Annotated in this window: 44 protein-coding genes, 2 tRNA genes and 1 pseudogene (1 of these 47 running past the window's edge); 22 read left to right on the forward strand and 25 right to left on the reverse strand. The window is 62.4% G+C overall.

The genetic code is table 11. From position 1 onward, the window contains the following. Positions 1 to 162: 162 nt before the first annotated feature. Together GE253_RS15095 and GE253_RS15100 are read right to left on the reverse strand one after the other, a co-directional pair. A complete protein-coding gene (locus GE253_RS15095; RefSeq protein WP_153205001.1) occupies positions 163 to 1,431 on the reverse strand; it encodes a site-specific integrase in 1,269 nt (422 codons plus the stop codon). 193 nt (positions 1,432 to 1,624) lie between these two features. After that, positions 1,625 to 1,879: pseudogene (locus GE253_RS15100) on the reverse strand (transposase); the annotation flags it as partial. Positions 1,880 to 2,253: 374 nt separating this feature from the next. On the opposite strand from GE253_RS15100, the gene GE253_RS15105 reads away from it, so the two are divergent. From GE253_RS15105 to GE253_RS15115, 3 genes are all read left to right on the forward strand, one after another. Beyond that, the gene (locus tag GE253_RS15105; protein WP_153205003.1) at positions 2,254 to 4,119 is read left to right on the forward strand and encodes a DUF1800 domain-containing protein; all 1,866 of its coding nucleotides are present in this window, start codon (positions 2,254 to 2,256) and stop codon (positions 4,117 to 4,119) included. A gap of 47 nt (positions 4,120 to 4,166) precedes the next feature. Continuing rightward, positions 4,167 to 5,453, forward strand: coding sequence for a DUF1501 domain-containing protein (locus GE253_RS15110; protein ID WP_153205004.1), 1,287 nt, complete (start codon positions 4,167 to 4,169; stop codon positions 5,451 to 5,453). A 102-nt stretch (positions 5,454 to 5,555) separates the two neighbouring features. Continuing rightward, a complete protein-coding gene (locus tag GE253_RS15115) occupies positions 5,556 to 7,583 on the forward strand; it encodes a TonB-dependent receptor (RefSeq protein ID WP_153205005.1) in 2,028 nt (675 codons plus the stop codon). 133 nt (positions 7,584 to 7,716) lie between these two features. On the opposite strand, the gene amt is transcribed toward GE253_RS15115, so the two are convergent. Continuing rightward, the gene (gene amt, locus GE253_RS15120; protein WP_153205006.1) at positions 7,717 to 9,852 is read right to left on the reverse strand and encodes an ammonium transporter; all 2,136 of its coding nucleotides are present in this window, start codon (positions 9,850 to 9,852) and stop codon (positions 7,717 to 7,719) included. A 211-nt stretch (positions 9,853 to 10,063) separates the two neighbouring features. On the opposite strand from amt, the gene GE253_RS15125 reads away from it, so the two are divergent. Next, complete coding sequence (locus GE253_RS15125; protein ID WP_153205007.1) at positions 10,064 to 10,483, forward strand: VOC family protein; 420 nt, start codon at positions 10,064 to 10,066, stop codon at positions 10,481 to 10,483. A 54-nt stretch (positions 10,484 to 10,537) separates the two neighbouring features. On the opposite strand, the gene GE253_RS15130 is transcribed toward GE253_RS15125, so the two are convergent. Beyond that, the gene (locus tag GE253_RS15130; RefSeq protein ID WP_173012662.1) at positions 10,538 to 11,167 is read right to left on the reverse strand and encodes an MSMEG_1061 family FMN-dependent PPOX-type flavoprotein; all 630 of its coding nucleotides are present in this window, start codon (positions 11,165 to 11,167) and stop codon (positions 10,538 to 10,540) included. Positions 11,168 to 11,249: 82 nt separating this feature from the next. Between GE253_RS15130 and GE253_RS15135 the strand changes: the two genes are divergently transcribed. Next, positions 11,250 to 11,888 carry a TetR/AcrR family transcriptional regulator C-terminal domain-containing protein gene (locus GE253_RS15135; protein WP_211101484.1) on the forward strand — a complete coding sequence of 213 codons (639 nt, stop codon included), beginning with the start codon at positions 11,250 to 11,252 and terminating at the stop codon, positions 11,886 to 11,888. 6 nt (positions 11,889 to 11,894) lie between these two features. Here the strand turns inward: GE253_RS15135 and panC are convergent, their stop codons facing one another. The 7 genes from panC to GE253_RS26565 form a co-directional block, all read right to left on the reverse strand. Next, on the reverse strand, positions 11,895 to 12,746 hold the full coding sequence (gene panC / locus GE253_RS15140) for a pantoate--beta-alanine ligase (RefSeq protein ID WP_153205009.1): 852 nt from the start codon (positions 12,744 to 12,746) through the stop codon (positions 11,895 to 11,897). Positions 12,747 to 12,817: 71 nt separating this feature from the next. Beyond that, a complete protein-coding gene (locus tag GE253_RS15145) occupies positions 12,818 to 13,258 on the reverse strand; it encodes a nuclear transport factor 2 family protein (protein ID WP_153205010.1) in 441 nt (146 codons plus the stop codon). A 56-nt stretch (positions 13,259 to 13,314) separates the two neighbouring features. Next, a complete protein-coding gene (locus GE253_RS15150) occupies positions 13,315 to 14,082 on the reverse strand; it encodes an SDR family NAD(P)-dependent oxidoreductase (protein WP_153205011.1) in 768 nt (255 codons plus the stop codon). Positions 14,083 to 14,392: 310 nt separating this feature from the next. Beyond that, on the reverse strand, positions 14,393 to 16,465 hold the full coding sequence (locus GE253_RS15155) for a tetratricopeptide repeat protein (RefSeq protein ID WP_153205012.1): 2,073 nt from the start codon (positions 16,463 to 16,465) through the stop codon (positions 14,393 to 14,395). Between the two features lie 212 nt (positions 16,466 to 16,677). After that, on the reverse strand, positions 16,678 to 18,231 hold the full coding sequence (locus GE253_RS15160) for a cryptochrome/photolyase family protein (protein WP_247878680.1): 1,554 nt from the start codon (positions 18,229 to 18,231) through the stop codon (positions 16,678 to 16,680). After that, on the reverse strand, positions 18,228 to 18,968 hold the full coding sequence (locus GE253_RS15165; RefSeq protein WP_153205013.1) for a DUF6134 family protein: 741 nt from the start codon (positions 18,966 to 18,968) through the stop codon (positions 18,228 to 18,230). Before GE253_RS15165 ends, GE253_RS15160 begins: the two co-directional genes overlap by 4 nt. Before the next feature lie 17 nt (positions 18,969 to 18,985). Then, complete coding sequence (locus tag GE253_RS26565; RefSeq protein WP_282183237.1) at positions 18,986 to 19,114, reverse strand: hypothetical protein; 129 nt, start codon at positions 19,112 to 19,114, stop codon at positions 18,986 to 18,988. A gap of 321 nt (positions 19,115 to 19,435) precedes the next feature. Here GE253_RS26565 and GE253_RS15170 point away from each other — a divergent pair, with 321 nt between their 5' ends. From GE253_RS15170 to GE253_RS15190, 5 genes are all read left to right on the forward strand, one after another. Beyond that, positions 19,436 to 21,436 carry a TonB-dependent receptor gene (locus GE253_RS15170; RefSeq protein WP_247878681.1) on the forward strand — a complete coding sequence of 667 codons (2,001 nt, stop codon included), beginning with the start codon at positions 19,436 to 19,438 and terminating at the stop codon, positions 21,434 to 21,436. Between the two features lie 14 nt (positions 21,437 to 21,450). After that, entirely contained in the window at positions 21,451 to 21,912 is a 462-nt protein-coding gene (locus GE253_RS15175; protein ID WP_153205014.1) for a hypothetical protein, read from the forward strand. A gap of 64 nt (positions 21,913 to 21,976) precedes the next feature. Further along, positions 21,977 to 23,671 carry a methyl-accepting chemotaxis protein gene (locus GE253_RS15180; RefSeq protein WP_153205015.1) on the forward strand — a complete coding sequence of 565 codons (1,695 nt, stop codon included), beginning with the start codon at positions 21,977 to 21,979 and terminating at the stop codon, positions 23,669 to 23,671. A gap of 146 nt (positions 23,672 to 23,817) precedes the next feature. Then, positions 23,818 to 24,315 carry a Fur family transcriptional regulator gene (locus tag GE253_RS15185; protein ID WP_153205016.1) on the forward strand — a complete coding sequence of 166 codons (498 nt, stop codon included), beginning with the start codon at positions 23,818 to 23,820 and terminating at the stop codon, positions 24,313 to 24,315. 90 nt (positions 24,316 to 24,405) lie between these two features. Further along, a complete protein-coding gene (locus GE253_RS15190; RefSeq protein WP_153205017.1) occupies positions 24,406 to 25,629 on the forward strand; it encodes a GTP-binding protein in 1,224 nt (407 codons plus the stop codon). A gap of 158 nt (positions 25,630 to 25,787) precedes the next feature. Here the strand turns inward: GE253_RS15190 and ihfB are convergent, their stop codons facing one another. Continuing rightward, a complete protein-coding gene (gene ihfB / locus GE253_RS15195; protein WP_153205018.1) occupies positions 25,788 to 26,075 on the reverse strand; it encodes an integration host factor subunit beta in 288 nt (95 codons plus the stop codon). A 336-nt stretch (positions 26,076 to 26,411) separates the two neighbouring features. Continuing rightward, positions 26,412 to 27,095, reverse strand: coding sequence for a TetR family transcriptional regulator (locus GE253_RS15200; protein WP_153205019.1), 684 nt, complete (start codon positions 27,093 to 27,095; stop codon positions 26,412 to 26,414). Between the two features lie 273 nt (positions 27,096 to 27,368). Here GE253_RS15200 and GE253_RS15205 point away from each other — a divergent pair, with 273 nt between their 5' ends. Together GE253_RS15205 and GE253_RS15210 are read left to right on the forward strand one after the other, a co-directional pair. Then, a complete protein-coding gene (locus GE253_RS15205) occupies positions 27,369 to 29,465 on the forward strand; it encodes a 3-hydroxyacyl-CoA dehydrogenase NAD-binding domain-containing protein (protein ID WP_153205020.1) in 2,097 nt (698 codons plus the stop codon). A 59-nt stretch (positions 29,466 to 29,524) separates the two neighbouring features. Then, the gene (locus tag GE253_RS15210; protein ID WP_153205021.1) at positions 29,525 to 30,739 is read left to right on the forward strand and encodes an acyl-CoA dehydrogenase family protein; all 1,215 of its coding nucleotides are present in this window, start codon (positions 29,525 to 29,527) and stop codon (positions 30,737 to 30,739) included. A gap of 203 nt (positions 30,740 to 30,942) precedes the next feature. On the opposite strand, the gene GE253_RS15215 is transcribed toward GE253_RS15210, so the two are convergent. The 3 genes from GE253_RS15215 to GE253_RS15225 form a co-directional block, all read right to left on the reverse strand. Next, complete coding sequence (locus GE253_RS15215) at positions 30,943 to 31,410, reverse strand: DUF1203 domain-containing protein (RefSeq protein WP_173012663.1); 468 nt, start codon at positions 31,408 to 31,410, stop codon at positions 30,943 to 30,945. Positions 31,411 to 31,488: 78 nt separating this feature from the next. Then, a complete protein-coding gene (locus GE253_RS15220; RefSeq protein WP_153205023.1) occupies positions 31,489 to 32,556 on the reverse strand; it encodes an FAD-dependent oxidoreductase in 1,068 nt (355 codons plus the stop codon). Continuing rightward, on the reverse strand, positions 32,553 to 33,266 hold the full coding sequence (locus GE253_RS15225; RefSeq protein WP_089286167.1) for a response regulator transcription factor CtrA: 714 nt from the start codon (positions 33,264 to 33,266) through the stop codon (positions 32,553 to 32,555). Before GE253_RS15225 ends, GE253_RS15220 begins: the two co-directional genes overlap by 4 nt. 240 nt (positions 33,267 to 33,506) lie before the next feature. Here GE253_RS15225 and fliI point away from each other — a divergent pair, with 240 nt between their 5' ends. From fliI to GE253_RS15240, 3 genes are all read left to right on the forward strand, one after another. Next, on the forward strand, positions 33,507 to 34,832 hold the full coding sequence (gene fliI, locus GE253_RS15230; protein WP_153205211.1) for a flagellar protein export ATPase FliI: 1,326 nt from the start codon (positions 33,507 to 33,509) through the stop codon (positions 34,830 to 34,832). Beyond that, positions 34,829 to 35,266 (forward strand): flagellar FliJ family protein, encoded by a 438-nt coding sequence (locus tag GE253_RS15235; RefSeq protein WP_153205024.1) that lies wholly within the window; start codon positions 34,829 to 34,831, stop codon positions 35,264 to 35,266. Before fliI ends, GE253_RS15235 begins: the two co-directional genes overlap by 4 nt. A gap of 121 nt (positions 35,267 to 35,387) precedes the next feature. After that, positions 35,388 to 35,990 carry a dual specificity protein phosphatase family protein gene (locus GE253_RS15240; protein ID WP_153205025.1) on the forward strand — a complete coding sequence of 201 codons (603 nt, stop codon included), beginning with the start codon at positions 35,388 to 35,390 and terminating at the stop codon, positions 35,988 to 35,990. A 30-nt stretch (positions 35,991 to 36,020) separates the two neighbouring features. Here GE253_RS15240 and GE253_RS15245 read toward each other — a convergent pair whose 3' ends face one another. The 3 genes from GE253_RS15245 to GE253_RS15255 form a co-directional block, all read right to left on the reverse strand. Further along, on the reverse strand, positions 36,021 to 37,106 hold the full coding sequence (locus tag GE253_RS15245; protein WP_153205026.1) for an HD domain-containing phosphohydrolase: 1,086 nt from the start codon (positions 37,104 to 37,106) through the stop codon (positions 36,021 to 36,023). Positions 37,107 to 37,260: 154 nt separating this feature from the next. Next, a complete protein-coding gene (locus tag GE253_RS15250; protein ID WP_153205027.1) occupies positions 37,261 to 37,986 on the reverse strand; it encodes an RlmE family RNA methyltransferase in 726 nt (241 codons plus the stop codon). A gap of 145 nt (positions 37,987 to 38,131) precedes the next feature. Then, positions 38,132 to 39,217 (reverse strand): Ppx/GppA phosphatase family protein, encoded by a 1,086-nt coding sequence (locus GE253_RS15255; RefSeq protein WP_153205028.1) that lies wholly within the window; start codon positions 39,215 to 39,217, stop codon positions 38,132 to 38,134. Positions 39,218 to 39,528: 311 nt separating this feature from the next. On the opposite strand from GE253_RS15255, the gene GE253_RS15260 reads away from it, so the two are divergent. Both GE253_RS15260 and GE253_RS15265 read left to right on the forward strand, forming a co-directional pair. Next, a tRNA-Gln gene (locus GE253_RS15260) sits at positions 39,529 to 39,602 on the forward strand. Between the two features lie 54 nt (positions 39,603 to 39,656). Then, positions 39,657 to 39,730: transfer RNA gene (locus tag GE253_RS15265), tRNA-Gln, on the forward strand. A gap of 104 nt (positions 39,731 to 39,834) precedes the next feature. Here the strand turns inward: GE253_RS15265 and GE253_RS15270 are convergent. Genes GE253_RS15270 through GE253_RS15280 form a run of 3 tightly spaced genes read right to left on the reverse strand, consistent with a single transcriptional unit; the run spans position 39,835 to position 43,213 of the window. Then, complete coding sequence (locus tag GE253_RS15270) at positions 39,835 to 40,770, reverse strand: ketopantoate reductase family protein (protein ID WP_153205029.1); 936 nt, start codon at positions 40,768 to 40,770, stop codon at positions 39,835 to 39,837. 29 nt (positions 40,771 to 40,799) lie between these two features. Beyond that, a complete protein-coding gene (locus tag GE253_RS15275) occupies positions 40,800 to 41,798 on the reverse strand; it encodes a TIGR01620 family protein (protein WP_153205030.1) in 999 nt (332 codons plus the stop codon). After that, positions 41,795 to 43,213, reverse strand: a complete 1,419-nt coding sequence (locus tag GE253_RS15280; protein WP_348770866.1) for a YcjX family protein — start codon at positions 43,211 to 43,213, stop codon at positions 41,795 to 41,797. Before GE253_RS15280 ends, GE253_RS15275 begins: the two co-directional genes overlap by 4 nt. Positions 43,214 to 43,370: 157 nt before the next feature. On the opposite strand from GE253_RS15280, the gene GE253_RS15285 reads away from it, so the two are divergent. The 5 genes from GE253_RS15285 (at position 43,371) to GE253_RS15305 (ending at position 53,898) form a co-directional block, all read left to right on the forward strand. Then, complete coding sequence (locus tag GE253_RS15285) at positions 43,371 to 46,391, forward strand: EAL domain-containing protein (RefSeq protein ID WP_247878682.1); 3,021 nt, start codon at positions 43,371 to 43,373, stop codon at positions 46,389 to 46,391. A 391-nt stretch (positions 46,392 to 46,782) separates the two neighbouring features. Continuing rightward, positions 46,783 to 48,966 carry a DUF1302 domain-containing protein gene (locus tag GE253_RS15290; protein WP_153205031.1) on the forward strand — a complete coding sequence of 728 codons (2,184 nt, stop codon included), beginning with the start codon at positions 46,783 to 46,785 and terminating at the stop codon, positions 48,964 to 48,966. 37 nt (positions 48,967 to 49,003) lie between these two features. Next, the gene (locus GE253_RS15295) at positions 49,004 to 50,341 is read left to right on the forward strand and encodes a DUF1329 domain-containing protein (protein WP_153205032.1); all 1,338 of its coding nucleotides are present in this window, start codon (positions 49,004 to 49,006) and stop codon (positions 50,339 to 50,341) included. Between the two features lie 168 nt (positions 50,342 to 50,509). Further along, complete coding sequence (locus GE253_RS15300; protein WP_153205033.1) at positions 50,510 to 51,463, forward strand: YCF48-related protein; 954 nt, start codon at positions 50,510 to 50,512, stop codon at positions 51,461 to 51,463. Between the two features lie 62 nt (positions 51,464 to 51,525). Next, positions 51,526 to 53,898, forward strand: a complete 2,373-nt coding sequence (locus GE253_RS15305; RefSeq protein ID WP_153205034.1) for an MMPL family transporter — start codon at positions 51,526 to 51,528, stop codon at positions 53,896 to 53,898. 93 nt (positions 53,899 to 53,991) lie between these two features. Here GE253_RS15305 and GE253_RS15310 read toward each other — a convergent pair whose 3' ends face one another. From GE253_RS15310 to GE253_RS15320, 3 genes are all read right to left on the reverse strand, one after another. Further along, on the reverse strand, positions 53,992 to 54,261 hold the full coding sequence (locus tag GE253_RS15310; protein ID WP_153205035.1) for a hypothetical protein: 270 nt from the start codon (positions 54,259 to 54,261) through the stop codon (positions 53,992 to 53,994). A gap of 228 nt (positions 54,262 to 54,489) precedes the next feature. Further along, complete coding sequence (locus GE253_RS15315) at positions 54,490 to 56,079, reverse strand: peptide ABC transporter substrate-binding protein (protein WP_247878683.1); 1,590 nt, start codon at positions 56,077 to 56,079, stop codon at positions 54,490 to 54,492. A 242-nt stretch (positions 56,080 to 56,321) separates the two neighbouring features. After that, positions 56,322 to 57,671, reverse strand: partial view of a PBP1A family penicillin-binding protein gene (locus tag GE253_RS15320; protein WP_247878684.1) — the 3' portion only. The gene runs 768 nt beyond the window's last position; 1,350 of the gene's 2,118 nt are visible here — the last part of the coding sequence; its start codon lies beyond the right edge, outside the window; it ends in the stop codon at positions 56,322 to 56,324.

Below are 57,671 nucleotides of genomic sequence, written 5' to 3' on the forward strand. Positions count from 1 at the left end.
ACAAAATCCGCAGCGCATCTCGCTTGAATTCCGCCGTGATCTTGACCTGCTTTACTCGAACCATCAAAACCTCCATCAAACCCAAATTTTAGGATGATGGCTCTCCACTTTGCCAGGGCAAGTCCAGCTATGAAGGACGAAAGGGCAGGGGGTGCCCTACCTCTACGGTGCTGATTTCGCGCTTGCCCAGGATCCCAAGGGCTGGACCGTGTATTTGTGATTGCGCCGCCGCTTTGTACTGATCGTCGCCTGCTTGGCAATGAAGTCTGAGACCTTCTCCATGGCATTCTTGACCGGATCGGCCGCCAGATGGGCGTAACGGGCCGTGGTCTGCACTTGGGTATGTCCGAGCAGCTTGCCGATCATCGGCAGTCCTTCTCCCAGGAACAGGGCGCCGCTGGCGAACGAGTGCCGCAGATCATGGATGCGGACATCATCCAGCCCGGCCTTCTTGCGGATGCGGCGCCAGGGCGGCTGCAAGTCGGTCAGCCGGGCACCTTCCTTCGTGCCGGTGATGACCCAGGGATTATCCTGCAGCCGGGGGATGGACCGCAGGACGGCGGCTACCACTTCCCCGAAATGTACGATTTTGGTACCTGTCTTGGAATCCGGCAGCCGCAACGCCCGCGCCTGCCAATCCACGTAGGACCATTTCAAGGTCATGACCTCGCCCAGGCGGCAGCCCGTCAGCATCAGCAACCGGACGGCGGCCACCACGGCTGGAGGCTCCGAACCATCCGCCTCGACCTCGGCCAATGTCCGGCCCAGGGAGGCGTATTCGTCGGCGCCCAGAAACCGTTCGCGCTTCTCCTCACTATACTTCTTCACATGCAGGCAGGGATTGCTGCCGTCCGGTCGCAGCCCCCAGACTTCGGCCAGATTGAACATCTTGGACAACACGCCCAGAGTCCGGTTGGCCTGGTAGGGAATGTGCTGCAGGGATTGGTGCATTTCGGCGATGTCTCGGCGCTCGATATCGAGGACCTTGCGGGTACCGATCTCGGGATTGATGAACAACTCGACGGAGCGCTTGTATTCATACTGGGTGGAGGGCTTGCAGCGGACGGCGACATGTTCCTTGAGGAAACGCTCGCCGAGCCCTTTGACCGTAGGCGATTTGCGGGCCACGTCCAGTTCCTTGACCGGGTCGTTGCCAGCCTTCGCCTGTGAGATGATCTCGTGCGCCTTGATCCGGGCTTTCTCGGCGGTGATGGGGCCATGCGTGCCGATCGTCACCTTCCGCAGCCGGCCCTTGACCCGCGTCATGGCGACATAAACCTTGCGACCCGATGGCCAGACCCGCACGCCGAAGCCGCGAAGTTCGTCATCCCAATGGACGGTTTCGACGGCTTCCGGCTTCAACTGTTCGACCACGCGCTTGGTCAGTTTCGCCACAATCAGCCTCCGTTCCTGCCAAAAAACTGTGGTCATGCCACCGGTCCGCAGGTAACATATAGGTAACAGGAGAGAGTGAAATTAGGGTAACTGAAGCGTATTTGAGAGGCAATGGCTCATTTGGATTAGTATTTATAAACAGTATGTTATGGGTAATGGGCTGGTACCGCCGTATTTGATCGTATGAATACTTTTCAAACTCATAACCTGAAGGTCACAGGTTCAAATCCTGTCCCCGCATCCAATGCTTAAGCCGTTGATCCTCAAAAGGGATCAGCGGCTTTTTGCTGTCTGCGCCAAATGACCTGCTCCCCAAAACGTCACCGGCCATCCCCTCGATCGCCTGCTTGCGCCAAGCGCTGATCATCGTCTGGCGCACACCGTACTGCGACACAAGCTGCGCCATCGTCAACTCGCCCCGGATCGCATCAAGTACCACCTTCGCCTTGAAATCAGCCGAATATCGCTTCCTCTGTCCCGTCATGTCGGTCGTCCTTCAATAAGGCCGAACCAGGCTTAGCAAACTGTCCGCTCACGGGGGACCAGCTCTTTCCATCCGATTCTTGAATCACGCTCTCGCCTCCGATGGAAGACCAAATCTCAACAGGCCCTAAAATAACGGTAATTAATTGTTATAAAACACAAATATCTAAAAATAACAGCGACCGGCTACAAATCCGGGTCAGTTCAGATCTCCCGGTTTCGTAACATTCTGTAACTTGCTTCCTACGTCATGTAGCCCGCCTTCAACCGTTATCAACTTGCCGCGACTATAGTTTCGTTCCCTCCTTTCGTCCTCGCAGCGACCTGCCCTTGGTCGCCACCATGCTTGAAAACAAAAGCAGATGAGGACTGTCCATGAGCCACATCCATATCCCACGGTCGGGGCTCACCGCTTTTACCCTGGCACTCTTGCTGACCTACGCACCGTTGCTTCATGCAGCGACCGTAGATGAGGCTGAGCCGACAAATGCGGCAGAAGTCAAAGTCGCCGGCGTCGGTCTGGTTTCGTTGACGGCGCCCCCACAGGCACAGCAGAGCCGATCCGAAACCTTGACTTTACCTTATGCGGAAGCCGGGCTGGATCAACGCGAAGCGGCTAGGGTGCTCCTCAACCGCTTCACATTTGGCGCCCGTCCCGGCGACATTGATCGGGTCGTCGCCATGGGGCTGGGGCGCTGGTTCGAACAGCAACTTGCCCAGGCTGCTGAGGAGAATACACTCGATATCAAGCTCGCCGCCTTTCCGGCATTGTCCATGACGCACCAGCAGCTTTTCTCGAAATTTCCCAGCTTCTCGCAAAGTACCGCCCATGCCCGGCGCTTCTATGACCTTGTGCCGCCCGCCGATGCGATGGTCGATGGGGAATGGGCCAACCGCAAGCTGGTGCGTTTTCGTCAAAGCCAGGGATATCTGAATCAGGAAAAAGAGCTGTATCAGGAACTTGCGGGCCAAAAAATCGTCCGCGCCACCTTCAGCGAAAATCAGCTACAGGAAGTTCTGACTGATTTTTGGCAGAATCACTTCTACACCAGCAGCAGCAATTTCCGGTCACGGCCCTGGGTTTTGTTTTACGAAACGGAAGCAATCCGTCCCAATGTGTTAGGAAGATTCCGCGCTCTTCTGGGGGCGGCCGCCAAACACCCAGCGATGATCGAAGCTTTTCGGGGCGATGCCCAGAAGCAAACTGTGCCCGAGGCTGACACAGCCATGGGAAGAGCGCTGACGAAACTCCAGGCAAACGGCGACATCAAGCGCATTGCTGCGGTACGCCAGGAGCTGCAGGATATTGCCAATGAGGAAGATCTGATTCTGCCACGGCGCTTCTGGCCCGAGAGCGGCCCCAATCTTGAATTCTCCCGCATCATCATGCAGCAAACATTGGGTAGCGACAGGGCATATACGCCCAATGACCTGCAGGACGCGGCGCGTGTGCTAACCGGCTGGTCCAGCCTGCCCTACGGCGCGTCCGACGACTGGTTCAAAAGTGGTTTCGCCGAGGCGGCGGCGGGCGGTTTCGTAAGGCAGGGCAGCTTCCTATTCCGGGCTGATCACCATGATGCCACGAGCAAGCGCGTGCTGGGCCGGGTGTTCCCTGCGGGAGGTGGTTTGGAAGAAGGCGAGAAACTTCTCGACCTACTGGCCGCCAATCCCGCGACAGCGCGGCACATAGCGCAAAAGCTGGCAGAGCATTTCGTTGGCGATCAGCCCAGTGAGGCATTGACCACCACGTTGGCACGGCGTTTTGAACGTAGCCAGGGCGACCTGCGTGCAGTCTTGCGCACATTGGTTCAATCGCCCGAGTTCTGGAAGCAAGCCGCAACCCGGCCCAAAATAAAGACGCCGCTGCAATATGTCGTCAGTGCATTACGCGCAACGCAAGCCGATGTGCGCGCAACAGATACTCTCGTAAAGTCCATTGGTGATATGGGGCAACCGCTCTACGCCTATCTGGACTCCCATGGTTTGCCTGAAACACACCAGTGGATCAATCCGGCCACCTTATCGGCACGCATCAGATTTGCGAAAGACCTGTCTGGCGGTCAACTCGATGGGGTCGTCATCACCCCGTCCGCTGAGGTCCGCCTGGCTTCCCTGACAACCGAACTGCTGCACCATCAAGATGCGCACCACGCGGTGGATATGCTGGAACGGGAAGGCACTGCCAGCCCAACCCACATTTTGGCCACACTGCTCGCCAGTCCGCTGTTTCAGCTTCGATAAAAGAGCGAACGTCCAATCCGCCATCATCTTTTGGGGAGATAGAAATTATGGTCACACGACGCCTCTTTATACAGTCCGGCGGCCTGGCCGCCTTTGCGGCCGGTGCAATGGCGCCGATGTTTTTCGGCAATGCGGCATTAGCGGCGATGGGGAGCAATGCACGCAAAAAAGTACTGGTGGTTGTCTATCAGCGCTTTGGCATGGACGGCCTCCTCGCTGTATCTCCCTATACCAGCGAATCCCTGGCCCGGCTCAGGCCACACATGACGTTGCCTGCCCCCGGATCCGGCAAAGAAAATGCGCTTCTGGACCTGGATGGCCAATATGGTCTTCACCCTGCCTTAAGCGCGCTCGCACCCCTTTATCGGGACGGGAGCCTGGCGATCATTCACGCTGCCGGTTCGCCTCACAACAGCCGTTCACATGCCGACGCGGCGCAGTGGTGGGAGTCGGGCACGCCTGGCAATAAGGCTACGGCCGATGGCTGGTTGAACCGCGCGCTTGCAGCGGCTCCGGATGGTGAGGGCCGATTGCTGCGCGCGGCTTCCCTCACGCCCGAGCAACCCCGCATTTTGTATGGCGCTCAGCCCGTTACATCCATTACCGATCTGGACCAACTGGCCCTCGGCCTGAGGCCGCCCGCGGGGAATTCAGCATCGATGAGCGCGGTGGAGCGGCTTTACGCCGAGAGTGACAACGCCGCACTGCGCACAGCGGGAAAGCTGAGCTTTGAGGCGGCGCGTGTCCTCGCTGTCGCCAAAAACACCGCCAGCAGCGCCGCCAACTATCCAGAAAACTCGACCTTCGCAAGCGGGATGCGCAACATCGCACAGCTCATCAAGGCCGATATCGGGCTGCAGGTGGCTTTTGCCGAGTCAAGATCAGGCGCCAATGCGATGGGATCGTGGGACACGCATTCCAAGGCACTCGACGCCGCCGGAAAATTCTCGTTCCCGCCGGTCGCCCGTGATTTTGCCAACACCGTTGCGGCCTTCTGGGACGATCTCGGTCGACATCGTGACGATGTTGTGTTGGTCACCCATACCGATTTCGGGCGCAACGTCGTGGGTAACGACGGAGCAGGGGCAGACCATGGTCGCGCGACCGCAATATTCGCGCTTGGCCAGAACATCAAAGGCGGAAAAATTTACGGAGAACTACCCGAGCGGTTCGAGCGCGATGCGCTGGAAGACCAAATCGATCTTCCGGTCACAACCGATTACCGCGCTGTCCTGACCGAACTGGCCGGTACCCAACTTGATATCAAGCCTGATCGGGATTCAACCTTATTCCCGGGCTGGAATGGCACACGCATGTCGCTGACGCGCGCCTGAGCCCGATCCCGGCGGCGCAGCCGGGCCCCCTTCCTTTTCCGGCTCTCTGTCCAGCAATGGACAGAGTTGCCGCATGTCCATCTTTTGATCCTGGATATTAAAATGAATCTAAAAGCGACATTGGCCTTGCCCATGAGCATCGCGTGTTTCATGACAGCCCATGCAGCGGAAAACGTCGAACCTTTGCAGATGGCTGCTGGCGACGTGCAACAGACCGCGAGCGCCGATGCGATCATTGTCAGCGCCACAAAAGTACGAACCCAGCTAAAGAAAATGACGCAGCCGACCACGGTGGTCGATGCGGGCGAGATAGAGGCCAAGGCCCATATCGACCTCACGGAAGTCCTGCGGGCACAGCCTAGTATCGAATTTAAGAAAGCCGGTGGTCCCGGACAATTTAATTATCTTCGGCTGCGCGGATTCTCGAACAGTATTCTGTTCGTGCTGGACGGTGTGGTGATGAATGACGGAAACTCTGGCGGAATTGGCAATCTGATCGGCCAGATCGACCCATCGATGATTGGCAGTCTGGAGGTTCTGCGAGGTCCACACGCTACCGTGTATGGTGCCGATACCACAGCGGGCGTCATCTCGCTTACGACCAAGGGCGGAGAGTCTCCCGAATCTGCCGTTGCCGTGGAAGGTGGATCATTAAAATGGAAGAAAATCCGCGCCAATTATCGTAACAATTTCGATGTGGGCGACGGAACTCTCAATTTCGCTCTTAATGGATCAATTACAGATAGTGGCGGCGTTCACCAGTTCGAATATTTTAAAGATAAGTCATTTAGTGGAAAAATATCTTATGTGAAGGAAGCTTTCGAGATTGGCTCCAGCGTTTACCGGACGGACAACCGTTTCCAATATGCGGAACTGAAAGAAGCCTATTGTTGCCAGACGCCGGAGACCTACTGGTCGTTTCAGGTTCCCGATCCCAATCAGAATAGTCAGTCAGAATTTCTTGTCGGAACGATCTGGGCAAAACACAAGATCAGCGACCGTTGGAGCCAGAAACTTCAGCTCTCCGGAATGAAGCGCGATTACGACACGACTGATCTGGATGACGGTCTGTTGGCATATCAGCCGGCGCCGCTGAAAAATTTCGTCTATAACGGCGTTACCTACGCCAAGGGAGCGCCAATTCCTATTTTTGACCGCGGTTACGTTTCCTATACGACGGGCAAGAACAAGCAGGCTGACTATAATCTCGTTTACAGCGAGAATGACCTGACAGCGCTGTTTGGGGCGACATATTTGCAGCAGAAATTTTTGGGGCGCAACGCCACTGCCATAACCAGCGATACGAAGCAAAGCGTGAAATCCGTGTACGGACAACTTCAGTTCGATGTAATGAATGGAAAAATGCACCCTAATGCCGGGGTGAGGCTTGACGATTACAGTGTCTGGGGGCGTGAGATTACCTATAGTGTAGGGTCGGCCTTTGATATTGCCTCTTCTACCTCGGTATATGCGAATTACGGCACCAGCTTCACCCAGCCGACATTGTCGCAACTGTTCAACCCAACCTACGGGAATGGCAACCTCACGCCAGCAAACGGCAAAACCGTCGAGGGTGGCATACGCCATAAGTTGTTTGGCGGCACCGCGAGTATAGACCTCGCCGTCTATCATTCCATGATTCACAACATCATCATGTTCGATTCCAGTATCGTTAATCCCCGTGTCGCGGGGACGGGACGCGGCTTGTACGTCAATCGTGACGCTGCAATGTCCCAGGGCGTTGAGTTGGCTGCGCGCTATCAGATTTTGCCAAATGTTTCCGGAAATATAACCTATAGTTACACTGATGCAAAAACAAAGGCAGCATCCGGCGCGTGGAACCGCATGTTTCAGGTTGCCTATCACAAGATTAATTTTGGGCTCAATTATGCATCGGATCGTGTCGATTTGGGAACGAACCTTTATTATGTCGGCCCACGGCTGCGTTGGGCAGGCGATATCAGTACGGATAGTTACTGGCGCCTGGATTTATCCGGACGATATCGTGTCACGGATTGGCTAAGCGTCTATGGCCGCGTCCAGAACGCGCTCGATGCGAACATCATTGAAGAAGTGGGCTATAAGCAGCCTGGGCTCTACGCCATCTCCGGTATTGAGGTAAAATTCTAACCCGCCCTATTCACGGGCAATGTGACCTGCTCCCCAAAACGTCATCGGTCATAAGCAGAGCCCTCAAATAGCCCTCCTCGGTCAGGAGAATTTTACTTTGCACCGGACCCATTTCCAGGGAGCAGGTCACAATTTACCCCGCCACCCGCCGCCCCTCTGCCGCTGGCAGGTCCAGCGTGCGGGCAATGGGGAAGCGGATGGCAACGCTGGTGCCCTGGCCGCGCGCTGTCTGGATGACCATCGTGCCCTCATGCAGGCGCACCAGGGCATTGACCAGCGACAGGCCCAGGCCGGAGCCGCCATGCCCCTTGGCCAGCCCGCCTTCCAACTGGGTGAAGGGTTCCAGCGCCTTGGGCACCGATTGCGGGTCCATGCCGATACCCGTATCCGAGACATTGAGGCAAAGCCGGCGGTCGGGTTCCAGCATGGCACCGATCCTGACCCGCCCGCCGGCCGGGGTGAACTTCACCGCATTGCCCACCAGATTGATCAAAATCTGCCGCACCGCCCGTTCATCGGCCAGCATGGAGGGCAACCCTTCCGGCACGTCCAGCCGCAGATCCAGGCTGCTGCTTTCTGCCAGGGGCAGCATCAGCCGGTGGACGCCATACAACACACGTCGCAAATCCAGTGGCTGTTCGTTCAGCTGGAACTTCCCCGCCTCCAGTCGGGAGAAATCCAGCACATCATTGACCAGCGCCAGCAGATGCTTGCCACCATCATTGATATCGCGCGCGTGTTCCACATAGCGCCCGTCAATCGGCCCATAGGCCTGATCGGCGATCAGGTGGGAGAAACCGATGACGGCGTTCAGCGGCGTGCGCAGCTCATGGCTCATGGTAGCCAGGAACTGTGATTTGGCCAGGTTGGAATTCTCCGCCTCTACTTTGGCGCGGCCGAGCTCATCCAACAATTGTTCGTGACGCTGAATCTCCGAGGTCACCCGGTCAATCACCCGGTTATACTGGGCGGCGATCAACTCCACATCGGATTGCGGCTCCACATGCACGGGCCGGTCGAACTTGCCTTCCAGCCGGTGGCGCTCCATCTCCGCCGCCAGATCCATCATCGGTGAGGTGGCGCCATGCTCGGCGATATTCAGGCCCAGCCGTTCCGATTCGGCATCAATGCGCAGCGGGAAGATCCGGTTGAACAGGTACAGCAGTGCATAGCCGCTGCCAAAAGCAAAGCCCCCACAGGCTAGCACGCCAATGGCCTGGGCCTGTAATTGCTGCCAGCGGTCCAGCCCGGTGCCGAACAGGGCGACATCCCCGAACAGGGCCACGCACAAGGTGCCCCAAACGCCGGCAAACAGATGCACCGGCACCGCCCCCACCGCATCATCGATGCGGAAATGGTCAAGCACCTTCTGCCCGAACAGCACCATCACCCCACCGGTTGCCCCCACCAGGGCCGCCGCCCCCGTGCCCAGTACCAGGGCACCGGCCGTCACCGCCACCAGCCCGCCCAGAATCCCGTTAAGGAAATGTTCCACCGTGGCGCGGCGCAGCGTGGCCAGAGCGATGAAATGCCCGGCCAGCCCACCGGCACAGCCGGCCACCATGGTGTTCAGCAGCACGCCGGGCGCCTTGGTCACCTCCCCCAGCACGCTGCCGCCATTGAAACCCAGCCAGCCGAACCACAGCACCAGCACGCCAGCCGCTGCCATGGTCAGGCTGTTGCCGCCCATGGCGCGCGTGCCGGGATCAAACCGTCCGGAGCGCGGACCGATCACCAGTACCGCCGCCAGCGCCAGCCAGCCCCCCACCGAATGCACCACGGTGGAGCCGGCAAAATCAATGAAGCCCAGCGCCGACAACCAACCCTGACTGCCCGGCCCGGCCATGCCGCCCCAGGCCCAATGGCCGAAAACCGGATAGATCAGGGCCGACAGCAGGGCCGAAACAACGATGTAGGAGCTGTAGCCCATGCGCTCGGCCACCGCACCGGAGACGATGGTGGTGGCCGTGCCGCAGAACATCATCTGAAACAGCAGAAAGACCAGCATATCCGGCCGCCCGGTATGTTCGGGCATCAGCGGCCCCAGCCCGATCAACCCGCCCAGACTGGGCCCGAACATCAGGGCATAGCCGAACAGCCAGAACAAGAAGCCGGCAATGCAGAAATCCATCACATTCTTGATGGCAACATTGATGCTGTTTTTGGCCCGGACAAACCCGACCTCCAGCAGGCAGAAGCCCAGCTGCATCATGAAGACCAGCCCGGCCGCCACCAAAATCCACACCTGTGCAATCGGGTCGCTGGTCATGCCCGTTTCCTGCCGGATATGTCCGGCCTTATCTTATTTAGTTACCCGTTTTGGTTGGACACCATGCCAGCATGAAAAATACTGCAATGCAACGGGGCAATGATCCTGTCACCCCGTACATTCAGACAGTATCTGCCATGCCGGGGCTGGGCAGCAGGCCGGGCAGCGCCTATCTTTGCCGGCATCATTCCCCCGCAACGGACTGGAAACCATGAAATATCTTCACACCATGGTCCGCGTGACCGACCTGGAACAGTCGCTGGATTTTTATTGCAACAAGCTGGGGCTGAAGGAAACCCGGCGGATGGAAAACCAGGCCGGGCGCTTCACCCTGGTCTATCTGGGTGCCGACGAGAACCCGCAGGCCGAGATTGAGCTGACCTATAACTGGGATCCGGAGGTCTATACCGGCGGGCGCAATTTCGGCCATCTCGCCTTCCAGGTGGAAGATATCTATGCCACCTGTCAGGCGCTGCTGGACAAGGGGGTGACCATCAACCGCCCGCCGCGCGATGGCTACATGGCCTTCATCCGCTCGCCGGACAATATTTCCATCGAACTGCTGCAGAAGGGTGGGGCCCTGCCCAAGCAGGAACCCTGGGCCAGCATGGCGAATACGGGCGTGTGGTAAGCAAGGAGGAGTGGCCCCCAGCGCCTGACCAGGCGACGGGGGCCAGGCTTTCCCTCAACCATAAAGATTTTCTCGCAAGGCCCGCTGATAATCGGCATCAATCATCTCCGCCGTCACCTCAGCCACATCCGACACCGCCTTCATCATGGTGCCGACGGAAGGCAGTTCAGACTTCTGCCATTTTGTCGGCTGCCAGATATGGGAGCGGCGGAGCGCCTTGCCGCAATGGAAATAGGCTTCCTGAACCGCCAGCAGGATGGCCAGTTTCGGCACCCGGCCACCTTCCGTCATGCTTTCCAGCAGATCCGCCCGGCGGGACAGCACAGCCTTGCCGTTGATGCGCAGGAACGTATCGGCATAGGGCACAACAAAAACCAGGCCGCACCGCCCATCAGAGGACAGGATGTTGGTCATGCTTTCCAGCTTGTTATTACCGGGCCAGTCTGGAATGGCGATATGGTCCTGATCCACCACGCGCACAAAGCCGGGGGCCCCGCCCCGTGGTGAATTATCCAGCCCATCCGGGCCCGCCGTAGCGATAAACACCAGCGGGCTGGCGGCAATGAAGCTGGTCATGAAGCCATCCAGCCGGGGAAACTTCATCCGCAGGATACGCTCTTGCGGCAGTTCATACAGGGTACGCAACTGCTCCAGGCTTTCCACACGCTCATTTCCGGCATCCATGATGCTCCTCCATCGCATAATCTAACGTCGTTAGATTGACCTAACATTGTTAGAGTGGCAAGCGTTAACAAGGGGGCTGTTGGTGAAAATCACGCGGGAACAGGTGACAGAGGCAGCACTGACGCTGCTGGATATGGTGGGGTTGGAGGGGTTGACGATGCGGCGATTGGCGCAGGCCCTGAACATCCAGGCACCATCGCTTTACTGGCATTTCAAGAACAAGGAGGCGCTGATCGACCATCTGGCCGATCGGCTGCTGGATCGGGTCTGCGTCGATATCGACCCCGCCGCCGCTTGGCGGGCGCAGGTGGAGCAGATCGCCCGCCAGCTACGCCAGGGCCTATTGTCCCGGCGCGATGGGGCACGGCTTTATGCCGGCACCTATATCGTTACCCCCAACATTATGCGGGTGAATGACGGGGTGATGGGGTCGCTTCTCAGTGCCGGCTTTTCCGCCAAGGTCGCCGCCTGGGCCAACGGCTCCCTGTTCTTTTACGTGATCGGCTTCACGATTGAAGAACAGGGGCTGGTGGATGCAGCGGGCGCTTTGGTTGTCGACCTTGCGACACTGAAATCCCGCTTTGCCGAGGCGGCAGGCACCAGCCACCCAAGGCTGCTGGGCCTGATGGAGCCGCTTTTCGATACCGATATGGAAGCGCGATTCCAGTTCGGGTTGGATATGTTGCTGGATGGTCTGGCCTGCCAGAGGGCACGTGGATAGGCTGGATCAGGCCACCGGCATATTATCCAACAGCCGCACCCCGCCGATCCGGGCGGTGCAGATAATGCGGGCAGGCGCGCTGCCCAGCGTGGCCAGCGGTTCCAGCGTGGCGGCATCCACCATTGCCAAGTAATCCACCGCCGCAAACCCCGCCGCCAGCAGGGCGGCATTCGCCTGCTGGCAGGCGGCCTCAACCGTATCCGGGCGGGCGCAAACGGCGGCGATGGTCTCCCGCAAAATCCGGTTCAATTGCCCCGCCACCTGTCGCTGTTCACTGGAAAGGTAGGCGTTGCGGGAGGAGAGCGCCAAACCATCCGCCTCCCGCACCGTCGGTACGCCCTCAATGGCCACCGGCAAATCCAGGTCGCGCACCAACTGGCGGATGACAGCCAGTTGCTGGAAATCCTTTTCGCCAAAACAGGCGACATCGGCTTGCCCCTGCGACAGCAGTTTGGTGACCACCGTGGCCACGCCCTGGAAATGGCCAGGGCGGAAAGCGCCTTCCCAGCGGGTGGCGATGGGGCCGACATCAATGCTGGTGGCAAAGCCGGCGGGATACATCACATCGACCGTCGGCGCGAACAGCAGGTCACAGCCGGCACTGGCCAGCTTGGCCCCATCCCCCGCCTCGTCACGCGGATAGCGGGCGAAATCTTCATTCGGGCCGAACTGGGTGGGGTTGACGAAGACACTGGCCACCACCCGGTCAGCCAGTTCCCGACCCCGGCGCACCAGCGTCAGGTGCCCATCATGCAGGGCGCCCATGGTGGGGACCATGCCCACGCGCAGCCCTTCGCGGTGCCATTGCGCCACCTGGGCGCGCAGGTCGGCAACGGTACGGACGATGGCGATGCTCATGATGGCGATCCCGCGTGGCTGGTGGCGTTCCAGCGCTGGGGGTTAAGCCAGCCCCGGCCCGCCCGCAAGTGCTAATCCGCCATGCGCGCCTTGATCTGACGCAGCACCCAGCCCAGCACGGGCAGCCGTTCATAGAACTGCTCGGCGGCATCCCAATGATCGATATGGGAAGTCACCTGCCCCGCCATGTCGAACTTGACCTCCGACATGCCCTCAATCGTCGTCGGCCGTGGCGCACCGGCGGTACGGAAGCTGAAACCCCAGCGCAGATAGGTCATCTGTTCGGAAATCGCATGGTCGCGGATGATGAAGCGCGGCTGTTCCACCCGCTGGAACATGCGGGCAAACACCTGCTTCATGCGGTCGCGGGAGCGGAAATCATTGAACGGGTCTTTGAAATGCACATCCGGCACCGCCAGCCGGTCCAGCCGCGACACGGTTTCCGGGCGCAGTTCCTGATAGAAACGCAGATAGGCGTTAAGCGCCTGTTCTACCGGAACCCTGCCATTCATGGCTGTTGCAATCCATCCCACACTTGATCAGGCCCAACGCCCGTTTGATGGTGATCTTACCGCAAGGTGCGCCGGGCCAACAGGAAATACAGCGCATCGGGCAGCCGGCGCAAGAACAGCAGGCCCCAGGTGAAGCGCCGGGGAAAGGTGATCTGGAACCCATCCCCCTTCAGCGCCGCCACCAGCCGCGCCGCCGCCTTTTCCACCGGCATCAGGAAAGGCATGGGAAAGTCGTTCTTGTCGGTCAGCGGGGTTTTGATGAAGCCGGGGCAAACCAGTTGGGTTTTCAGCCCATAGCGTTCCACATCCATCTTCAGGCTTTCGGCCATATTGATCAGCGCCGCCTTGGTCGCGCCATAGGAATGCGACCGCGGCAGCCCGCGATACCCCGCCACGGAGGAGACAATGACGATATGCCCCGTGCCCCGCCCGATCATGCCGGGCAGCAGCGCATCCAGGCAATTGACCGTGCCCATCAGGTTGATATTGACGGTGCGGGCGAAATCCCCGGCATCCAGCCCCCTGGCCCCGTCGGGCTTGTAGGTGCCGGCATTCAGGATGGCCAGCGCCATCGGCCCATGGGTGGCCAAGGCCCCGGCCACCGCCGCCCGCACGCCCTGCAGGTCGGTCACATCCAACGGCAGCGGGATGATCCGCCCTGGCCCGCGGCTGCGTGCCGCGACATCCTGCAAGGCATCCACCCGCCGCGCCGACGCCAGCACCGTCCACCCCTCCGCCGCCAACGCCAGCGCCACATATTCCCCGATCCCGCTGGAGGCACCGGTGACCCAGGCGAAACCATCGGCGGGCGTGGGGGTATGCATCGGCTGGCTCCGCGTGTTGTGGGGGTGAGGGGAGATGTAGGGCAGGCGGGGCCGGGGGGAAGGGTGATGGGGGGCGGCTTTGGCGGTGATGAACGGCGACCCGTGCCCCACCTTTTCCCGTCATCCCTTCCGTTACCCCTTCCGTCATCCCGGCGAAAGCCGGGACCCAGGGTCACAAGCACAACCGTCGGTGCTGCCCTGATGGACGCTGTGGAAAGGTTGTTCGCGCGGCCCCTGGGTCCCGGCTTTCGCCGGGATGACGGAAGAGAGAGGCACGGCACCGAAAAACAAGCTCCCCCCGCGCCCACACTCACCCCTCCAGTGCCCGCAGCGCCCCTTCAAAATAACCCTTATCCTTTTGCCATTGCGGATGGTCCGGCTGTTTTGCCAGCAAACCCTTGATAATCCCCAATCCCCGCTGAAACCAGCCCCTGGCCCCTTCCACATCCCGCTGCGCCGCCGCCACCATGCCCATTTTCGCGTAACTGACGGCCAGATCGCGCTGCCATGCCGCGTGATCCGGCTGCGCGGCGGACAGTTTCTCCCGGATCGCCAAACCCTGGCGATAGGCTGCCAGCGCACCCGGCAGATCGCCCTGCGCCGACAGCGTCTCACCGATCTTGTTATGGCTGACGGAAAGGTCGCGTTGCCATGCCGCATGATACGGCTGCGCAACGGACAGCTTCTCCCGGATCGCCAAACTCTGGCGATATGCTGTCAGCGCACCCGGCAGATCGCCCTGCGCCGACAGCGTGTCACCGATCCTGTCATGACTGACGGAAAGATCGCGCTGCCATACTGGATGATCCGGCTGCGCGGCGGACAGCTTCTCCCGGATCGCCAAGCCCTGACGATAGGCGGCCAGGGCACCCGTCCGATCGCCCTGCGCCGACAGCGTGTCACCGATCCTCTCATGGCTGACGGAAAGGTCGCGCTGCCATTCCACATGATCCGGCTGCGCGGCGGACAGTTTCTCCCGGATCGCCAAGCCCTGGCGATAGGCGGTCAGCGCACCCGCCAGATCGCCCTGCGCAAACAGCGTGTCACCGATCTTGTGATGGCTGACGGAAAGGTCACGCTGCCATTCCGCGTTGTCCGGCTGCGCGGCGGACAGTTTCTCCCGGATCGCCAAACCCTGGCGATAGGCTGCCAGCGCACCCGTCAGATCGCCCTGCACCGACAGCGTGTCACCGATCCTCTCATGGCTTATGGAAAGGTCGCGCTGCCATGCCGCGTGATCCGTCTGCGCGGCGGACAGTTTCTTCCGGATCGCCAGACCCCGGCGATAGGCTGCCAGCGCACCCGCCAGATCGCCCTGCGCCGACAGCAGATCGCCGAAACGATTTTCCAGCACAGATTTTTCGCGCTGCCAGTCCGTGCTATCCGGTTCGTCCCTTAATGTTGCTTCCACAATCACCCGCGCCTGATCCAGCAAGGAACGGGCGGTCGGCCCATCCCCCTGGGCCATGGCCAGGTCGCCCAAGCGGAGATTGGCCCAATAGCGGTCATAGGCACCCGCCCCGGCAAGGGTCAGGACGCGGCGCAGGCGGGGGGCGGCGGCTTTGGGGTCGCCAGTATCCAGGGCGAAATAGCCCGCCATCAATTGCGCGCGGGCATTATCCGGGTCCAGTTCCGCCGCGCGGCGATAGGCGGCCAAGGCCCGCATCGGGTCTTTCAACCCGACAATGGCACCGAGGTTGAGATAGGCCTGGGCGGCCTGCCGGTTGCTGTCGCGGGCTGCGGCCTCCTGCGCCGCCGCCTCCTGCTGGAACAGGTCGCTGGCGCCGGTGATATCGCCCGCCTGCAAGCGTTTCACCGCCGCTGCCATGCGGTCATTACCCGCAGCTGCCGCCTGGATGGCGCTGTCAACCGCCGTTTCCTGTGCCTGCTGCGCCAGGGGGGAGGGGGTGCCCTCTTGCTTCTGTCGCAGTATGTCAAGGATTTGATCCAGCTTCGCCGAATCAGCGATCTGGGCAACCGCGATATTTTGCTGGCCTTGCTCCACGCGGCGCAGCATGTCCTGCATGTTGCGCACGACGGCGAAATACTCCGCCAGCAGGCCCCGTTCCTTGCCCCCCTTCACATGCGCAAGATGAAGCGCCAGCATCGCCAGCGCGGTGGGCAGGGCATAGGCCTGGATTGTCCAGAGATCCGCTGCAAGCGGCGGATGGACCAGGGCCAGGACGAAACTGCCGCCGCCAACCAGCACCGCAACAATCAGGAACCATACGGCGACGGGGGCCAGCAGGGTCAGGGCATCGGCCACCAACCCCAGCAGAGTGGCAACCACCGCCACCTTTTCCCATTCCGCCGTCAGAACATGCCAGATGGCGCCAAACTGCGCCGCCAGTTCCTGCCCCATGCCCACCGCCGGCCAAACCATGCCATTCAGCCAAAGACGCCGAACCGGGGGAGCATACCAATCGTTGATTGAAAAGGGCAAGGGGTGGATAGCAGAGGAAAATTCAAACGGGGGCAGACGGAAAGCAAAGTACCTGTGGCCCCTGGACCCCGGCCTTCGCCGGGGTGACGGTGAGAGTGGGAAAGAAAACGGGACGTGAGTGGACAGCCGCGTGATCCTACCCCAAGGCGCGCTCACTCATCCCCATAAGCCGGCACCAACCCCGCGATAAACCGCGCCGCATCCCGCTGCACCGCCGCGCGCTTCTCCGCGCTCATCCGGTCCAGGCCCTTATACATCGTCGCCATGCGGGGGTTGCCGCGTAACGCCCCCGCATTCTCCGCAATGAAATTCCAGTAGAGATAGTTGAAGGGGCAGGCGTCTGGCCCTTCTGTCTGTTTCACATCATACCGGCAGCGGCGGCAATAATCTGACATGCGGTCGATATATTTGCCGCTGGCGGCATAGGGCTTGCTGGCCAGATAGCCGCCATCGGCGAACATCACCATGCCATGCACATTGGGCAGTTCCACCCATTCATAGGCATCCAGATAAACCGCCAGATACCAAGCCTCAATCTCTGCCGGTTCCACCCCCAGCAGCAGGGCGAAGTTGCCGGTCACCATCAGGCGCTGGATATGGTGGGCGTAAGCCGTGCGCCGTGTCTGGTCGATCACCTGGGCCAGACAGTTCAAATCCGTTTCCCCCGTCCAGTAAAAATCCGGCAGGGGCCGGTGGGCGGAGAGCGCGTTGCTGTTGGCATATTCCGGCATGTTCAGCCAATAGATACCGCGCACATATTCCCGCCAGCCCAGGATCTGGCGGATGAAACCCTCCACCGCGTTCAAGGGGGCCTTGCCCTGGCGATAGGCTGCCTCTGCTGCCGCAACGGCGGCGCGCGGGTCCAGCAGGCCGGCATTCAGATAGGGCGACAGGATGGAATGGAACAACGTATCCTGCCCCATCGCCATGGCATCCTGATAATCACCGAAATCTGCCAGACCATGGCGGATGAAATGATCCAGCGCGCGGGTGGCATCCGCCGCCGTGACGGCATAGGCAAACCCCTCCAGGCTGCCGAAATGCTGGCCGAAGCGGCGGGCGACCAGGGCCAGCACCTCTGCGGTGATGGCATCCGGTTCCACCCGAAAGGGCGGGGGCGGTACCAGCCCCTTGGGCAGGCGCTTGCGGTTTTCCGCATCAAAATTCCACTGGCCGCCTTCCGGCTCCCCCTCCTGGGTCAACAGCACGCCATGGTCGCGCCGCATCTCCCGGTAAAAGAACTCCATCCGCATCTGGCGGCGGCCTTTTGCATGGGCGCGGAACCGGGAAATAGAGCAGAAGAACCGGTCATCCTCCCGCACCTCCACCGGGATGGGCAGGGCACGCTGCCAGTCCCGCATCTGTTTCCACACCCGCCATTCACCGGGAAAAGTCAGTTCCACGCGCGCCGACTGGTGCCGGTCGATGGCGCGGCGCAGTTCGCCATCCAGGCTGCCGGTGTTGCCCGCATCCTCCAGCGCCGCATAATCCACCGCCACGCCACGGGCGCGCAGTTCTTCGGCGAAATGGCGCATGGCGCTGAACAGGAAGGCGATTTTCTGCGGGTGATGGGGCACATAGGTCGCCTCTCCCATCACCTCCGCCATCAGCACCACGTCGCAGGTCCGGTCCACGCCGCGCAGGCTGGGCAGGTTGTGGGAAAGCTGGTCGCCCAGCACCAGCCGCAAGGTGCCGCCAGCGCTCAAGACCGGCCCCCGGTGCTGCTGGCCTCATCGGTGACCATGGGGACGGGGCTGGCACCGCCGGGGCCATCCAGCACATAATGGATGTTCTGACCCTTGGCTTCGAATGCCAGCCCGACCCAGGCCCCGGTATCATCATACCAAAGGTCGATCTTGTCGGTGCTGCCGGGCTTGTTGGTCTGGATATTGATGCGGTGGTGGCGGGCCGGCTGGGGCGCGCCGCCAGGGGGCGGCTCGGGCCCCAAATCCTCCATCGCCACATCCATGATCAGGCCGCGCTGGGTATCCAGCAATTGCGTGGCGCCGGTGATGGCACTGTTCCAGTAACTGGTGGGGATGATGGCGGCGGGGGCGATCACGCGGCCATGGGCGCTGCTGTCAATCTCCAGCCCCGCCTCTGTGGCGCGGCCGGTCACCGCATAGCGGTCGCCATCATCATTGGTTTCCGTATCGATGGCGATCAGCCGCCCGTCGCGCCAGACCTCCCGGTTATGGTGCTGATAGCGATAGGCGTTGATGAAGGCCAGCTTCACCTCCAGCAAGATCTGCTTTTCCATGATCAGATCGTCGCCCTGACGGGAAAAGCGCAGCCGGTGATAGCCCATGGGAATGTCGCCCTGGCGGAAAACGCTGAAGGCAAGGCTGTCGCCGGGCGGAAGGGTGAAGGCAAAGGCACCCCGCCCGGCCAAACCGGCACAGGCCATGCCCAGCAGCAGCGAGCGGCGATGGATCATCGGCATATCACGCTCTCCGTAGCTCAGCCCTTGGTCTGCAACGTACCACGCCCTCCATCAACACCCAGCGCCCGCCCGGTGATCCATCCCGCCGCCCCGCCGGTGGCACCGATGATGATGATGGTGATGATGGTGATGATGGGTGCCGACATGCCGTCCCCACTGCGTTAATCAGATCGAACCAACCCAGAGGCACATAGAACGTAGGTGCGGTTTGTCCAGCCCTTATCCAGCCGAAAAAGGATAGGGCCCGCCGATAAATGGATAGAAAATAACCTGATCGATATTTTATTATTTCAAAACTATCCGAAAGAAGGTGTTTCTAGAAATTCCTTAAAAGAAAATTTTCTATCCTTCTGAATAACTATAATTGCTAAATCGATCTGCCATAGTTCTACCACCAAGAATAACCCGCCCGCGCTCAGAAATGTTGATCGCCGGGCCGGCAAGTGGATGTGGGGAACTTCATGAAAATGGCAACGATCACGCCATCTGGGCTGATTCTGGCGGCCGTGACCAGCATGGCCCTGGCACAGGCTGCCATGGCGCAGTCGATGGATTACGGCTCCTTGCAGGATCTGTTCGGGGAACCGGTAACCACCTCGGCCACCGGCAAGCCGCAGCGCGCCAGTGAGGTGCCGGCGGCCATGACAATTGTAACAGCCGATGAAATCACCAAGTCCGGGGCCCGAACCATACCCGATGTTTTAAATCGGGTAGCCGGCATTGACGTGCTGCAATGGACCAGCAGCAATGCCGATGTGGGTATTCGCGGCTACAACCAGGGATACAATCCTAGACTTCTGGTCCTGGTCAACGGCCGACAGGTCTACCAGGATTTCTACGGTATGACTTTATGGTCATCCATCCCGGTGCAGCTTTCGGAAATCCGGCAGATTGAGGTGGTGAAGGGCCCCCAATCAGCGCTGTTCGGCTTCAATGCCGTCTCAGGGGTGATCAATATCGTTACCTACAGCCCATTCTACGATGACGTAGGTACAGTGGAAGCCACATTAGGCAACCTGGGGCAAAAGGAGTTCAGCTTTGTCAAAACGCTGAAACTCGGCACTCGTGGCGGCATACGTTTGTCTGCCGGCGGGTGGGATATGGATACCTATGGCACCAATACCAGTACAAACTGGGCAAAGTTCTATGACAAGAAAAGCAGTAGCCGGACCGCTTCTCTGGACAGTCTCTTCCAGATTACCCCTGATATACAGGCAGGATTGGAAACGACCTGGAACAGCATAAATGAATTTGGCATCGCTAGTAGCGGTGAATATGTGAGAAATGACTACAAAACCTATTCCATACGAGGAAATTTAAAAGCAAACACGAGAATCGGCTTATTGGAAGCCAATGCATACTCCAATAACCTTGATGTTAATCTTGGAAGCAGAGTGAGTTTTGTCAACACAAAAATGCGCTCAAATATCGTCCAGTTACAGGATCTCGTAAAACTGGATGATCGTTTAACCACCCGGATCGGCCTGGAGTTTCGCGATATCAGTATGAAAAGCTATCCGGTTAGGGGGGCCACCAACGGATATAAAAATTACGCCCTCTCCAACATGTTTGACTGGCAGGCCACGACGGACTTGAGTTTGACTCTGGCTCTGCGTGGCGATCACACAGCGCTCTACCGCGATGGTCCCCGCCCCTATCCCTTCACCGATACGGATTACGAACGCAGCTTCAACAGCTTTTCTTATAATGCCGGCATGGTCTGGCGCGTTACCGCGAACGACAGTCTGCTGCTGACCACCGCCCGTGGGATCAGTTCCCCCAGCCTGATCGAACTCAGAAATAACTCTGTTACAGCACCCAGTCCCAATTCCCTGCTGATTTCTGGAAATCCCAATGTCGACCCGTCCGTCACGACAAGTTACGAGATCGGATGGCGACATATGATCGACGACATCAATGGTTTCGGGCGTCTATCCGTCTCGCACCAAAAGACAACGGATTTGAAATTTGTCAATCTTTCAAGTCCAAAGTTAATCAACGGCTATCGAGTGTTCTTGCTGGGTGACAACCTTGGTTCAACTCAAGCATGGACATTGGAAGCGGAGCTGCAGGGAAAACTCGATGCTTTTCGCTGGAATCTATCATGGATGTGGATGGACACTGAAGACGCCATCAAGATTTCCAATCTCCTGATCGGCGAGAATTACGAGAAATCGAACGCTCGCAACACGGTTAAAGCCAATATTGGTTGGGATTCAGGACCATGGAGCACGGATCTGCTATTGCTCTGGAAAAGCAAGACCTACCGCTACCTACAGGATGGAAGCAATAAAACGTTATTTGAAGTCAACCCTGGCCTGATGACACAAGCCAGTGTTGGTTATCAGGTAACATCCGACCTGCGCATCTCCCTGTCTGGCGCCAATCTGCTGAAGGATGAAACGCGGCTGACCCCCGCTCCCAAGGCCGAACGCCGTGTCTGGGCTACCGTGTCCTACAAGCTCTGATCGGGGAAAAGCCAATGAACAAGCATAAGGTCATGGGGCTCATCGCGGTCGGGCTGCTGGCGACGCTGCCCGCCCGTGGGGCCGAGATGGATGCCAAACAGGTTACCATCGCCGCCAAGGCGCTGGGCTTTGTCTCCCCCAAGGCATCAGCCGGCGCCAAGGTGGTGGTGACCGCCGGTGCCGCGCCGGTGGCGGCCGTGCAATCGGCCATGTCAGCCGCCAGCGTGGCCGCCGGTGATGCCGGCAGTGCCGCCGGTGCCTTCGCTGTCTTCGTGGCGTCGGCTGATGAAGCCAAGAAGGCCAACGGCAAGGGCACCGTCACCGTTGGCAATGATGTCGCCTGTGTGGATGCCGGGGCCTGCGTCATCGCCGTGGAGACCACGCCGAAGGTGACGATCTATGTCAGCAAGGCCGCCGCCAGCGCTGCGGGTGTCGATTTCGACCCCAACTTTAAAATGATGATCACTGAAAAGTGATCCCAGGGGCGGGGGCCGGCACTTGTCGGCACCCGTCCCATAATCGGGAAAGGAATGACGCGCCATGCGTTTCGATGACATTCCAATGGCTTTCAAGCTGTTCGCCGCGCCTGTGCTGGGTCTGCTGGCGCTGGTGGCCATGGCCGTCACCTCCCATCGCACGATGGGAGAGTTCATAGAGACCAGCCACGAAGTCACTGAGGTGCGCTTCCAGACGGCGGCTGAACTGTTGAGCGCCTCAAGCGAGTTGAACGGAGCGGTGCAGGAAATCTACTACGCCCTGGCCGCCGCTATGGCCGGCGGCGATGCGAAAAAATCCGCCACCATGCTGGATGGCGTCACCGCCCGCATGGACAAGGCCAAGGCCGCCATCACCAAGGTGCAGCAGGGCCTGCCCGACGGGCCGGTCAAGGCTGAACTGGCCGCCGTGGCCCAGGATATCGACAAGTTCGGGCAGCCGATCCAGTTTGTGAAGGAGATGCTGGCGATTGATGCGCAATCCGCCATCTCCTTCCTGGACCCGCTGCGCAGCAATCTGGGCACAGTGCTGGACCGGCTGGGCAAATTGTCGGTCAGCCAGCGTGATGCCGCCAACAGCGCCATGAAGCAGATGACCGCCAGTGCGGAAGGCACCCAGCGCAACTCAGCCATCACGGTGGGGCTGGTGGTGGTGTTGGTTGCTGCGATCTCCTTCTTCATCGTCCGCGCCCTGCGTGCTTCGATCCAGCGCATCTCGTCCGCGACCGCAACGCTGGCGGGCGGCAACACCACCGTCAATCTGGACTCCCTGGCCCGCAAGGATGAGCTGGGTGCCATCGTCAAGGCGCTGAGCGTCTTCCGCACCAGCCTGATCGACCGCGACCGGTTGGCCATGGAACAGGCGGAATCGGAAAAGCGGGCGGAGGCGGAAAAGCGCGCCGCGTCGCAGCGCATCGCCGACGGGCTGGAAAGCAGCGTGCATTCGCTGGTGGAAAAGCTGAACAAGGCGGCCCACCATCTGGAATCCAATGCGCGCGACCTGTCTCGCCAAGCCCAGCTGGGCCAGCAGCGCACCAGCGTGGTGGACCGGGCCGTGGGCGATGCCAATGGCAATGTGCAGGCCGTCGCCAGTGCCGCGGAAGAGCTGTCGGCTTCGTTCCAGGAGATCAGCACCCAGGTGAACAACGCCGCCAGCATGGCCAGCAATGCCCGCCAGAAGGTGGATGAAAGCACCCGCCAGATGGAACAGCTGCAAGGTCAGGGCGACAAAATCGGTTCCATCGTGCGGTTGATCTCCGACATTGCCAGCCAGACCAACCTGCTGGCCCTGAACGCCACCATCGAGGCCGCCCGCGCCGGGGAGGCCGGCAAGGGCTTCACCGTGGTGGCGAGCGAGGTGAAGAGCCTGGCCAACCAGACGGCCAAGGCGACGGAGGAAATCAGCAGCCAGATCACCGGAATGCAGTCTGCCACCCGCGCTGCCGTGCAGGCCATCACTGCCATCCAGCAACTGGTGAGCGACATCACGGAAGTCTCCGCCGCCATCGCGGCGGCGGTAGAGGAGCAGGATGCCGCGACCCGCGAAATTGCCCGCAATGTGCAGTTGGCCTCTCAGGGGACGGCCGTGGTGGCGGAAAATGTCGGTGGCCTGCAGGAAATCGCCAATACCACCCACCGGTCCAGTGACGAGGTGCTGACCTCCTCCCAGACCTTGGGTCAGGAAACCACGGCACTGAGCGAAAGTGTCTCCCGCGCCATCGCCTCGCTGCGCGCCGCCTGACCGCCCTTTTCTGGCATCGAAATGCACCTATGCCGCCGGCCCCAGTGCCGGCGGCTTTTTTCATGGCTGCCCGGCCCTGGCTTGGCGAATGCCGCCGGCTGGACTACCTTGGCTGCAAGCAACCTACTGGCAGGGGCCGTTTGGCCATGGACCATCACCACCATCATCATCATCATAGCCATGACGGGCATCGCCATGACCATGGTACCTGCGTCAAGGATGCCCTGGCTCGGGCGGAGGAAGTCTGTACCAGCCGGGGTTCGCGGCTGACAGCGCAGCGCGCCCGCGTGCTGGAACTGGTCTGGTCCAGTCACAAGCCGCGCGGTGCCTATGCCATCCTGGAAGACCTGTCGCAAGACGGCAAGCGGGTCGCCCCGCTGACCGTCTATCGCGCGCTGGATTTTCTGCTGGAACAGGGACTGATCCACCGGATCGAAAGCCTGAACGCCTTTGTCGGTTGTGCCGACCCCAGCACCCAGCATAGCGGGCAATTTCTGGTCTGCGAGAAATGCGGGGAAGCCACGGAACTGGTGGACCCGCGGATCGCCCAGACCATCAATGAAACAGCCCAAGCTCAGGGCTTTCAGGTTACCCGCCAGACGGTAGAGGTGACGGGCATCTGCCCTGCCTGCCGAACCAGTTGACGAAGCGGCCAAGGCCGCTCAAATGCACGACCATGACCCTTGCCCGGTCGCTATCGGGCACCTTGCTGACTGAAGACAGGAACCAACCCCTTGTCCACCCAACCCACGCCCCCCGCCCCGCCCGTACGCCTGCCCATCTCGGTGCTGACCGGCTTTCTCGGCTCCGGCAAGACGACCCTGTTGTCGCGCCTGATCCGTGATCCGGGCATGGCCCGCACCGCGGTCATCATCAATGAGTTCGGTGAGGTTGGGCTGGACCATCTTCTGGTCAGCAAGGCGGATGAGAATACGGTGCTGATGGATAGCGGCTGCCTGTGCTGCACCATCCGTTCCGACCTGTCGGACACGTTGCGCGACCTGTATCTGCGCCGCACCCGTGGCGAAGTACCTGAATTCGACCGGGTGGTGATTGAAACCACCGGGCTGGCCGACCCGGCCCCCATCCTGCACACGCTGATGACCGATCCGCTGATCGCCTCGCGTTTCCGGCTGGATGGCGTGGTCACCACCATCGACAGCGTCCATGGTATGGGCCAGTTGGACAAGCACGAGGAAAGCCTGAAGCAGGCCGCGGTGGCCGACCGTGTCGTGCTGACCAAGACCGACATTGCCGACAAGGCCGTTGTCGAGGCGCTGCGCCGCCGCCTGCATGACCTGAACCCCGGTGCCGTGCATGTGGATGCACAGACGGACGACGCCCTGCCCGTGCTGCTGTTCGATGCCGGCCTGTATAACCCGGCCACCAAGTCGCTGGATGTGCAGCGCTGGCTGAAGGCCGAAGCCTATGAGGGCGGGCAAGACCATCATCATGACCATGATCACGGGCATTGCGATCATGACCATGGTCATTGCCACCATGATCATGGGCACGATCACCACCATCATGATCACGATGCCCATGGGCACGACCATGATCACGCCCATTGCGACCATGATCATGGCCATTGCGATCATGACCACGGGCACGGGCATGACCATCACCACCATGATGTGAACCGCCATAATGACAAGATCACCAGCTTCGTCATCAAGGCCGACCAGCCGCTGCCCTGGGACAATCTGGTGAATTTCTTCGAAACGGTGGCCAAGGCGCAGGGCGACAATATCCTGCGCGTCAAGGGCCTGCTGAATGTCGAGGAGGCCGACCGCCCCATCGTCATCCATGGCGTGCAGCACCTGTTCCACCCGCCGGTGCAGCTGGATGCCTGGCCGACGGATGATCACAGCACCCGCATCGTCTTCATCGTCAAGGATCTGACCCGCCCGGTGGTACAGACCCTGTTCGATGCCTGTATGCAGAAGGCGGGGAACTGATACCAAGCTGCCTAAAGGTCAAGCTTTAGGCAGCTTGGAGGCCGGCGACCGCCGGCCCGCCGCACGTGCGGCGCAAGCCAAGGGCACGGAAGTGCCCGCCCGGCGCATGAGGGAACCTGAAATCTCCCTTGATCGGTCACGATCAAGGGAGATTGGTATTATTCCTCATCCATGTTCAGCCGCTCCCGCAGCTGCTTACCGGTCTTGAAGAAGGGGATGACCTTTTCATCCACATCCACGCTTTCGCCGGTGCGCGGGTTGCGGCCGGTGCGGGCGTCGCGCTTCTTCACCGAAAAGGCGCCGAACCCGCGCAGTTCCACCCGGTCACCCCGGGCCAGCGCCTCGGTAATCTCGTCAAATATGGTGGTGACGATCTTTTCAACGTCGCGCTGGTACAAGTGCGGGTTGCGCTCCGCCAGACGTTGGATCAGTTCCGACTTGGTCATACCTGTCAATCCCCCCTGGGATGTGGTGGCCTGTTCTAAACTCGAAGCGGGCCGGTGCGCCCGCTGCCACGGACGGCAGGCCGGACACGCTTGGCCACCTTTGCATCAATTCGTCCCCAGATTGCCGCAGCCAGCGTGGCGGCGCAAGGGTAAGCCGTTCTGCTGTAACGGATTTCACCCTATTGCTTTCGTCGGAGGGGCAGTGTGGCACGCCGGCCATAGCGGCGACGCCCTGAACCCGTTAATATGCCCGGACGATAGGTTTCATCCTGGCAACACAACGGCTTGGGGCGGGCGACTCCGGCAGGGTTGCCCGCCCTGATAATATCAAAGGTTTCACACCACGCGGTGCGGCGCCTCCAGCCCGGCGACCACGAAATCCACCACGCGCGCTGTCACCGCCGGCAGATTATCCAGGTGGCATTGGCCGCCGGACAGGGTTTCCAGCCGCTTCATGTCGGTATAAAGCGAATGCTGCACGCCCATGACAAAATGCAGCCGCCAGTAAACCTCCTGTTGTGGCAGGTGCGGCAGGGCGCGGGCCAGCGGCAGCACAAAACGCTGCAGGTGCCCGACATCCTTATCCAGCATCTCCCGTGCTTCCGGCGGGCCATCGCCCCGGGCAAAGGCGACGAACTGGTTGTACAGTGCCAGCCGATTGGAGGTGAAGCTGTAGCGGATGGCCGGCGCGATCAGCGCCTCCACAATCTCCCGCAGGGGTGGGGTGCCGCCACCGGCGCGCTCCTCTGCCTCCCGCAGCAGGCGGGCGCGTTCCCGGTTGAGTGCCACCGCCCCCCGGCGGAACACCGCCACCAGCAGTGCATCCTTGGACCCGAAATGGTAATTCACCGCCGCCAGATTGACGCCGGCCGCCGCCGTCAGTTCGCGCAGCGAGACGCTGGCATAGCTTTTTTCTGCGAACAGCTTTTCTGCCGCATCCAGGATCACCTCCTTGGTGTCCGGGCGCGCGCTGTCCGCCGGGGCCGTGCCCCCTTCCTTCTGTTCGGCTTCCGCCTTCATCCTTTTTTCGTCCCTACCCGTCCGTACAGGGCCGGCCCGTCCATCGGGCGGCCTTGCTATTGTTGGCCTGTATCAAACAGACGTTTTCCAGCTTAGCGTTCCCGCCGATCACTGCAAAGAGCCCAAAAGCCGGGGATAGGCTGTGGCTGACGCTGCGTCAACCACCCCTATCGCCTCGACAGGCAACGGGTTGACGCAAACACTTGTTTGAAACTAGCATACGAACAGCGATGAGGCGCTGGCAAAGGCGCCCACCTGAACGGAGGAAATGCCATGGACCGGCGGGTTGTCTTTTACGCCCGGCAGGGCGATGTCGGTGTCATCACGGTGGACAGCCCGCCGGTCAATGCCCTCAGCCAGGCCGTGCGCCAGGGTATCGGGCAGGCATTGGCCGAGGGGTTGGCCGATGCGGCGGCCAAGGCGCTGGTGATTCTGGGGGCCGGGCGCACCTTCATCGCCGGGGCCGATATCGCAGAATTTCTGGGCAGTGGGCTGGCCGAGCCCGACCTGAACGATATCAATGCCGCCATCGAATCATCACCGAAACCGGTGATCGCTGCCATCCATGGCACCGCCCTGGGCGGCGGGCTGGAGGTGGCGCTGTCCTGCCATTACCGCGTTGCCACCAGCGATGCCCAGGTGGGCCTGCCGGAGGTGAAGCTGGGCCTGCTGCCCGGTGCCGGCGGCACCCAGCGCCTGCCTCGCCTGATCGGTGTCGCCAAGGCACTGGCCCTGATCACCAGCGGCGATTTCCTGCCCGCAACGGACGCGATGGCGTTGGGTTTGCTGGATCATGTGGGCAGCGGCACGCCGCTGGAACTGGCCAGCGCCTTTGCCGCCAGCCTGCCGGCATCCCCCCCGCTGCCGCGCGCCAGCCTGCGCAGTGACAGGCTGGGGCTGGGCGATGGTGCCGCCGTGGCAGCCGCCCGGCAGAAGCTGGCCGACAGCGCACCCTGGCTGCACGCCCCGCAGCGCTGCATTGATGCGGTGGAGGCCGCCTTCACTCTGCCCTTTGTCGAGGGACTGGCGCGGGAACGCGCCCTGTTCTGGGATTGCATAGCGCACGATCAGTCCAAGGCGCTGATCCATGCCTTCTTCGCCGAACGCGCCGCCGCCAAGGTGGCCGGGCTGGGCGATGCCAAGCCGCGCCCTGTGACGCAGGTAGGCGTCATCGGCAGCGGCACCATGGGGGGCGGTATCGCCATGTGCTTTGCCAATGCCGGCATTCCGGTGACCCTGCTGGATATGGACAAGGCGGCGCTGGAAAGGGGCATCGGTATCATCGCCCGCAACTATGCCGCCACCGTGGCCAAGGGCCGGTTGACCCAGGCCACCATGGATAAGCGCCTGTCGCTGATCACCCAAACCACGGATTATGCCGACCTGTCCGCCGTCGATCTGGTGGTGGAGGCGGCCTATGAGGATATGGCGGTGAAACAGGCCGTGTTCGCCCGTCTGGGGGATGTCACCAAGCCGGGGGCCGTGCTGGCGAGCAACACCTCCACCCTGGATATTGATGCCATCGCAGCCGCCAGCGGCCGCCCGGCGGATGTGGTGGGGATGCATTTCTTCAGCCCCGCCAATGTGATGAAATTGCTGGAGGTGGTGCGCGGCCGCGACAGTGCGGCGGATGCCATCCAGACCGCCATGAGTATCGGTCGCAAGATCGGCAAGGTGGCCGTGGCGGTCGGCAATTGCGACGGCTTTGTCGGCAACCGGATGCTGCAATATTACGCCACGGAGGCGCAGCGGCTGGTGATTGAGGGAGCATCGGTCGCGGCGGTCGATCAGGCCGCCCGCCGCTATGGTCTGGCCATGGGGCCGTTTGCCATGGGCGATATGGCCGGGCTGGATGTGATGCAGGCCATCCGCGACCGCCGGGTGGCGGAGGGCAAGATCTATGGCACCGCCCTGTCCGACCTTTTGACCGCCGATGGACGCAAGGGGCAGAAGAACGGGCGCGGCTGGTATCACTATGAACCGGGCGACCGCACACCCCGCCCCGACCCCGCCGTGGCCGCCATGGTGGATGCCTATCGCCAGCAGCACGGCATCACCCCCCGCACCATCGGGGAGGAGGAGATACAGAAACGCTTGGTCTATGCCCTGGTGAATGAGGGCGCGCGCATCCTGGAAGAGGGCATGGCGCAGAGCCCGGGCGATATCGATATCGTCTATCTCTATGGCTATGGCTTCCCGGCCTGGCGCGGCGGCCCGATGAAACAGGCGGAACTGACGGGGCTGGCCGATGTGCTGGCCGATATCACCCGCTTCGCCCAGATGGCCGGCGACGACCCCACCGGCGCCCACTGGTCCCCCGCGCCGCTGCTGGTGCAGCTGGTGGCCGAAGGCCGGGAGCGGTTTGGTTGAGGGGGGTGCCATCGCGCTCCCTCCCCTCTGTCCCCAACCGGCCACCACAGGAGACCCCCATGACCGGCATTTTCACCCAAAGCCCGCGCACCACCGCCCTTCACGCGGCCCTGACCCGTTTCATGGACGATCATGTCTACCCCAACGAGGCCGCGCTTTACGCCCAGGTGGCGGCAGGGGAAACGCGGTGGAAGCCGCTGCCCCTGCTGGAGGAGCTGAAGGAAAAGGCCAAAGCCGCCGGCCTGTGGAACCTGTTCCTGCCGGACAGCGAACTGGGGGCCGGGCTGACCAATCTGGAATATGCGCCCTTGTGCGAGGTGATGGGACGCAGCCACTGGGCCCCGGAAATCTTCAATTGCAGCGCGCCGGACACCGGCAATATGGAAGTGCTGGTGCGCTATGGCACCCCGGACCATCAGGCGCGCTGGCTGAAACCGCTGCTGGCCGGCGACATCCGCTCCGGTTTCGCCATGACGGAGCCGGCGGTTGCCTCCTCCGACGCCACCAATATCGCCACCACAATCAAGCGCGATGGCGACCATTACGTGATCAATGGCCGCAAGTGGTGGACCAGCGGGGCCAATGACACGCGCTGCAAGATCATGATCGTCATGGGCAAGACCGATCCGGACAATGCCGACCGGCACCGCCAGCAATCCATGATCCTGGTGCCGACCGACACGCCGGGCGTCACCGTGAAGCGCCCGGTGCCGGTGTTCGGCTATGATGATGCCCCGCATGGTCATGCGGAAGTGCTGTTCGAGAATGTGCGCGTGCCGGTGGAAAACATCCTGCTGGGCGAGGGGCGCGGGTTTGAGATTGCGCAGGGCCGGCTGGGACCGGGGCGCATCCATCATTGTATGCGGCTGATCGGGGCGTCGGAGCGGGCACTGGAACTGACCTGCCAGCGCCTGCTGTCGCGCGTGGCCTTCGGCAAGCCCATCGCCACGCAAGGCGGGTGGCATGAACGGATTGCCGAGGCCCGCATCGCCATCGAACAGGCCCGCCTGCTGACCCTGAAGGCAGCCTATATGATGGATACGGTGGGCAACAAGGTGGCCAAGGCCGAGATCGCCATGATCAAGGTGGTCGCCCCCAACATGGCCTGCAAGGTGATCGACATGGCGATCCAGGCCCATGGCGGTGGCGGCGTATCGGACGATTTCCCCCTGGCCTGGGCCTATGCCAACGCCCGCACCCTGCGCCTGGCTGACGGACCGGACGAGGTTCACCGGGCGCAGTTGGGCAAGCTGGAACTGGCGAAGCACCGGTAACATGCTGCTTTGTAATGTATTCGCCGTACCGAGGCCGTGAACCATTATCTCAAGGAAATCAGCACCAGCGCATCACGGCGATCGGCATTCCACCAATCTCCCTTGACCGTGACCGATCAAGGGAGATTTCAGGTTCTCTCAGTCGCCGGGCGCTGCCTCCGGCCTCCAACCCACCTAAAGGTCAACCGTTAGGCGGGTTGGCATTACACCCGGTCCACCCGGCCGGCGTAACAGCCGCGCTTTGCGAAATGCACATGCAGATAGGCGATATCCGACCGGGCCAGATAGTCTCGCAGCAGGCCATCGGCCTCCTTCCCATCCACCACATCGGCCTCCACGATGAGATCATCCCTGTTGTAAGCGCGCACAGATAACAGACGCTTTGCCATCATCGGAGGTACCGTGTTTTCCACCACGCGGGTCGGCACAGGCCCTTCGGTTACAAAGATCGGGCCTTCCGCCCGATAGGGGCTGTTTGCCGGCTGGTGGCAGAAGCGAAGCAGCAGCACCGGCGTTCCGGCCGGAACATCGGCCAGGGTGACCCGGCAGGGATACATGCCTTCATCCGGTGCCACCATCCGGTGGATGCCCTGCGTTGCCAGGGTCGCATCATCCAGGCCAAAAAGCGGGGCGAACAGGTCGGATGACAGGCCGCTGATACGGTAGTTCATGGGGAGAAGCTCCATCACGGGAAGTGGATGGCGCTATCATGTCGGGCGGCTGTTGCGTGCGCGCTCCGGTTCTTGCTGTCAAAGCAGCCAGCGGCCCTCCAGCCAACGCAGGGCCCAGAGCGCCGGGCCGCCCTGTATCCACCATCGTCCCCAGGTGGCAAGCGCGGTACCGTCGCCGAGATCGATCAGGCAGGGCGGGGGCTGCCGCGGTGTTGGCTGGGCCGGGCGGCCGCCGGCCAGGGCGGCCAGATTGTTGGCCAGCGCTGGCCAGCCGGGATGGTGCCCCTCTGCCGGGCGCACCGCCTCCCCGGCGGCGATCATCCGCGCAAAGCCGGGCACGCCCAGGGCTGCATCGGTCAGCAACCGGCCATCCGCATCCACCGGCAAGCCGCTGTCGCGCAGCCATGCGGGGCCGGCGGCACCGGTTGCGTTCAGCAACAGGTCAAAGGCGATACGGTCGCCACCCTCCAGCACGGCCTCGTTCCCTTCCACCCGCAGCACGGGGGCCATTTCCTGCAGGATGGTGCCATGCGCGGCCAGCGCCTCGATCAGGCGCACACCGGCCGGTTCCGGCAGGCGGGTCAGCAGGCGGCCACGGGTCAGGATGGTGATGGCGATATGCCCGCCCTCCCGCGCGGCCAGCGCGATCAGGGCCAGCGCCAGCCCGCAGGCTGTGATGCCGCCGCCGGCGATGGTCAGGGCCACCGCCCGGCCGGGATGCTGGCGGAACCGTTCCACCAGCGCCTTGTGCAGGGCCAGCAGCCGGGGCAGGGGGCGGGTGGCGAAACAGCGGGGGTGATCCTGCGTGCCGGGCAGCGGTCGGGTCAGCGCCAGCGCTGCGATGGAGAGCAGGTCGAAGCCCAGCGGCTCCCCCTGGCGGCGATGCACCTGCCCTGCCGCCGGGTCAATGCGCGTTATATCATCATCGAAGAAATAGAGGCCATGCCGCGCGGCCATCGCAGCGGCATCCAGGCTTGCCGCCGTCGGATCGACCCGCCCGGCCAGGATGGGGGAAATGGCTTCTGTCCAGAATTGCGGCGCGGGGGCAACCAGCCCCAGATCATGGCCCGCCCGTTTCAGCCGGGCCAGACGGTGCAGCAATGGCGGCCGGGCGTGCCCGCCGCCCAGCAGCAGGATACGGCTCAACCCACAGCCTTCACCGCCGTTGCCTCAGCCTCCGGCGGGTCGCGCAGCACATAGCCGCGGCCCCAGACCGTTTCGATGTAATTGTCGCCATCGGTGGCCGTCACCAGCTTCTTGCGCAGCTTGCAGACAAACACGTCGATGATCTTCAATTCCGGCTCATCCATCCCGCCATAGAGATGGTTGAGGAACATTTCCTTGGTCAGCGTCGTGCCCTTGCGCAGCGACAGCAGTTCCAGGATGCCATATTCCTTCCCCGTCAGATGCAACGGCTGGCCGTCCACGGCCACCGTCTTGGCATCCAGGTTCACGGCCAGCCGGCCGGTGCGGATGACGCTTTCCGAATGGCCCTTGCTGCGGCGAATGATGGCCTGGACGCGGGCGATCAGCTCCCGCTTGTCGAACGGCTTGGTGATGTAATCATCGGCCCCGAAGCCCAGCCCCTTGATCTTGTTGTCCAGGTCCGACAGGCCGGACAGGATCAGGATGGGGGTGGTCACCCGGGCGGCGCGCAGACGGCGCAACACCTCATACCCATCAATATCGGGCAGCATCAGGTCCAGGATGATGATGTCGTAATCATATAGCTTGCCGATTTCCAGCCCGTCTTCACCCAGGCTGGTGGCATCGACAATATAGCCGCCATCCGCTGCCAGCATCAGCTTGACGCTTTTCTGCATCGCGGGATCATCTTCAACCAGCAGGACACGCATGTTTCTTCCCTCGGCGATGGGTTCAGGGTTACCCCTTCTGTGACCGGTTGTGCTGAGAACTCTTTTATGCAACCAGCCTGCGGCGCCACCAGGGCCTTTCAACCGACAAGAGTTAGGTTAACAGAGCTTCGGCGCATATGCTACGTGCCGGGCGGCAATCTGACCTTAACCATGCCGGTGCATTAGTATGTGGTGTATCCTCTGCCTGCTTCCCCCGCATGAAAGGGTATTCGTCCCGTGATGATCGATGCCGACCAGATGCTGCAGGAGATCAATGCCCTGCCGCCCTACCGCATGTTCGGGCGCGTCACCTCCGTGCTGGGCATGATGGTGGAGGTGGGGGGCGTGGAACGGCGGCTGTCCATCGGCGGGCGCTGCCGCGTGTTCAGCCGGGGCGGGCGGGCCGTGCCGTGCGAGGTGGTGGGATTCCGCAATGGCCGCGCCCTGCTGATGCCCTATGGCACGCTGGATGATATTGGCCTGGGTTGCAGGGCAGAGGTGGCGGAAGGTCAGGCGGCGATCTATCCGACGCCGGCCTGGCTGGGCCGGGTGATCAATGCCCTGGGCCAGCCGATTGACGGCAAGGGGCCGCTGCCGCAGGGCGATGTGCCGGTGATGATCAAGGCCAGTCCGCCGCCCGCCCATGCGCGCCGCCGTGTCGGCGGCAAGATGGATCTGGGCGTGAAGGCCATCAACACCTTCCTGTCCTGCTGCCGGGGTCAGCGTATGGGTATCTTCGCCGGCTCCGGTGTTGGCAAATCGGTGCTGATGTCGATGCTGGCCAAATATACCGAGGCCAATATCAGCGTCATCGGCCTGATCGGTGAACGCGGGCGCGAGGTGCAGGAATTCCTGGAACATGATCTGGGGGAGGTGGGGCTGGCCCGCTCCGTCGTCATCGTCGCCACCAGTGACGAGCCGCCGCTGATGCGCCGGCAGGCGGCTTATATGACCTTCGCCGTCTCGGAATATTTCCGCGATCTGGGCCAGGATGTGCTCTGCCTGATGGACAGTGTGACCCGCTTCGCCATGGCCCAGCGTGAAATCGGCCTGTCGGCGGGGGAACCGCCGACCACCAAAGGCTATCCGCCCACCGTCTTCGCCGAGCTGCCCCGCCTGCTGGAACGAGCCGGCCCCGGCACGGGCGATGGCACGATCAGCGGCCTGTTCACCGTGCTGGTGGAAGGCGGTGACATGGAAGAACCCATTGCCGACGCGGTGCGCGGTATTCTGGACGGCCATATCGTCATGGAACGCCGCATTGGTGAGCGTGGGCGTTATCCGGCCATCAATATCCTGCGCTCGGTCAGCCGCACCATGCCGGGCTGCAACACGCCCGAGCAGAATGCCCTGGTTGGCCGCGCCCGCCGGTTGATGTCGGTCTATTCCGACATGGAAGAGATGATCCGCCTGGGCGCCTATCGCAAAGGCAGCGATCCGCAGGTGGATGAGGCGATCCATTTCAACCCCGCCCTGGAAGCCTTCCTGCGCCAGAGCAAAGGGGAACAAAGCACCCTGGACCAGGGCTATGCCGAGCTTGAAGCCATCCTGGGCGGTGCCGGATGAAGGATCTGAAGCCGATCATCCGGCTGAACCAGCGCTCCGTCGACGAACGCCGCCGTCATCTGGGTGAATTGCAGCGGGCAGAAGAACGGCTGCTGGCCGATATCGCCGCCTTTGAGGTGCAGGTGGAACAGGAAAGGGCGGTGGCCGCCACCGACCTGAACCTGGCCCGCGCGCTGCCCGCCTTCCTGACCCATGCCAAGCAGCGGCGCGAACAGTTCCAGCACGCACAGGCGATGATGCGCCAGGAAATCGCCAAGGCCGAGGAGATGGTGGCCGACGCCTTCCGCGAACTGAAGAAGTTCGAGCAGGTGCAGGAACAGCGCGATCTGGCCGCCAAGCAGGCCCGGCGTTACCGCGAAACCCAGATGTTTGACGAGGTGGCCTCCATCCGCTTTTCCCGCCAGCACGGGGACGGGTCGGAGGATCAGACCTGATGATCATTTTTCATCTACCCTATCCTTTTGGATAGGTCTGGTGCGGGGGCCGGGGTGACGTCATCTCTATGGGCAGAGGGCCATTGTGGCCCCGGTTCCCATCAGGGGCGGAGGCGGCATCATGCGCTGGGCACAGGCTTGCCATCGGGTGCTCTGGCGGCGGCGGGGCTGGCCGGCGCGGTTGGGCCTGCTGGGTGTGGCGTCGCTGCTGGGCCTGGGGTTCTATCTGGGCGGGCTGCAGGTGACGGGCAATTTTCACACCGTCATTCCCCAGGAGCTTTACCGTTCCGCCCAGCCCTCCCCGGCGCAGATCACCGCCTATGCCGCTTCCTATGGCATTCGCAGCATCGTCAACCTGCGGGGGGCCAATCCCGGCCGGGACTGGTATGAGGCGGAACGGACGGCAGCGCAGCTTCTGGGCATTCAGCATGTCGATTTCGCCATGTCGGCGAAACGCCCGCTGGATGATGCCCGCGCCGCGCAATTGATCGCCCTGTTGCGGGCGGTGCCCAAGCCGGTGCTGATCCATTGTCAGGCGGGCTCCGACCGGACGGGGCTGGCCTCGGCCCTCTATCTGGCGGCCGTGGCCGGGCAGGGGGAGGAAGCCGCAGAGGGGCAGCTTTCCGTGCTGTACGGCCATGTGGGCCTGCCAATGCTGGGCCCCTATGCGATGGATGAGACGTTCGAACGGATGGAGCCGGCCCTGGGCTTCCCAGATTCCTGAATTTCCGTGTTCGCTCTCCGGGTCCGGGCGTCAGGCGTGTTCCCTGATTGCCAGTATTTCTGCTGCCTGGGTGACGAAGAGATGGGCCAGGGCCGGGTCCAGATGACTGCCGGCGGACCGTTCGACAAAGTCCAGCGCCCTTTCCACTGTCCAGGGTTCCTTATAGGGGCGGCGGGAGAGCAGGGCATCGAACACATCGCAGATGGCGACGATCCGTCCGGCAATGGGGATATCCTCCCCCGCCAGCCCCTGCGGATAGCCGCTGCCATCCCATTTTTCATGATGGGTCAGGGCGATCTCGGAAGCGAGATCCAGCAATTCCATACCGCTGCCCTGCAGGATATGGGCACCGATCCGGCAATGAGTGCGCATGACCGTCCATTCATCACTATCCAGCCGGCCCGGCTTCAACAGCACCCGGTCGGGGATACCCAGCTTGCCAATATCATGCAGCGGTGCTGCGGCAGCGATGATCTCCACTTGCCGGGGGGGCAGGTCGGCCAGCCGGGCCAGCACGCCGGCCATCCGCCCGATGCGGGCGACATGATGGCCGGTATCCTCGTCCCGGAATTCCCCGGCGCTGCACAGCCGGTGGATGATTTCCGCCCGCGTGCGCTCCAGCTCCGCCGTGCGTTCCTGCACCATGGCTTCCAGGGCGCGGGCCTGATCACGCTGGCTGCGATAAAGCAGATGCATGATCAGCAGGTTGCGCGCCCGTACCAGCAGTTCCCAGCTGGTATAGGGTTTGGGCAGGAAGTCGATGGCGCCGGTTTCCAGTGCCCGGCGGCGAAACGCCTCGTTATTTTCTGCCGTGATGATCAGCACGGGTGGCGTCTCTGCCCCCAACCGGTCCCGCATTTTTTCGATGAAGCCGGGCCCGTCCAGCCCCGGCATACAATAATCCAGCAATACCAGATCGGGCGGATCGCTGGAGCACATGGCCAGCCCTTCCAGCGGGTCTGTGCTGGCGCGAAGCCGCGTCAACCCGGCCTTGCGCAGGATGGCCATCAGAAGATCGACCGATAGTTGCATGTCATCCACAATGACGACACGCGCCTGGATCAATTGGTCGCTGGAAAGCTGGGGTTGGCTGACGCCACTCAGGTGCATCGGCATCGGCAGGGGTCCGCTGGCGGGGGAAAGCACCTGCTGTCGCAGGAATGCCCGCTCCGCATCATGGTTGGATGCCGTAAACGTAGCACCCCCTGCGGGCTCCGCAACCTTTCGGCCGCCGAATCGGGGTAAATCTATCCTTAAGAACACGGCGGGGTTAGTTCCCGCCCTCTTCCTTCGCTGCAGCCTCCCCACCCCGGAAGCCCATGGCGACAATATAGGTCTCGCTGCTGTCCTGGCGGCTGGCGGCTGGCTTGGCGTGGCGGACGGTGGTGAAATCCTTTTTCATCTGGGCCAGCAATTCCCGCTCCGCCCCGCCCTGGAACAGTTTGCAGACGAAATGCCCGCCCGGTGCCAGCACCTCGGTGGCGAACTGATAGGCCATTTCGGCCAGGCCCATGATGCGCAGATGGTCGGTCTGGGTGTGGCCGGTGGTGTTGGCGGCCATGTCCGACATCACCACATCGGCCGGCCCCTGCAGCAGTGCCTTCAGGCGCAGCGGCGCTTCATGGCTGGTGAAATCCATCTGGAAGGTGGTGGCGCCGGGCACCGGCTCCATCTCCAGCAGGTCAAGGCCCACCACCTGACCGCTGCCGCCCTTGTCGGACTTGGATTTCTCCACCGCCACCTGGGTCCAGCCGCCGGGGGCGGCCCCCAGATCGACAATGCGCTGGCCACGCTTCAGCAGGCCGAACTTCTCATCCAGCTGCAACAGCTTGAAGGCGGCGCGGCTGCGAAAGCCACGCTTCTTGGCTTCCACCACATAGGGGTCGTTCAACTGCCGTTCCAGCCAGCGGGCGGAAGAGACGCTGCGCCGCTTGGCCGTTTTCACGCGCACGGCCTGATTGCGGCCGGTGGGGATATTGCCGGAGGACTTGGTCATGACAGCGCACACCTGGGAACGGACGGTCGAAAAGCAAGCGTTCCATATCGGCCGGATCGCGCCGGCAGGCAAGGGGGCGCTTCGCAACCCAGCCCATATGGCCAGCCCATATGGCCAGCCCATATGGCCAGCCCATATGGCGGGATCAGCGGTGGCGTCGGGCGTGGGCGGCCAGTTCAAACAGGATACCTTCGCGCACACCGCGATCAGCAATGCGCAGCTGCGGCACCGGCCATTGCCGCCAGATCGCATCCAGGATGGCACAGCCGGCCACCACCAGATCGGCCCGGTCGCGGCCGACGCAGGGCTGGCTGGAGCGGCCCAGATAATCCAGCCCCAGCAGGGTTTCGGAAATGCTGCGCGCCTTGTCCCGGTCCAGCCAGGCACCGTCCACACGCGACCGGTCATAACGGGCCAACCCCATCTGGATGCCGGCCAGCGTCGTTACCGTGCCAGAGGCCCCCAGCATCTGTACCCGGTGGGTGGCCACGGCGGCGGTGATATTGTTGCGGCTGTCAAAATCGCTCAGCGCTGTACCCACCCGGTCCATCATGCGGCGGTAATCATGCGGGCACACCCGGTCCCCGCCATAGGTCTCCGTCAGGTTCACCACGCCCAGCGGCACGGAAATCTGGTCCAGCACCAATGGCCGGCCGCGTGACAGCCTGATCCACAGCAATTCAGTGGAGCCGCCGCCAATATCAAAGACCAACGCATGGGGCAGGGTGCTGTCCAGCAGCGGGGCGCAGCCGGCCAGCGCCAGCCGCGCCTCTTCCTTCGGGCTGATGATCTCAATCCGCAGGCCGGTTTCCGAGGCCACCTGGCCCAGGAACTCCTCACAATTATCGGCGCGGCGGCAGGCCTCCGTGCCCACGGCGCGTACCAAGCTGACGCCACGCCGTTCCATCTTGGACCGGCAGACCTTCAGCGCCTGTACCGTGCGGGCCATGGCATCATCGCACAGCCGGTCGCTGCGGGTCAGCCCCTCGCCCAGCCGCACGATGCGGGAAAAGGCATCGATGACACGAAATCCGTCCCGCGCCGGGCGGGCGATCAGCAGACGGCAATTATTGGTGCCCAGGTCCAGGGCGGCCAGAACCGGGGGCCGGCTTTCCAGCCCGGCATCAAAGGGGAGGGCCGTATCCTCACGATGGGCATGAGCGGCGGCCGTCGTCGTCGAAGCGGGGGATCCAACCCCCGTTCCCGACGCCGGTGTCTGTTGGACAGACATGCTCGCTAAACCCGCCTCCACGCTTGCCACCCTGGTCCTTGTTCTCAACGTCCGGTCGATGCGACCGTCCCGCACGCCCATCGCGGCCGATTTAAATGCCGTTCATCGTAACCGATGACGCAACGGCCGCAAACCGCCATTGCAACAAATCCGCCGCATCCTCACCGATGGTATATGTACATATAACAGATGCATGGCCAACATCGTTGTTATGCGTTCCTGTGATGCGAAGGGGCTTCCCAGGTTTGCCAGCAGGTGCTATAAGCCCGCCCACCCTGACGACGGCCATTTATGGTGGTTCGTTGGTCGGATGGGGGATCGTCTAACGGTAGGACAGCGGACTCTGACTCCGCCAGTCTAGGTTCGAATCCTAGTCCCCCAGCCATCTTCCTGCGACGGAAGATGTTACATCCGGTGCTGTGTTATGCAGCCCCGCGGATGGGGGATCGTCTAACGGTAGGACAGCGGACTCTGACTCCGCCAGTCTAGGTTCGAATCCTAGTCCCCCAGCCACCTTTTCCTCAGAAATAGCTGACGTGATAATCACAGGTCGCCTTGGTGTCACCTGTGATGCTGATTTGGGGCCAGGAAAGCGCTTTCCTGGCCCCTGTCCTTATTTACGTCGCCGACCGCGCGGCCTTTGCCGCCAGCTGCCTTTCATAAACCCGCAGATGCAGCAGCCCCAGGCCGAGCAGCGGGCTGGCAATGCCCCATTCTTCGCCCCGGCGCACGATATCGCCGACAATATGTTCGGCTTCCGTCCGGTTGCCGCGCGCGACGTCGCGCGCCATGGAGGCGTTGATCGTGCTGGCCGCATCCGTCACTTCGCCCCTGTACCGCTCCAGCACCGCTCCGCGTGGGGCATAGCCGGATGCGGTGGCCACGGCGGTGGCTTCATCCAGCATGGCATTCATGAAGCTGGTGCCGCCGGGCAGGCTGTTCACATCGCCCACACTGCCGCGCATCAGGCAGGTGGAGGCGGCCAGCGTGGCCAGGAAGAAGAATTTTTCCCACATATCCAGCATGATGCTGTCGCTCTGGCTCCATTCCACAGAGGTGCCGGCGAAGGAAGCCGCCAGCCTGTCCACCATGGGCTGCTGGTTAGCGGAGCGGGCACCGAAGATCAGCCGGTGAATGCCGGAGAGATGGCGGATGGTGCCATCCGGGTCCATGGTGATGGGGATATGGCAGAGCCCGCCCATCACCCGTTCCGCACCAAAGGCGGCGTCCAGCCGGTCAATATGGTTCAAGCCGTTCAGCAGCGGCAGGATCAGCGTTTCCGGCCCGATGGCGGGCTGGATGGTTTCCATCGCACCGTCCAGATCAAACGCCTTGCAGGCCAGAACCACCAGATCATAGGGCTTGCGCGCCTTGGTGATTGTCTGGGCCGGCAGGCGGATATTGCCGTGCGGGCTTTCCACCCGCAGCAGGTTTTCCATCAGCTGGGCCTGCCGGCGCGGGCGGACCAGAAAACTGACATTGGCCCCGGCCTCCATCAGCCGCCCGCCAAAATAACCGCCGACCCCGCCGGCCCCCAGGAACAGGATACGCATTCACTTTCCTCCGAAACCCACCACCGGGATCATAGTATCTTTTGTGGCAACCGCAGCAATTCCTTGCGGATGTCGTTCAGGCCCGGCTGCCGGTCGGCGGCAAAGGGCAGGGGACGGCATAGATGCATGGCCGCCAGCCCGATGCGCGCTGTCAGCAGGCCGTTGACCATCCCTTGGCCAAGCCGGGCGGAGATGGCGGCTGCCACCGTGCCGCCCAGTGCATCCACCAGCAGCCCGTCGCCGCCTTCCACCATCCCCGCCACACCGACATTTTCCGCCATGCGCCGCACCAGCCGGGCGGACCCGAACAGGCCGGGCCGGGCGGCGTAAAGCGCGGCGATTTCCCGCACCAGCTTCATGTTACGCCACAAAACCAGGGCGACATCCAGCAGGGCGGCCGGGCTGAGCGCCGTGCCGACCGCCACATCACGCGACGCCGCCAGCACCAGCCGATAGGCGGCACTGTCCAGCGGGGCCAGCAGGATACGCTCGGTCAGGGCCAGAATCTCCCGCCCGTCATGCGCATCGCTGACGGCAGTGGCCAGCGCCTGGCGGGCGGGGGCCAGATCGCGCCGGCTGGCATAGAGACCGGCCACCGCATCACGCAGAGAGGTAGCTTCCTTGCCTGTTGCCCCGCCGGCCAGCAGGGCGGCGGCGCGCTGGCGCAGATCATCCACCCGGCGCAGCCGCCGCCAGGCCAGCGCCTCCCGCCCGGTCAGCCAGCCCAGGCTGGCCATGGCCAGCCCCAGCAGCCCGGCCAGCGCACTCCCCGCCCAGGGGGACCAGTTGAACGCCCGGCTGATCAGGTCGGCTGTGTCGAACCCCAACGCTGCCAGCAACAAGGCCGCCAGCGACAGCAGCAGCAGCCGGGCCGCCCCCTTGCCCCGGCGGGGCGGGGGCAGGATGTCACCGGCCAGGGATGCCGGGGCATCGGGCTCCAGTTCCGCCGGCAGGGGGCGGGCGCTGGATGGGTCAAATTCCATCGGCGGTACCCAGGCGGGTGGGGTCTTATCTTCGGTTCTGTTCATGCCAGCCGATCCCCGATCAGGAATTCCAGGGCTTGATCCAAGCGGATATTGGGCAGGCCGCGACCATCGCGGCCCAGGCCGGGCGGTGGCTGGAAATCGGTGAAACGGAACGGGTCCGCCACCGCATCCCCAAGGCCCAGATGGCTGTCCGGCAGTTCGCCGGGGAACAGCACCAACGGTTCCGTCCGGCCCAGCGGGATGCCCTGGATGCAGGCCAGCTGCCGCCCCTCATGCTCGGTCAGCACATTGTCGGTGCATTTGACGGCGGCCAGGGAGAGTGATTTCACGGCCGCCCCTTCGAAGCGGATATGGCGCAGCCGGTCGGCCATCAGCGTTTCCAGCAGCCCCGTCAGGGTCGCGTGCTGCGGGGCGGCCACATGGTCGGCCTTGGTGGCGGCGAACAGCACCCGATCCACCCGGGCTCCGCCCAACCAGTCCAGCCAGCCACCCGTGCCATGGCGGAAGCTTTCCAGCGTGGCCGACAGCGACCGGCGCAGATCCTCCATCCCCGGTTCCCCGGCATTGATGGCCGACAGCAGATCCACCAGCACGATCTGCCGGTCGATGCGGGCGAAATGGTCGCGGAAGAAGCGGCGGATCACCTTGTCCTTATAGCCCTCGAACCGGTCCTGCATCAGCGCCCCCAGGGAGCCGCTGCGCCAGCGCCCGTCCGGGGCCGGGGGCAGGGGGCAGAAGGTCAGGATGGGGGCACCTTCCATCTCCCCCGGCTCCAGAAAGCGGCCCGGCTGCAGCAGCGACAGGCCGACGCGGCTGGCCCGGCATTGCCGTAGGAACTGGGTGTAAAGGCTGGCGAGCCGGCGGGCGGTTGCTTCGTCGGCAGCCATGGCCGGGTCGATCGTATCCAGCGCCTCCAGCCAGGGGCGGGCCAGATCGTGCCGGGGCCGGGTGCTGGCCAGTTCCAGCGTCTGGGCCGACCAGTCGCCGAATTCCTGCCGCAGCATCGGCAGGTCCAGCAGCCATTCCCCCGGATAATCGATAATGTCCAGGTTCAGCGTTGCCACCCCGCCCAGCCGGCGGCGCACCAGCCCGCCCGGCCGATAGCGCAGGGCGATGCGGATTTCGGAGACGGCACGGGTGGCCTGGGGCCAGGCAGGGGCGGGGCCGGTCAAGGCGGCCAGATGGTTTTCATAATCAAAGCGGGGTATGGCACCATCAGGCTGCGGCCGCAGCTGGGCGCCGATATAGCGGCCCTGGGCCAGCACATCCAGAAAGGGCAGCCGCCCGGCCAGCAGCAGGTTATTCAAGGTTGAGGTGATGAAGACCGTCTTGCCGGCCCGGCGCAGACCAGTCACGCCCAGGCGCAGCGTACCACCGGCCAGCCGGGCCGCCACCTGCGCCGCCCCATCCACCACCCGGGCGCTCCCCTCTTCAATCCTTGTCAGCCAGTCCGCCACGGGCGATCACTCCTTGCCGATCCTTGGCGCCATTGCCGCTCTTCCCCTCTGATATGGCATCTTCAGGAGCATTGTTAACGTTTTCCTGTCGCAAATGGTGCGACAGGGCTTTCAAAGAGATTGTAATACCTATGTCGACAAAGGCAGATTATCGTCCATGCGAAAACGTGTGGGCCTGACCGGCTTTCGCGTGATGGGGCTACCGCATGGCGAGAGTGCCGCCGATCCGCCGGGATCGCTGGTGTCGGGCTATGTAGCGACGTATGCAAGGTTCTGGATGACCGCGACTGTACCGCCTGCCAAACCTGACGTCCGTGTGCCGCTGGATGCGGCTGGCAGCGCTTTGACGGCATCCGCCAGGATACCGTTGCGCAAGCGTCTTTCCTACAAGCAGGCGCGCAACACCGCCCTGCTGACCCTGGTGCTGGGCATGGTGTTGAGCACGGTGCAGATCGGTATCGACCTGCTGGATATGGAAAAGCAATCCGACCAGCTGGTGCAACAGGTGCTGTCCACCCTGCGTGAACCGGCGGCGGAGGCAGCCTATTCCTTTGATCAGGCGCTGGCCGACCGGGTGGTGACCGGCCTGTTCGAATATCGCCCCGTCTATCGCGCCGTGATTTATGAGGATTTCGGCAACCAGCTGGCCGCCATGGAACGCCCGCAGGCGGAAGGCAATCTGAAATGGCTGGCGGAGATGCTGTTGCCGATGGAGAAGACCTTCTCCATCCCGCTGGTCATTGAACGCCATAATCGGAATGTCGGTGAAATGCGCGTCAGCATCGACCGGCTGCTGATCGCGCAGGAATTTTTCCGCCGCTCCGGCGTGGTGCTGGGCACCGGCATCATCTGGACGGTGACGCTGGCGCTGATTCTGGTGGTGATGTTCTATTCCACCATCACCAAACCCTTCCTGCGCATGTCGTCGGCCATCGCCGCCATCGATCCGGCGCGCCCCGCTGGCCGGCTGCTGACGGTGCCGGCGCGGCATGATGATGATGAGCTGGGCCTGCTGGCCAAGACGACGAATGAGCTGTTGACCCAGTTCGATCAGTCCCTCGTGGAGCGCGTCCGTGCCGTTCAGGCGCTGAAGGAGCGTGAAGCCCGCCTGTCCGGCATCATGGACAATGTGGCTGACGGCATCATCACGCTGGACGAGGATCTGCGGATCGAGACGATGAATGCCGCCGCCCAGGCCCTGTTCGACTATGCCCAGAAGGAGGCGCTGGGCCAGCCCTTCGTCACTCTGATTGAGGAACGGGACTGGACGCGGGTGGCGGTGGCCCTGGTGGCCTGTCTGCGGCGCGGGGACGAGGAACAGCGGCCCGACAACCGCGCCGAAATCCAGGGCCGCCGCAAGGGCGGTGAAGTGTTCGCCATGGCGTTCGGCGTCAGCCAGATGCGCCTGGGGGACCGCCGCACCGCCATCTGCGTGGTGCAGGACATTACCCAGCGTAAACGCGCCGAACAGGCCCTGCGGGAGAGCGAGGAGCGGCTGAAACTGGCCGTGCGCGCCACACGGTCAGGCGTGTTCGATAATAATTATGCCAAGGGCAGCTTCTGGTGGAGCCCGGAATTCATCGAGATGCTGGGCTATGATGCGGTGGACGCGCTTTATGCCAACAAGCTGTTCGATGGGCTGCTGCATCCTGATGACAAGGAAAATGCCCAGGCCCATATTGACCGCTATCTGAGCGGCGAGGTCGGCGATTACCTGTCCATGTACCGGTTGCGCCACCGGGATGGCAGCTGGGTCTGGATCGAGGCGCGCGGCCAGGCCATCCGTGACGAGGTCGGCAAGCCGCTGCGCTTCACCGGTACGATGACTGATGTGAGCGACCGTAAGCGGTTCGAAGAACAGCTGATGTATGTCAGCACCCATGACCCGCTGACCGGCCTGCCCAACCGCACCCTGGTGCAGGACCGGTTGCAGCACGCGCTGGCCCATGGCGGGCGCAAAGGCACGACGGTGGCCGTTCTGCTGCTGGATATTGACCGGTTCAAGCTGGTCAATGACAGTCTGGGCCATCAGGCGGGCGACAAGCTGTTGCGTGCCCTGGCCCAGCGGCTGGGGGCCTGCGTGCGCGCCACCGACACGGTGGGACGCCTGGGCGCCGATGAATTCCTGGTGGTGGCGGAGGATCTGTCCGATCCGCAGATGGCGGCGCGCGTGGCGGAAACCATCCTGGTCAGCCTGTCTCGCCCCTTCGGCATCGATGGCCAGCAGCTTTTCATCACCACCTCCATCGGCATCAGCCTGTTCCCCGGTGATGGGCAGGATTTCCATGCCCTGATGCGCGATGCCGATACGGCAATGCACACCTCCAAGGCGGCCGGCGGCAATGGCTATCGCTTCTTCACGCCGGAAATGAACGAGGCGGCGGTGGCCCGCCTGTCGCTGGAACATTCCCTGCGCGAGGCGTTGGATCAGGGCCAGTTCTTCCTGCATTACCAGCCCAAGATCGATATGGTGACCATGCAGCCCGTGGGTGTGGAAGCCCTGTTGCGCTGGCAGCACCCGGAAATCGGCATGATCCCGCCCGGCAAGTTCATCCCCGTCGCGGAGGAAACCGGCCTGATCGTGCCCATCGGCGATTGGGTGATGCGCGCCGCCCTGGCGCAGATCCGGGACTGGCAGAGCCGGGGTTTCGCGCCCATCCCGGTGGCGGTCAATGTCTCCGTTCGCCAGATCGCCACGCCGCAGTTCGGTGAACGGGTGATGGCGCTCTGCCAGGAATATGGCGTGCCACCGGCATTGCTGGAGATTGAGATTACCGAGACGGCGATGATGTCCAATCTCGCCTATATTGCCGATACGCTGACGGAGGTGCGCGACCGCGGCATCCGCATTGCCATTGATGATTTCGGCACCGGCTATTCCTCGCTCTCCTATCTGCGGCGTCTGCCCATCACCACGCTGAAGGTGGACCGCTCCTTCGTGAATGAGGCGCCGACCAATGCCGATACCGGCGCCATCGCCGCCACCATCATCGCCATGGGCCGCCAGCTGGGCCTGAAAGTGGTGGCGGAGGGGATTGAGACCGAAGAACAGCTGGATTTCCTGCGCCGCCACCATTGCGACGAGATGCAGGGCTATTTCTTCTCCCGCCCGTTGCCACCGGGCGACCTGGAAAGCCGCTTCCTGCGTACTGCGGTGGAGCCGGCACCCGCCGGCTGAGCCGGACACTTCCGCCCCCTCCCGATTCGCGCGAATCGGCGGGTGCGCAGGTTTCCCTATAGGTAAAATCTTGACGGAGACGTCACAATGATTTGCAGCGCAGCAATGCTGCGGCTGCGTAGGTTTGTGCGCGTTTTCTTCGCCATTGCAAAATAAACGATTGTTCGAATTCGTTGCTCAATCGTTGCGCAAACCCTTGGAAATGGCTGAAAATTTGTGTCCTTTTTGCCAAAGCTTGGATCAAACGCATCGGGCTTGCCGAAAGGCTGCATAGAAGCCTTGACGCCACCACATACCACCCATAACAGTCGAATCTGAAATCCCCAGTCGACCGGAAGTGTCGGCGCGCCTGCCCAGAGCGGCGGGGAAAAAATATGTGGGAGGAGGTATCATGGCACGGAAATCCATGCCCAAGGCACGTCTTGACCGGCGGATGCTGGCCGGTGCCAGCGCAGCGGCCATTCTGGCCCCCCTGCTGATGGTGGGGAGCGCTGGTGCGGTCTCGTTCAACCGGGGCGATCTCAGTGGCAGTTTCGACACCACCTTGACCCTGGGTGCTTTGTTCCGTGTCCAGGATCGGGATCCTGATCTGATCGGTGTGGCCAATGGCGGGCGCGCCCATTCCATTAACGGCGATAATGGCAATCTGAATTACGGCAAGGGGCTGGTGTCACTGGCCGGCCGTGTCACCCATGAATTGAAGCTGAATTACGGCAATCTGGGTGCCTTTGTGCGCGGCACCTATTTCTATGACGTGGTGAACGCCAAGAAGTCGGGCAGCAGTTTCGGACGCACCGGCCGTTTTGATCTCTCCTCCCAGGCGCAGGAGCGGGTGGGCCGCGACTTTGACCTGCTGGATGCCTTCGTCTATGGCAATTTCGCCGTAGGGGAAAGCAGCAATCTGGATATCCGCCTGGGCAACCAGGTGCTGAGCTGGGGTGAAAGCACCTTCATCCAGAACGGTATCAACACCATCAACCCGATCAATGTCTCGGCCCTGCGCGTGCCGGGGACGGAGTTGAAGGAAGGCTTCCTGCCGGTGCCGATCGCCGACGTGAACTTCTCCTTTAATGAGAATTTCTCGCTGGAAGCCTTCTACCAGTTCAAGTGGGACAAGACGGAGCCGGAAGCCGCCGGTTCCTTCTTCTCCACCAATGATTACGCCTCACCGGGTGGCGATCATCTGTTCATCGGCTTCGGCAATTACCTGTTCAAGGACAGCCCGACCCAGGGGGCGGTGGCTGGCGGCAATGTCTTCCCGACCAATCTTTACCCCGATCCCAAACTGAACGGCTTCCGCGGCGTGCAGTCGCTGACCCCGTTCGGCACCGTGGTACCGCGCCTGGATGATGACAGGCCCAGCGACAGCGGCCAATATGGTCTGGCGGCGCGTGTCTTTGCCGAAGGGCTGAACAACACGGAATTCGGTGCCTATTTCATCAATTATCACAGCCGCCTGCCGGTGCTGAGCGGCTTTGTCTCGCCCTATACCCAGTTCGTCAGTAATACCAGCCGCTTTACCGAGTTCAGCGGCTACCGCGCCGAATATCCCGAGGATATCAAGCTGTTTGGCGGCAGCTTCAACACCAACCTGTTCGGCATTTCCTTCCAGGGCGAGGTGAGCCTGCGCAAGGACCAGCCGCTGGCGCTGGATGATGTGGAACTGTTGCAGGCCACCCTGGCCGCCCCCACCATCATCGGCCTGATCAGCCAGGGGCAGGCGGCAGGCAGCACCTCCTTCGATGGCGCGGTGGCGCGGGCGATTGCCTCCAACCCGGCGCTGGCGCCGTTTACGGGCCGCACATTTGAGCAGATCCAGGCGATCAGCCCGGCGGTGGCGGGCGCCATCAGCTCCGGCATCGCCGCCGCTGCCGGCTCGCCGGGCGGCACGCGTGCCGCCTTCCAGACGGCTGGTGCCAACAACGCCGCCCTGCAGGGGGCGGGTCTGTTCAACACCAACCAGGTGGTGAAGGATCTGGGCGGCATCAAAGGCAGCAATGCCAATGCCATCAGCCAGGATCTGCTTGCCAACTGGTTCGGCCGTCGTCTTCAGGGCTGGAAGGAACATGATGTCGTCCAGGCCCAGATGACCGCCACCAAGGCGTTCGAGCGGGCCTTTGGTGCCGACCAGTGGGTGCTGGTCGGTGAAGTGGGTGGCACCTGGATCAAGGACATGCCGTCCAAGAGCGTGCTGCGCTATGAGGGACCGGGCACCTTCGTTGGCGGCAACCCCGCCTTCCTGGGCCGTGGCGGCATGGCCGATCTGGCGACCACCGGCTTTGCCGATCCCTTCTCCTGGGGCTATCGCATCGCTGCGCGTTTCGATTACCTGAACGCGTTCCCCGGCGTGAACCTGTTCCCCAGCATCTCCTGGCAGCATGATGTGAATGGCACCACCCCGTCGCCGCTGGGCAATTTCGTGGAAGATCGCAAGGCGGTCAGCCTGGGTCTGCGCGCTGTGGTGCGCGAACAGATCACCCTGGATCTCAGCTATTCCAACTTCTTCGGGGCGGGGGCCTATAACCTGATCAACGATCGTGATTTCGTGTCCTTCAGCGTGAAATATTCGTTCTGACGTCTGACAGCGATAAAAGCGATCGAGGAGGAAACGCATGTTCTCTATCAAGACAGCTCTTCTGGGTGGTGTGATGGCTGTGGCGCTGGCGATGCCGGCGCTGGCGCAGTCCGCCGATGATCTGGGCAAGACCCTGACGCCGATGGGGGCCATCAAGGCGGCCAACGCCGATGGCTCCATCCCGGAATGGACCGGCGGCATCACCAAACCGCCGGCCGGCTGGACCCCCGGCACGATTGAGATTGATCCCTATGCCGATGACAAGGTGAAGTTCACCATCACGGCCGCCAACATGGCACAGTATGAGGATAAGCTGCCGGAAGGGCTGAAGGCCCTGCTGAAGCAGTATCCCTCCTACAAGATGAACGTCTATCCGACGCATCGCAGCGCCTCTTATCCCAAGCGCATCTATGATGAAACCATTGCCAACGCCAAGCGCGCCAAGCTGGTGGATGGCGGCAATGGTGTGGAAGGTGCCAAGGAAGGCGTGCCCTTCCCCATCCCGAAGGAAGGTGTGGAGGCGGTGTGGAACCACCTGCTGCGCTATCGCGGGGAGGGGACGGAACGCATGGTCGGGCAGGTGAACCCGCAGACCGACGGTTCCTATACCCTGATCATGCTGCATGAGCAGGTGAAATATCTCTACTCCGCCCCCGGCGGCACCACGACCAACAATTCACTCTACTTCCTGCAGGAAGTCACCAGCCCGGCCCGTCTGGCCGGCGAAATCCTGCTGGTGCATGAAACCATCAATCAGGTGAAGGAGCCGCGGTCGGCCTGGACCTACAATCCCGGTCAGCGCCGTGTGCGCCGCGCCCCCAATGTCGCCTATGACAATCCCGGCACCGCGTCGGATGGTCTGCGCACCACCGACAATTTCGACATCTTCTCCGGCGCGCCCGACCGTTATGACTGGAAGCTGATCGGCCGCAAGGAAATGTATGTGCCGTACAATGCCTACAAGCTGCATTCCAAGAGTGTGAAGTACGACGATATCGTCAAGCCGAACCATATCAACCAGGATCTGGCACGCTACGAACTGCACCGCGTCTGGGTGGTGGAAGCCACACTGAAGGCCGGCACCAGCCATATCTATGCCAAGCGCCGCTTCTACATTGATGAAGATAGCTGGCAGATCGTGGTGGCCGATCATCTGGATGCGCGTGGCCAGATGTGGCGTGTGGCGGAAAGCCACGGCATCAACTATTATTCGGTGCCGGCCTACTGGTCCACGCTGGATGCGCTCTATGACCTTCAGTCCGGCCGTTACACCGCGATCGGCTTGGATAATCAGGAAGCCCCCTACAAGTTCGACGTGAAGTACAGCGACGCTGATTTCTCGCCCGACAGTCTGCGCCGCGCCGGCGTCCGTTAAGGGCCACCCCGTGACGAAGGCCGGCCGGGGGCCAAACCCCCGGCCGGCTTTGGTGTCACTGGTGTCTGGAAATTATATTGGTTCGATATCAATCGGAACCGTTTACACTTCCGCTCTTGGCACCCCCGACCTCACCCGACCGTTCTTGCTGCTGCCGAACAGGAAATCATGAGGTTCCCCTCCTCCGTCGCCCTTGCCGCGCTGCTGCTGTTTCCCCTTGCCGGGCCGGCTGTCGCGGCGGAAACCCTGCCGACCGGGTTGAAGCCGGCTGTCATCGCTCCGCTCGCCGTGCATTCTTTGATGCTGGGGGCCACCCGCGCCGGTGAAAGGCTGGTCGCGGTGGGGGAGCGTGGCCACATCCTGCTGTCCGATGATCAAGGTGTGAACTGGCGGCAGGTGCCGGTGCCGGTGAATGCCGCTCTGACCGGGGTCAGCTTCATTGATGCCAAGCAGGGCTGGGCCGTGGGCCATGACGCGGTGATCCTGCACACCGACGATGGCGGGGAAAGCTGGACCTTACAGCAGGCAGACCCGGCGCTGGAACAGCCGCTGCTGGATGTGCTGTTCACCGATGCCCAGCATGGTATCGCCGTCGGTGCCTATGGACTTTACCTGGAAACCGCCGATGGCGGTAAAAGCTGGACCCCTCGCAAGATCAGTGAGGATGATTTCCATTTCAACGCCATCCTGGCACCGACGCCGGAAACAAGGCTGCTGGTGGGGGAGGCGGGGACGCTGTTCTTTTCGGCGGATGCCGGGGCTAACTGGAACCGGCTGGAAAGCCCCTATGATGGTTCCTTCTTCGATGCCCTGGCCCTGGGGCCGCAAAACTTCCTGATCTATGGGCTGCAGGGCAATATCTTTCGCACGGATGATGCCGGCGCCAGCTGGGTGAAGGTGGAGAGCGGCACCACGGCCGGCCTGATGGGCGGGGCGCTGCTGGCCGATGGCAGCATCATGCTGGTGGGGGCGCAAGGCGCGGTGCTGACCAGCCGCGATGGCGGCCGCAGCTTCGCCACCACAAAACGCGCCGACCGTGTGGCGCTCGCCGATATCGTCCAGGCCGCTGATGGCCGCGTCGTTCTTCTCGGGGAGGCGGGGCCGTTGCCGGCCGCCCCCTGATCCTGCGCGCGGCCCCCTTGCCGGGCCGCCCGAACCGATATTCCGTATGAAGGCCCGCACCCATGTCGCAGTCGCCCTCCTTCGCCTCCCGGCTTGAATATTGGACCTTCCGCCATCGCGGGCTGGTGCTGGTGATCTTCGCCCTGCTGACCCTGTTCATGGGCTGGCAGGGGGCGAAGCTGCGTGTCGATGCGGGGTTTGAGAAGACACTGCCGCTTGAACATCCCTACATGCAGACTTTTTCCAAGCATATGAAGGAGTTCGGTGGCGCCAACCGCGTGCTGGTGGCCCTGTCGGTGAAGGAAGGCGATATCTATACGCCGGAATTCATGACCCGGCTGAAACAGGTGACGGATGCCGTGTTCTTCGTGCCCGGTGTGGACCGGGCCAGCGTCACCAGCCTGTTCACCCCCAATGTCCGCTTTATCGAGATTGTGGAGGATGGCTTTGCCGGCGGCAATGTCATCCCGGCGGAGTTCCAGCCCAATGCCGAATGGCTGCCGATTGTCCGCGAGAATGTGCTGAAATCCGGCCAGGTCGGGCGACTGGTGGCAGAAGATTTCACCGCCGCCTTGGTCAGCGTGCAACTGGTGGAAACTGACCCGCGCACCGGTGAGAAGCTGGATTACATGGCGGTGGCCAAGCAGTTGGAGGATATTCGCACCAAGTATGAGGATGCGAATATCCAGGTCCATATCATCGGTTTCGCCAAGGCGATGGGCGATATTGCCGATGGGGCGAAAAGCGTGGTGATGTTCTTCGCCATCGCCTTCGTCATCACGGCCGTGCTGGTCTATGGTTATGGCAAAAGCTGGATGATGACCTTTGCCATGCTGGGCATTTCGCTCTGCACGGTAATCTGGCAGTTCGGCCTGCTGGTGATCCTGGGCTATGGCATTGATCCGCTGTCCATTCTGGTGCCGTTCCTGGTGTTTGCCATTGCCATTTCGCACGGCGTGCAGAATGTCGGCACCATCACGCAGGAAATCGGCAAGGGGGCGGATGCCGCCACGGCGGCCCGCATCAGCTTTGAACGGTTGCTGATCCCCGGTGCTTCGGCGCTGGTGACCGATGCGCTGGCCTTTGTCACCATCGCCATCATCCAGATCCGCATGATCCAGGAACTGGCGATTTCCGCCTCTGTGGGCATGTTGATCATCATCATCACCCATCTCTGGGTCTTGCCGGTGGTGCTGTCCTTCCTGCCGCTGGGCGACAAGTACCGCGCCCGCGTCTCTGGTCAGGTGGGCCGGTTCGACAAGGTGTGGGGTTGGTTTTCCGTGTTCGCCCGGCCCAAGGGCGCCATTGTCATGGTGGTGATCGGGCTGGTGGTGCTGGGTGTGTCTTGGCGGGCGCAGGAAAACATGATCATCGGCGATACGGAGGCCGGTGTGCCGGAACTCTGGCCCGACAGTCGCTATAACCGCGATGCCCAGCTGATTGTCGACCGCTTCGCCATCGGTGTGGACATCATCCAGATCATTGCCGAGACCAAGGCGGATGGCTGTATCGACTATAATGTCATCAAGCAGGTGGATGATTTCACCTGGGCTATGACCAATGTGCCGGGTGTGCAATCCACCATGTCCATGGCCACGGCCATGAAGACGGTGAATGCCGGCTGGAATGAAGGCAATCTGAACTGGCGGGTGTTGCCCCGCAACAGTCAGGTGCTGGTGCGCACGGTGACGCCGATTGAAACGTCCACCGGGCTGCTGAACTCCAACTGTTCTGTCATGCCGGTGATGGTGTTCACCAAGGATCACAAGGCGGCCACCATCCAGGGCATTGTTGATGCGGTGGTGGCCTATAACAAGGCCAACCCGTCCGACAGCGTGCAGTTCAAGCTGGCCACCGGCAATGTCGGCGTGATGGCTGCGACGAATGAGGCGGTGATGTCGGCGGAAAAGCCGATGCTGCTGCTGGTTTACGCCACGGTGGTGCTGTTCTGCGTCATCACCTTCCGGTCGCTGGTGGGCTCGCTGGCGACGGTGCTGCCGTTGATCGTGGTGTCGATCCTGTGCAATGCCATGATGACCTGGCTGGGCATCGGGCTGAAGATTTCCACCCTGCCGGCGGCGGCGCTGGGCGTGGGGATCGGCGTGGATTACGGCCTTTATATCTTCAACCGGCTGCAAAGCTATCTGAAGCATGGCCTGAGCTTTGCCGATGCCTATTACCGCACCTTACAGGAAACCGGCAGTTCGGTGCTGTTCACTGGTCTGACGCTGGCGGTGGGCACGGCCACCTGGACCTTCTCCGACCTGAAGTTCCAGGCCGATATGGGCGTGTTGCTGACCTTCATCTTCCTGGCCAACATGATCGGGGCGGTGGTGCTGCTGCCCGCCGTGGCGGCCCTGCTCTACCGCCTGTTCCCGAAACTGTTCGAAGCGGAGGTGCGCCGCGCCTCCAAACGCACCTTCGCCGTGCATTGAACCCAACTGGCCGTGATCTGAACCTGCGGTCCTGATCACGGCCACTCTCAAGGGCCAGGGCGGCAGTCGCTGCATTGCCATCGGTTCAAAATTTTAACCGATGGTATTGTTGCCCAGGCGGGCGAACCAGGCGCCGGCCTCCAGCAGGTTGGTCACCAGATCGGGATCGTCGGTCGCCAGCGCCTTGGCGTAGCAGGCCAGGGCGGCGCGCGCATACATCTCCTCTTCCGCGCTCAGCGACGGCATACCGGCCACTGCGGTCGCAGGGGGGGGATTTTCCGGGGGCACCAGGGCCAGCCGGCGGGGCGCTGGACGCACCTCTGGGCTGGTGCTTGGGGGCTGCTGCAAACGACGCGGACTCATGACCAATCCTGGTTGTAAAAAGACCAGTGAATTGGCAGCGACATTCACGCCCGTACGGTAAACAAGCCCTTAATGGTAAACGCCCTTGTCACATGGCTGGGTCGCGGGAAGGGCGGGTGTTGGGCCTGGGAAATTCGCGTCACCTTGAATTTTTTATTTTCGTTTCGTTTTGAGGGTAAAAATACTTCATTTGGAATAAAAGTCAGCAATCCCTTTATCCGTTGCAGATCAGCCCTTCGGTACCACCGACAGATAGCGGGACAGGTGCAGGTCGCGGATATTGTCCTCCCAGCCCCGCACATGGGCCGCCACCAGATGGCTGGTGACATAGGTGTAAAGCGGGATGATGGGGGCATCGGCCAGCAGCTGGGTTTCAGCCTGTTCCATCAGGGCGCGGCGGCGCATCGGGTCGCCTTGCGCTGCCGCCTCAATCAGCAGCCGGTCGTAATCGGCATTGGCATAGGCGGCATGGTTCTGGCCGGCGGCCCCGGATTGCAGGATGGACAGGAAGCTGAACGCGTCATTGTAATCGCCAATCCAGCCGCCGCGCGCCAGGTCGCTAAATTGCCCCTGCGCCCGGTTGGCCAGCAGCACCCGCCATTCCTGATTGACCAGCCGTCCCCGCACGCCCAGTACCTGCCGCCACATCGCTTCCATGGCGATGGCGATGCGGCGGTGCAGTTCATTGTTGTTGAACAGGATTTCCACTTCCAGCGGCTTGCCGCCGGGACCATAGCCGGCCTTGCGGATCAGGCTGCGGGCCAGTTCTTCCCTTTTTGCCTGCGACCAACCGGCCCAAGCGGGGGCCGGCGGCTGGTAATTATCCGTGCCGGGTGGGGTCAGCGTATAGGCCGGTGCCTCCCCGGCGCGGGTGATCTTCTCCACAATCACCTGTCGGTCAATGGCCAGGGACAGGGCCAGACGCAGCTCGGGACTGGATTTCCACGGCTCCCGCCGCAGATTGAAATAATAGAAATAGGTGGAAAGGAAGGGGGCGGTGCGCAGCGCGCCGGGCAGATTCTCCCGTATCCAGCCCAGCTGTGCCGATGGCACATCATAGGTGACATCCAGCTCCCCGGCGCGGAAACGCTTCAGCTCGGTTTCCTGATTCTCCGTCGGGTAGAAATAGACAGCATCCAGGCTGACAGTGGCCGCATCGTGGAAACGCGGGTTGCGCACCAGCTTCACATGGTCCTGCGGCACCGCCGCCGCCAGCGTGAAGGCCCCGTTGGAGAGCAGCCGACCCGGTTGGGTGAAGCCATCCCCGTAGCGTGCGACATTGGCGCGGCTGAGCGGGGCGGTGGCGGGATATTGCAGCGCGGCCAGGAAATAGCCGGTGGGCGCCGCCAGCTCCACCTCAAACGTCAGGCTGTCCACCGCGCGCACGGCCAGCGCCTCGGGCGGCAGGCGCCCTTCCGCCACCGCCCGGCCATTCTTCACGGGCCAGAGATAGAAGGCATAAGGCGACGCGGTGGCGGGGTCCAGCAGGCGGCGCCAGGCAAAGACGAAATCATCCGCCGTCACCCGGCTGCCATCGGACCAGCGCCCCTCTGGCCGAAGATGGAAGCGGTAGGTCCGCAGATCATCGCTGATGGTCCAGTGTTCCGCCGCACCGGGGATCAGGGCGCCCCTGGCATCCACCGTCAGCAGCGGTTCGAGCAGGTCGCGCTGAATCCAGCCGTCCGACTCGCCGGTGGATTTATGCGGGTCCAGCGATTGCGGTTCCGACCCGTTGCCCCGATGCAGCACCCCACCCGCCCAGGCCGGGCTGCCGAGCCAGAACAGTGCCACTACCAGACAGAGCCACCGGCCAATCATCCGCATTTCCACCCGACTGACGATTAATGAACCCTATCACAGTCGGCAATTCCGCAGGGCGGTGCAATCGGTAAGCGCTGGACGCAGCACGGATTCTTATACCAAATCCCGGTGAGTAGAACTCACCGGGATTTGGTACGGCGGCGACCGCCGCCGCGCGGCCCGTGCCGCGTAACCCAAGCCAACAGCGTTGGCGCCGGCGCTTGAGGCCGGTGATCGGGTATGATCACCGGAACAGGGTATTACTGCTTACCGGTCAGGCGGCGCAGCAGATTGCCGATCGGGTCGCTGCTGGCGGGTTCCGGCTCCGGCGGTGGCGGTTCGCCCAGCGGTTCGGAATGTACCTCCGGGATGCCGGCATCCGCCGTGGTCTCCATGCCATCGCCCGGATGCTGGGCCAGCAGGGCGCCGATGGGATCATCTGTCGGCACCCGGTTCAGACCGGGCAGGCCGCGCGCCGGCAGGCCCTGATGTGCCTCCGCCATGATGGAATGCCACAGTTTGGCCGGCAGGCCGCCGCCGGTGACCTTCTTCATCGGCTTGCCATCATCATTGCCCAGCCAGACACCCCCCACCAAATCGGCCGTATAGCCGATGAACCAGGCGTCCTTGTAATCCTGGGTGGTACCGGTCTTGCCCACGGTGGGGCGGTCCAGCCGGGCGGCCTTGCCGGTGCCGCGTTCAACGGGGCCGGATAGCAGGCGGTTCATCGCCTCCACATGGGGGGCGGCCACGGCATAGCCGGCGCTGGAGCCCTGGCGCCGGTACAGCACATTGCCGGATGTGTCGCGGATTTCGGTGATGGCATAGGGGATCACACCCTGGCCTTCATTGGCCAGCGTGGCATAGGCACCGGTTAGTTCCAGCAGGGTGGTTTCCGACGTCCCCAGCGCCAGTGACAGGTCACGGCGCATGGTGGTGGTCAGGCCCAGCCGTTTGGCGGCATTGCGCACATTATCCACGCCCACCGCCTCCATCAGCCGGATGGTGGCGGTGTTGAGCGAATTGGCCAGCGCCGTGCTCAGCGTCACCTCGCCGCGGAACTTGCCGTCATAATTGCCGGGATGCCATTTGCCCTTGGTATAGGGCGCATCCAGAATGGTGCTGTTCTCGCTCCACCCCGCCTCCAGGGCCGCCAGATAGACGATGGGCTTGAAGGAGGAACCGGGTTGGCGCAGCGCCTGGGTGGCGCGGTTGAACTCGCTCTTGTCATAGCCGCGACCGCCGACCATGGCGTGCACAGCCCCGTCGGGCGCCATGATCACGGCGGCCGCCTGGCCGACATTGGCCTCTGCCCCCGGCCCGGCCAGCATGGCCGCCACCTGGGCATCGGCGATGCGCTGCAGATTGCCGTCAAACGTGGTGCGCACCACCAGATCGCCATGATCGGCCCCGACGAAACCGGCTACCTGATCGGCCACCCAGCTGGCCAGATAGCGCCCGTCGCCATCCGGCACCTCGTCCCGCTTCTCATCCGGCGGGGGGGCCATGGCGGCCTGCAACTGTGCCTCGGTGATATAGCCCTCTTCCTCCATGGCCCGCAGCACCACCCCCATGCGCCTTGTGGCCCGGTCGGGATTGGCGGTGGGGGC

The organism is Niveispirillum sp. SYP-B3756 (genome assembly GCF_009495745.1).
In the GTDB taxonomy this organism is placed as follows: Bacteria; Pseudomonadota; Alphaproteobacteria; order Azospirillales; family Azospirillaceae; genus Niveispirillum.

Bases quoted from the DNA above. Each gene is read 5' to 3' on its own strand.
- GE253_RS15185 (WP_153205016.1), top strand. From the start codon at position 23,818: ATGGACCATCACCACCATCATCATCATCATAGCCATGACGGGCATCGC.
- GE253_RS15210 (WP_153205021.1), top strand. From the start codon at position 29,525: ATGACCGGCATTTTCACCCAAAGCCCGCGCACCACCGCCCTTCACGCG.
- GE253_RS15095 (WP_153205001.1), bottom strand. From the start codon at position 1,431: ATGACCACAGTTTTTTGGCAGGAACGGAGGCTGATTGTGGCGAAACTG.
- GE253_RS15105 (WP_153205003.1), top strand. From the start codon at position 2,254: ATGAGCCACATCCATATCCCACGGTCGGGGCTCACCGCTTTTACCCTG.
- GE253_RS15180 (WP_153205015.1), top strand. From the start codon at position 21,977: ATGCGTTTCGATGACATTCCAATGGCTTTCAAGCTGTTCGCCGCGCCT.
- GE253_RS15255 (WP_153205028.1), bottom strand. From the start codon at position 39,217: ATGTCTGTCCAACAGACACCGGCGTCGGGAACGGGGGTTGGATCCCCC.
- GE253_RS15305 (WP_153205034.1), top strand. From the start codon at position 51,526: ATGTCGCAGTCGCCCTCCTTCGCCTCCCGGCTTGAATATTGGACCTTC.
- GE253_RS15240 (WP_153205025.1), top strand. From the start codon at position 35,388: ATGCGCTGGGCACAGGCTTGCCATCGGGTGCTCTGGCGGCGGCGGGGC.
- GE253_RS15130 (WP_173012662.1), bottom strand. From the start codon at position 11,167: ATGGATGCCGGAAATGAGCGTGTGGAAAGCCTGGAGCAGTTGCGTACC.
- GE253_RS15200 (WP_153205019.1), bottom strand. From the start codon at position 27,095: ATGAAGGCGGAAGCCGAACAGAAGGAAGGGGGCACGGCCCCGGCGGAC.
- GE253_RS15285 (WP_247878682.1), top strand. From the start codon at position 43,371: ATGCGAAAACGTGTGGGCCTGACCGGCTTTCGCGTGATGGGGCTACCG.
- GE253_RS15235 (WP_153205024.1), top strand. From the start codon at position 34,829: ATGAAGGATCTGAAGCCGATCATCCGGCTGAACCAGCGCTCCGTCGAC.
- GE253_RS15270 (WP_153205029.1), bottom strand. From the start codon at position 40,770: ATGCGTATCCTGTTCCTGGGGGCCGGCGGGGTCGGCGGTTATTTTGGC.
- GE253_RS15215 (WP_173012663.1), bottom strand. From the start codon at position 31,410: ATGAACTACCGTATCAGCGGCCTGTCATCCGACCTGTTCGCCCCGCTT.
- GE253_RS15205 (WP_153205020.1), top strand. From the start codon at position 27,369: ATGGACCGGCGGGTTGTCTTTTACGCCCGGCAGGGCGATGTCGGTGTC.
- GE253_RS15300 (WP_153205033.1), top strand. From the start codon at position 50,510: ATGAGGTTCCCCTCCTCCGTCGCCCTTGCCGCGCTGCTGCTGTTTCCC.
- GE253_RS15150 (WP_153205011.1), bottom strand. From the start codon at position 14,082: ATGCATACCCCCACGCCCGCCGATGGTTTCGCCTGGGTCACCGGTGCC.
- panC (WP_153205009.1), bottom strand. From the start codon at position 12,746: ATGAGCATCGCCATCGTCCGTACCGTTGCCGACCTGCGCGCCCAGGTG.
- GE253_RS15310 (WP_153205035.1), bottom strand. From the start codon at position 54,261: ATGAGTCCGCGTCGTTTGCAGCAGCCCCCAAGCACCAGCCCAGAGGTG.
- GE253_RS15275 (WP_153205030.1), bottom strand. From the start codon at position 41,798: ATGAACAGAACCGAAGATAAGACCCCACCCGCCTGGGTACCGCCGATG.
- GE253_RS15295 (WP_153205032.1), top strand. From the start codon at position 49,004: ATGTTCTCTATCAAGACAGCTCTTCTGGGTGGTGTGATGGCTGTGGCG.
- GE253_RS15175 (WP_153205014.1), top strand. From the start codon at position 21,451: ATGAACAAGCATAAGGTCATGGGGCTCATCGCGGTCGGGCTGCTGGCG.
- GE253_RS26565 (WP_282183237.1), bottom strand. From the start codon at position 19,114: ATGTCGGCACCCATCATCACCATCATCACCATCATCATCATCGGTGCC.
- GE253_RS15125 (WP_153205007.1), top strand. From the start codon at position 10,064: ATGAAATATCTTCACACCATGGTCCGCGTGACCGACCTGGAACAGTCG.
- fliI (WP_153205211.1), top strand. From the start codon at position 33,507: ATGATCGATGCCGACCAGATGCTGCAGGAGATCAATGCCCTGCCGCCC.
- GE253_RS15145 (WP_153205010.1), bottom strand. From the start codon at position 13,258: ATGAATGGCAGGGTTCCGGTAGAACAGGCGCTTAACGCCTATCTGCGT.
- ihfB (WP_153205018.1), bottom strand. From the start codon at position 26,075: ATGACCAAGTCGGAACTGATCCAACGTCTGGCGGAGCGCAACCCGCAC.
- GE253_RS15250 (WP_153205027.1), bottom strand. From the start codon at position 37,986: ATGACCAAGTCCTCCGGCAATATCCCCACCGGCCGCAATCAGGCCGTG.
- GE253_RS15155 (WP_153205012.1), bottom strand. From the start codon at position 16,465: ATGGTTTGGCCGGCGGTGGGCATGGGGCAGGAACTGGCGGCGCAGTTT.
- GE253_RS15110 (WP_153205004.1), top strand. From the start codon at position 4,167: ATGGTCACACGACGCCTCTTTATACAGTCCGGCGGCCTGGCCGCCTTT.
- GE253_RS15170 (WP_247878681.1), top strand. From the start codon at position 19,436: ATGGCAACGATCACGCCATCTGGGCTGATTCTGGCGGCCGTGACCAGC.
- GE253_RS15245 (WP_153205026.1), bottom strand. From the start codon at position 37,106: ATGCCGATGCACCTGAGTGGCGTCAGCCAACCCCAGCTTTCCAGCGAC.
- GE253_RS15290 (WP_153205031.1), top strand. From the start codon at position 46,783: ATGGCACGGAAATCCATGCCCAAGGCACGTCTTGACCGGCGGATGCTG.
- amt (WP_153205006.1), bottom strand. From the start codon at position 9,852: ATGACCAGCGACCCGATTGCACAGGTGTGGATTTTGGTGGCGGCCGGG.
- GE253_RS15315 (WP_247878683.1), bottom strand. From the start codon at position 56,079: ATGATTGGCCGGTGGCTCTGTCTGGTAGTGGCACTGTTCTGGCTCGGC.
- GE253_RS15165 (WP_153205013.1), bottom strand. From the start codon at position 18,968: ATGCCGATGATCCATCGCCGCTCGCTGCTGCTGGGCATGGCCTGTGCC.
- GE253_RS15225 (WP_089286167.1), bottom strand. From the start codon at position 33,266: ATGCGTGTCCTGCTGGTTGAAGATGATCCCGCGATGCAGAAAAGCGTC.
- GE253_RS15115 (WP_153205005.1), top strand. From the start codon at position 5,556: ATGAATCTAAAAGCGACATTGGCCTTGCCCATGAGCATCGCGTGTTTC.